Genomic DNA, 54,942 nt, shown 5'->3' on the forward strand with positions numbered 1-54,942 from the left:
CGACCGCGGCGGCACGCTGCGCTACGCATGGCTCCGCGCGCCGCCACTCCACCGAATACAAAATTCACATCCAAGCCACCAGTCGGCACGCTTGACTCAAAAGCCCTCATATGAGGGTGGGCAAAGGCGCATTTTGCGCCGTGCCCACCAGTTCTTGCTCGATAAAATCGGTGGGCACGCTTCGCTTTGCCCACCCTACAAACTCAATGGCAATCAAATCTTGCCGTTGACGTCCCGCTGCACGCGGTTGGCCATCTCGATCAGGCGCCGCCAGGCCTTCTCCAGGAACGACATCATGCGATCCATGTCGCGGTCGCTCGGCAGCGGGATTTCGATCTTGCGCTCGCCCTCGGCAATCTTCGGCCCGCCCGGCTTCAGCGAGTCCGATTTCGGCAGCGGCTCCTCGATCTTGCCCGGCACGGTGGGTTCGCGCGAGGCGAGTTCCGATTTCAGCTTTTCATTCTCGGCCTGTAGCCGGCCAATGTCGGCCTGCAGACGGCCGATTTCCGAATCCATCGCCGTGCGCTCGTCGGGCACCGCGTAGCAGGCCCAGCCTGTGCCCGAATTGGTGCAGGTGGAGACCGCGCCGGTTCTGGTGTCGAGCCGCAATACGCCATCGCCGGCCGGCGACAGCGAATAGCGTCCGTTCTCGGTCTCCGGCATCGGCCCTGCGAACGCCTGGCTGCCGGCTGCGAGACAGAGCGCGAGCGCGACGGGGCTTAAAAATTTCGAGGACGATTTCGCTGTGCGCATGGCTTGCTCCCGCCTCAGGAGTTACCGGTTTCTTCGACCGGCGGGGCGCTTTCAAGGCGCCTTACACCTTTGAACTATAGGCCGCCCGGCCGGACTTCAACGCATCGTCCAGCAATTCGATGCGGTCCTGGCCCCAGAACACCTCGCCATCCAGCACATAGACCGGCGAGCCGAACACGTCGGCCGCCAGCGCCTCCTGCCGGTTCTGCTCATACGCCGCCGTGATGTCCTCCGCGCCGGAGCGCTCCACCAATTGCTTGCCGGGCAGCCCCGATTCATCGGCGAGTTTTGCAATCGTTGCGGGATCGGCGAGATTGAGCTGATTTTCCCAGACGCCGGCGAAGGCCCGCCGCAAATAGCCGTCCGGGTCGTGGCCAGCCTCGAGCGCCGCGATCACGACGCCGTCGGCGAGCCGCGCGTTGAAGGGCCAGTGGGCCGGTTGCAGATTGAATTTCAGCCCGCGCTTGTCGCGCCAGCGCTGCAGCTCGACCATCCGGTAGCGCTGCCGCACCGGGTGGCGCTTCATCAAGGGCAGGCCGCCGGTCTCCGAGAACAGATCGACCAGCACCACCGGCTTGTGATTAACCCTTAAATCGTAAGTACTTACGAGGTCGCGAAAGGCTTGATGCCCGATATAGGCCCACGGCGATTGGATCGAGAAATAGTAGTCGACCTGACGCGGCATGCGCCCTCCGGGAACGCGGACTTTCGTTTCGCGCGAAGCATCCCAACAGACCGCCCAGACGGGCGCAAGATCGATCCTTGCGGGAATAGCTGCTGCACTGCGATGACAGTCCACAGTGTCGCAGATGAACCTCGAATAATTCCAATCAAATCAAAGCACTAACTGGTTAGGGCCTAACCTTGACTTGATTAGACGCGGTAAGTATGGTCCGCGCGGCTTTCAAGGGTGACGGGCGTAATTTCCATCAACCGTTGGCATCGTTTAATGTCTTGGGCATGGCCGAAGACAAAAACGACAACGCAAGTGGGAATCGCGATCAGCCGTCTTCCGACGAAGCTGCGCTTTCCGCAAGGCTCGGAAGTCTGGATCACCGGTTGTCCGAAATTCGTGACAGCCGCAAACCCAGGACTGATCAACCCGGTACCGAAAGCGGAGATACGGCTGCCAGAGCATCTGCGATGGCGCTGGGTTTCCGGCTTTCCTCGGAATTGGTCGCGGGCGTTGTCGTCGGAGCGGCGATTGGCTGGGGGTTCGACCGTTTATTGTCGACATCGCCGTTCGGTTTCATCGTGTTTCTTCTGCTCGGCTTCGTGGCCGGCGTGGTCAACGTGGTGAGAACTGCAGGCGCAGGTCCAGGCAGGCGCTGAGCGTCGTCGGGAAGTCACGACATTTGAAATTCGATTGCCGGCTAGGCCGGTGGATAAAGAGCCGCGCGGATGAAAATCGACCCGATCCACCAGTTCAATATCGAACCCCTCTTCACGATCGGCCACATCGGCAACCAAACGATCGCCTTCACCAACTCGACGCTCTACATGTTCCTCTCGGTAGCGGTGATCTCGCTATTGATGATCGGCGGCATGGCGAGAGGGCAACTGGTTCCCGGGCGGCTGCAGTCGATCGCGGAAATCTCCTACGAGTTCGTCGCGAGCACGATCCGCTCGACCGCCGGCACGGAAGGCATGAAGTTCTTCCCGCTGATCTTCTCGCTGTTCATGTTCATCTGCATCTCGAACCTGATCGGCATTGTCCCCTACACGTTCACGGTTTCGAGCCACATCATCGTCACCGCGGCGCTGGCGCTCTTGGTTTTCTTCACGGTGCTGATCTACGGCCTCTACAAGAACGGCCTCAAGTTCTTCAAACTTTTCGTCCCCCACGGCGTGCCGATCTACATCCTGCCGCTGGTCATGTTCATCGAAATCCTGTCGTTCTTCCTGCGGCCGGTCTCGCACAGCGTGCGTCTGTTCGCCAACATGCTGGCCGGCCATATCGCGTTGAAGGTGTTCGCGGGCTTCGTCGCCATGCTCGGCGTTTCGCTTGGAGCGATCGGCTGGATCGGCGGCGTGCTGCCGCTGGCACTCACGGTGGCGCTGACCGCGCTCGAACTGTTGGTCGCATTCCTGCAGGCCTACGTGTTCGCGATCCTCACCTGCATCTACCTCAACGACGCCATTCATCCGGGACACTAAGCGGTCCGGGGAATTTCCACCCACACTTTGTCTTACCCTCTCAAGGAGCTCTAGAAATGGAACCGGCAGCAGCTAAACTTATCGGCGCGGGCATCGCATGCATCGGCATGGGCGGCGCAGGCGTCGGCGTGGGCATCATCTTCGGCAACTACCTTGCCGCGGCGGTGCGCAATCCTTCGGCTGCCCAGGGCCAGTTCGGCAACCTGATCTTCGGCTTCGCCGTGACCGAAGCGCTCGGCATTTTCTCGCTGCTGATCGCGCTGCTGCTGCTGTTCGTTCCGCTCTGAGCTGAACCTTCTCGCGCCGCCTCCGGGCGGCGCGCCTGACTGCAACAGGAGAACCCCGTGGCTGAAAAAAGTCATGGTACCCCGGCCAAGGGCACCGGCGCCCACACCGAAGCCGACGGCGGACACGGCGGAGGATTTCCTCCGTTCGAGTCGAGCACGTTTGCTTCGCAGCTGGTCTCGCTCGCCATCGCGTTCGTCGCGCTCTACGTCATCGTCTCTCGCATCGCGCTGCCGCGCGTCGAAAGCGTGATCGACGCGCGTCAAAACGCGATCGAGGGCGATCTGGCGGCGGCGCAGAAGTTCAAGGACGAGTCGGACGCGGCGCTGAAAGCGTACGAGACCGAACTCGCCTCCGCCCGCACCCGCGCGCAGGCCATCGGCAACGAGACCCGCGAGAAGCTGAATGCGGCTGCGGAAGCCGAGCGCAAGACGCTGGAAGACCAGCTCAACGCCAAGCTTGCCGCCGCCGAGAAGCAGATCGCGGCGACGCGGCAAACCGCGATGAGCAATGTCCGCGGCATCGCCGCGGATGCGGCCGGCGCGATCGTCCAGCGTCTCACCGGCGTGCTGCCCGACAGCAAGGCGGTGAGCAGCGCCGTCGACGCTTCGTTGAAGGGATAGACCGATGTTCACCCAACCGGAAACCTGGGTCGCAATCGCCTTCATCATCCTGCTGGTGCTGTTAGCTTATCTCGGCATCCACAAGACGGTGCTGACGGCGCTCGATCATCGCAGCGAACGCATCAAGGCCGAACTTGACGACGCCCGCCGTCTGAAAGAGGAGGCCGCCAAGCTGCTCGGCGAGTACCAGACTCGCCGCGCCAGCGCCGAGCGCGAGGCCGAGGAGATCGTCGCCAACGCCAAAGCCGAGGCCGAGCGCATCGCGACCGAAGCCAAGGCCAAGATGGAAGACTTCGTCGCCCGCCGCACCAAGACCGCCGAAGGCAAGATCGCACTTGCCGAGGCCCAGGCTTTGGCTGACGTCCGTGCCGCCGCCGCCAACGCCGCGGTCGAAGCCGCCTCGACCATCCTGTCGAAGTCGGTCAAGGGCTCGGTCGCCGACGACCTGCTCGCCAAGGGCATTGCGGAAGTTCGCGCCAAGCTGAACTGAGCGCTTTTCACCACCAATCAAAAGCCGGCGCGAGACGATCGCGCCGGCTTTTTTATTGCTTCTTCTTTTTCGGCGCCGGGCGCTCGGGCTTCAGGGCCTGCGGGTCGAAGCCGATATAGAAGATGTAGCTGTCGCCGGCGGCGCCGGGGGGCACCGGGTAAGTGAGATCTTCGGCGACCAGCGTGAACGGCTCGCTGCCGCTTTCGGTCATGTTGACCGTGGTCTGGTATGCCTTGGTGGCGATGGTCTTCTCGGACACGCCGCCGTGCACCACCGCGACGCGAATCGGAACCTGGACCGCGGCCGGGGCGCCGGCAGGACCGGCGATGACGCGGCCCTGAATGCCGATCCGCGCCGTAATCACGCCGCCATTGAGGCTGCACTCGCGCGCCATCTTGCTGATCGTCGCCTGGAAGCGCAGGTCGTTGCCGACCGGCTGCTTGCCGGGCGCCGCGACCGCGTAAGTAGATGCCCCCGCCCTGACCGTGACCGGCGGACAGGTCAGATCGCCCGTATCCTGCGGAGCCGCCGCCGGCGCATTCGCAGCCGGCTCCTCGTCCGACTTGCCGCCGAACAGGCTCTTGAAACGATCGGACAGCGATTGCGCCGATGCCGGCGCAGCCGTCAGGCACGCCAGCCCGCCCGCAACCGCAGCCACCACCGCGATCCTGGCCAAACGATTGTCACCCATGCGACGTCCCTGACATCCCATCGTCATTGTTCCCGGCGGCGTTATAGCAGCCCAATGGCGGCGAACCCAAGGCACCAAAACGGCTTAGAAATCAGTGGTTCAGCCGCGGAAATCCTCGTGCAGCAGGCCGAACAGCAGATGGTCCTGCCAGACCCCGTTGATGCAGAGATAGCGCCGCGCCAGCCCCTCGCGGGTGAAGCCGCATTTCTCCAGCACCCGGATCGACGGCGAATTGGAGGGAATGCAGGCGGCCTCGATGCGGTGCAAATTGAGCTCGCCGAACAGCGTCGGCAGCAGCACCCGCAGCGCAGCCGTCATGTAGCCGCGATGGGCATAGGGCTCGCCGACCCAATAGCCGATGGTGCCGGCCTGCACGATGCCGCGGCGGACATTGGCGAGCGTGATGCCGCCGATCATGGCGCCATCCGCCTCGCGGAAGATGATGAACGGATAGGACCGGTCGGCGGCGATATCCTCGGCGTAGCGGCGCAACCGGCGGCGAAAGCCGGCGCGGGTCAGATCGTCCGACGGCCAGATCGGTTCCCATGGCGTCAGGTAGGCGCGGCTCGATTCGCGCAATTGCGCCCATTGCGGGAAATCCGACATCTGCGGCGCACGCAGCAGGAGGCCGCGGCCGCGCGGCACAAGCGCGGCAGGTCCGCTGGTTGGCAACCGAAACAGGGCCATGCCCACTCTCCCGCCCGAACTACTCGCCCTCGCCCCGCCCTGGCGGGGACCTAATGCAGAAGCGTCTTCGCCTTCGACCGCGTCAATCCTTCCGCAAAAGATACCGCCGTGTCCAGACCCCTGCCGCTGCCCAGTGCGACGACCGCCGGCCGGCTACGCGACAATAGCGCGTGGGCTGCGCTTTGGGTCGATTCGACGCTGACGGCGTCGATTCGCGCCACCAGCTCTTCCACCGTCAGGGGACGGCCATAGGCCAATATATGCCGCGCCAATTGTTCAGCCCGGGACGAGCAGCTTTCCAGCGCCATCAACAGGCCCGCCTTCATCTGCGCCTTGGCGCGGGCGATTTCGGCTTCGGTGAGGGTTTCCACCGCGTCATTGATGACGTCGACGATCACCTCCATCATTTCTGGCGCGTCGCCGGGATCGGTGCCGGTGTAAAGGCCGAAAAAGCCGGTGTCGGTATAGGGCGCGTGGAAGGTGTAGATCGAGTAGCACAGGCCGCGCTTCTCGCGCACTTCCTGGAACAGCCGCGACGACATTCCGCCGCCGAGCATATTGGTGAAGACCTGCAGCGAGAACAGCGACAGGTCGGTCTGCGGCACGCCTTCCAGCGCCAGCGTCAGGTGCGCCTGTTCGAGGTCGCGGTGCACCACGCGCGAGCCGCCCTGGCCGAACATCGCCGGTTGCGGCTTCGGCCCGGGCGTGGCGTCGAAGCTGGCAAATTTCTGCGCCGCCTCCTCCACCACGCGCTTGTGGTCAACAGCACCGGCTGCGGCCACCACCATGTCGGGCCCGCGATAATGCGTGGAAAGATAGCCGCGCAGCATGTCGCGATCGAATTTCTTCAGCGTCTTGGCGGTGCCGAGCAGCGAGCGGCCCATCGGCTGGTCCGGAAAGCAGAGTTCGTTGAGGTGCTCGAACACGACGTCATCGGGCGTATCCTGCGCCGCGCCGATTTCCTGCACGATGACGCTCTTCTCGCGCTCGAGCTCATCGGGCACGAAGGACGGGTTGGTGAGGATGTCAGAGAGCACATCGAGCGCCAGCGGCACGTCGGCCTTCATCACCCGCGCATAATAGGCCGTGGTCTCGGTCGAGGTGCCGGCGTTGAGATCGCCGCCGACCGCCTCGATCTCCTCGACGATCTCGCGCGAGGAGCGCCGCGTCGTGCCCTTGAAGGCCATGTGTTCGAGCAGATGCGAGATGCCGTGCTCGTTCGGCTTTTCGTCGCGGCCGCCGACACCGGCCCAGACGCCGAGCGCCGCGGTTTCCAGATGCGGCATGGTGTCGGTGACGACGGTCAGGCCGGACGGCAGCTTGGTCACGTCGACACTCATCCGGCTACTCCCTGCTTCGCGGCACGGCTCACCGAGCGCACGAATCGCTCCACTTCGGCTGAATCGTTCTTCATCACCGTGATGTGTTCGGATTTGGTCATCAGGCCGTCGAGCCAGGCCGGCAGTTGCGGCCGCACGCCGCAGGCGGCTTCCACTGCATCGGGAAACTTCGCCGGATGCGCGGTCGACAGCACGATGTTGGGGATCTTCGAATCCGAGGTGTCGCGATCGGCCACCGCCAGCGCCACCGCGGTATGGGGATCGACGAGTTCGCCGGCCTCGCGCCAGGCGGTGCGGATCGCGGCCGAGGTTTCGGTCTCGTCGGCGCGGCCTGCGTCAAACTCCTCGCGGATCGCGGCCAGCATGGCATCCGGCAGCACGAAGCGGCCGGACTGCTTCAGCGAGCCCATCAGCCGGCGGACGCTGTCAGCATCGCGGCGGCTCGCCTCGAACAGCAGCCGCTCGAAATTCGAGGAGACCTGGATGTCCATCGAGGGCGAAGCAGAGGCGTGAACCTCGCGCACTTCATAGATGCCGGTTTTGAGCGTGCGCGGCAGGATGTCGTTGATGTTGGAGGCGATGCGGAGCCAGCGCACCGGGAGGCCCATTTTCTTGGCGACGTAGCCTGCAAAAATGTCGCCGAAATTGCCGGTCGGCACGGTGAAATCAATCGTGCGCGCGGGGGCGCCGAGCGCCACGGCAGAAGTGAAGTAGTACACCACCTGGGCGACGATCCGAGCCCAGTTGATCGAGTTGACGCCCGACAGCGAGACCGCGTCGCGAAAGCCGTGATGGTTGAACATCGACTTCAGGATAGCCTGGCAATCGTCGAACGTGCCTTCGATCGCCAGCGCATGCACGTTGGCGGCGCCGGTCGTCGTCATCATCCGCCGCTGCACGTCGGAGATGCGCCCGTTCGGGAACAGCACGACCAGATCGACATTGTCGAGACCCGCGAACGCATCGACCGCGGCGCCGCCGGTGTCGCCCGAGGTCGCAACCACGATGGTGGTGCGCTGGTTGCGCTTGGCCAGCACGTGATCCATCAGCCGCGAGATCAACTGCATCGCGACGTCCTTGAACGCCAGCGTCGGGCCGTGGAACAGCTCCAGCACGAACTGATTGGGGCTGACCTGATTCAGCGGCACCACTGCGGGATGGCGGAATGTGGCGTAGGCCTCATTCGCCATGCGACCGAGATCGGCGTCGGAGATTTCGCCTGCGGCAAACGGCTTGATCACGTCGACGGCGACTTCCCAATAGGGCCGGCCGAAGAAGGAGGCGATGGCCTCACGCGATAGTTGCGGCCAGACCTCGGGCACATAGAGGCCGCCGTCGCGGGCGAGCCCGGTCAGCATCACATCGCAGAAACCCAGAACGGGGGCTTCCCCCCGCGTCGAAATATAGCGCGTCAAACCACCCTCCAAAGGCGCCAGCCCTATGCCAAGCCTTTGATATTGATCATGAATTAGATTTCGCCAAGCGCGAGGCGAGGAGTCACCATAAAGCGTTTTTGTGCCGAGGGGAAATGGCTCTTGGGCGAAAAAGGAAGGGCGCAGCTACCGCAAAATGGGCAATTGTCCATATGCGTTATTGCGAGCCAACGGGGCGCGTATTCGCGCGACCCGTTGGCTCGCAATGACGGAGGATGCAGGTTCGCGACCTCGCAACCCCTGCGCCCGACGGTTGCATCCCTCATTTGTAGGAGCGGGCAGAGCGCCCTCACCCGTACCGAAGCGCTTCGACCGGATCGAGCCGCGCGGCGCGCCAGGAGGGATAGAGCGTGGCGAGGAACGACAGCGTCAATGCCATGACCACAACGGCGGCGGTCTCGCCAAAATCGATCTCTGCCGGCAGCTTCGACAAGAAGTAGAGTTTTGGCGGAAACAGCTCGGTATTGGTGATCCAGGACAGAAATTGCCGGATCGTTTCGATATTCAGACAAACCAGCATGCCGACGAGCAATCCGGTCATCGTGCCGAGCACGCCGATCGCAGCACCTGCGATCAGGAACACCCGCATGATCGCGCCGCGCGAGGCGCCGACGGTGCGCAGAATGGCGATGTCGCTGCCCTTGTCCTTCACCAGCATGATCAGGCCCGACACGATGTTCAGCGCGGCGACCAGCACGATCAAGGTCAGGATCAGGAACATGACATTGCGTTCGACCTGGAGCGCTGCGAAGAAGGCCGAGGTCCGCCGCCTCCAATCGACCAGGAACACCGGCCGCCCTGCCGCGTCAGCCACCGGCCTGCGAAAACTGTCGACCTTGTCCGGGCTGCCTTCGATGAAAACTTCGATGGCGCTCACGTCATTGCCACGGTTGAAATAGCCCTGTGCCTCGGCGAGCGGCAGAAACACCATGACGGAATCATATTCCGACATGTCGATGCTGAACACCGCCGCAACCTTGTACGGCTTGATACGGGCGTTCGTGCCCTTCGACTTCACGGCTCCATCCGGCGCGACCAGCGTGATGTTGTCGCCGGCACGCAGCGACAATTGATCGGCAAGCCGGCGGCCGATGGCGACCCCCTGCCCCTGATTGAACCCATCCAGCGAGCCCTGCTGGATGTTGCCGGCGATCGCGGCGAGTTTGTTCAGATCATCGGAGCGAATGCCGCGAATGAGGACGCCGGAAGCATTGTGCGCCGACGATGCCAGCGCCGGGCCGTCCACGACGGGAGCGGCGAGCTTGATGTCTGGAACCCGCCTGATGCGCTCCGTAACATCCTCCCAGTCCGTCAGCGGCGACTCCAGCGGCTGCACCAGAAGATGGCCGTTCAGGCCGACGATCTTGTCCACCAGTTCCTTGCGGAAGCCGTTCATGACGGCCATCACGATAATCAGCGTCGCCACGCCGAGCATGATGCCGAGGAAGGAAAAACCGGCGATGACGGAAATGAAGCCTTCCTTGCGCCGCGCCCGCAAGTAGCGTCCGGACACGAGCCATTCGAATGCCGAAAACGGCAGGGGACGCGGGACCTTTTCCATGGTCCATTCATAGCGCGTTTTCGGGACGATTCGTGCGCCAGCTTCAAAGAATGAGCTTCATCCACCGCCATATTCCCGCCATTCCGGGAGCGGCAGCAAAGCGAGCGGCGCTGCGTCAAGCTCTTCTTCGGGACATCAAGTCCGATACTGTTCGTCGCTGACTTTTTCCATCCAGTCGACGGCCTTGCCGTCGAGCCGCTCCTGAATGGCAATGTGCGTCATCGCCGTTGCCGGCGTCGCGCCGTGCCAGTGTTTTTCGCCCGGCGGAAACCAGATGACGTCGCCCGGGTGAATTTCCTCGACTCGTCCGCCCCAGACCTGCACCCAGCCGCGGCCGGAGGTGACGATCAGCGTTTGGCCCAGTGGGTGGGTGTGCCATGCCGTGCGCGCGCCCGGCTCGAATGTGACGTGGGCGCCGGCGACGCGTGCAGGATCTGCGGCCTGGAATAACGGGTCGACGCGCACGCTGCCGGTGAAGTATTCCGCAGGCCCCTTGCCGGACGGCTGTGAGCCGCTTCGCTTGATTTCCATCGTTGCGCTCCTTGCTTTTGCCCGGACAGGGGGCGTGGCGCCAGCCACCAACACGGCGAGGCCGGTGGCTGCGATGAGGCCTCGTCGCGTGATCATGGCGCTCCCAGGATTGGTGTCGGCGGTTCGATATCCTTGGCAGTTCAACCCACGTCCGGCATCTGCTCCAGCAGCTTGTCGAGCGTGATCGGATAATCGCGCACCCGAACGCCGGTCGCGTTGTAGACCGCGTTGGCAACCGCGGCCGCTACACCGCAGATGCCGAGCTCGGCGACGCCCTTGGCCTTCATCGGCGACGACATCGGATCGGTCTCGTCGAGGAAGAACATGTCCTGATGCGGAATGTCGGCATGAACCGGCACTTCATAGCCGGCGAGGTCATGGTTGACGAAGAAGCCGGCCCGCTTGTCGACCACGAGCTCCTCCATCAGCGCCGCGCCAACGCCCATCGTCATCGCCCCGATCACCTGGCTGCGGGCCGTCTTCGGATTGAGAATACGGCCGGCGGCGCATACCGCCAGCATCCGGCGCACCCGGATCTCGGCGGTGGCGGCATCGACGCCGACTTCGACAAAATGCGCGCCGAAGGTCGATTGCTGGTACTTCTTGTCGAGATCGCCGTATTCGATGCCGTCTTCGGCCGTGAGGGCGGCATCGGCCGCGGCTTGCGCCAACGGCACACGGCGATTGCCTGCGCGCACCTCGCCATCGGCGAATTCGGCTTCCGCGGAGTTAAAACCGAGTTTCTGCGCGATCGCTTCGCGCAGCTTGACGCATGCGGCATAAACGCCCGCGGTCGAATTGTTGCCGCCGAATTGCCCGCCGGATCCGGCCGACACCGGGAAGGCCGAGTCGCCGAGACGCACCACCACCTTCTCTAGCGGCACGCCCATCATCTCGGCCGCAGTCTGCGCGATGATGGTATAGCTGCCGGTGCCGATGTCGGTCATGTCGGTCTCGACCGTAACAACGCCGCTGCCGTCGAGCCGCACGCGCGCAGCCGACTTCACCAGCAAATTGTTGCGGAACGCGGCGGCCGTGCCGATGCCGATCGCCCAGCGTCCGTCACGGATCCTGCCGGGCTGCGGATTGCGCTTGCTCCAGCCGAAACGTTCGGCACCGGTGCGGAAGCACTGGGTGAGCTGACGCTGTGAGAACGGCCGACCCGGCTTTTCCGGATCGATCTGGGTATCGTTGAGAATCCGAAACTCGATCGGATCGATGCCGAGTTTTTCGGCCATTTCGTCGATCGCGATCTCCAGCGCCATCATGCCGGAAGCCTCCCCCGGCGCGCGCATGGCATTGCCTTCGGCAAGATTCAGCGCCGCGAGACGGGTCGCGGTCATCCGGTTGGCCCCGGCGTAGAGCAGCCGCGTCTGACTGACGGCGCCCTCAGCCCTGCCGCCGGGCAGATTGCCCGACCACTCTTCATGACCGATGGCCGTAATCTTGCCGTCCCTGTTGGCGCCGATGCGAATGCGCTGGATCGTCGCCGGGCGATGCGTCGTATTATTGAACATCAGTGGGCGCTGCAGCGCCACCTTCACCGGCCGCCCGGCGGCGCGCGCCCCCAGCGCCGCGAGCAACGCATCCGACCGCACGAATAGCTTGCCGCCGAATCCGCCGCCGACGAAGGGCGAGACCAGGCGCACATTCTCCTTGGCGATACCGAGGGTCTTTGCGACGTCGCCCACTCCCCAGGCGATCATCTGGTTCGAGGTCCAGAGCGTGAGCTTGTCACCGTTCCAGGCGGCGATCGAGGCGTGCGGCTCCATCATCGCATGCGCCTGATCGGGCGTGGTGTAGGTGGCGTCGAGCTGAACCGGCGCCGCCGAGAACGCACCGGAAAAATCGCCGCGCGCAGTATCGGCCGGACCGCCGAACAAGGGTCGCGGCTGACCGGTATCCTTCACCGCCGCGAGGTCGAAGGCGCCTTCCACCCGGACATAATCGACGCGGACGAGTGCCGCCGCAGCGCGCGCCTGCTCAAAGGTATCGGCAACCACAAGTGCGATCGCCTGATGATAGTGCTCGATCTCGGGACCGCCGAGAAGCCTCGCCGTGTTGCGGTCGCCCTTGTCGAGCTTTCCGGCGTTGTCGGCCGTGACGATGGCGCGCACGCCGGGCGCGGCCCTGGCCGCAGCGAGGTCAATCCGGGCAATCCGCCCCTTGGCGATCGCCGAACCGACGACGTAGCCGTAGGCGGGGTTCGAAACGACATCGTGACGCTCATAGGCGTAAGGCGCCGTACCGGTGGTCTTGAGCGGACCATCGACGCGATCGGCGGGCTTGCCGATTACCTTGAGCTGATCGATCGGGTTGGTCGTGGCTGGGGTTTCGAATTTCATGGATCAGCCTTTCGCCTCAGTCAGCACGGCGCCGAGCGTGCGCTCGGCCAGCGACAGCTTGAATGCGTTCTGGCGCGTTGGCCTGGCGTCGGCGAGCAGCTGCGCGGCGACGGCCTTGGCGCCGCGCGGCATCTGGGCCTCGGCCGCCTCGACCCGCCAGGGCTTGTGGGCGACACCGCCAAGCGCGACGCGCCCGGTGCCGTCGCGCTGCACGATCGCGGCAACCGAGACCAGCGCAAAGGCATAGGAGGCGCGGTCGCGTACCTTGCGATAGATCTGCTTGCCGCCGACGGGTTTTGGCAATGTCACCGCCGTGATCAGTTCGCCGGGCATCAAGCTCGTCTCGATATGCGGCGTGTCACCCGGCAGGCGGTGCAATTCGGCAATTGGAATGCTTCGCGTCGCACCATCCGGCCGCACGGTTTCCACCACAGCGTCGAGCGTTCGCATCGCTACCGCCATATCGCTCGGATGCGTCGCGATGCAGGCATCGCTGGCACCAATGACGGCATGCTGGCGGCTGAATCCGCCGATCGCGGCGCAGCCGCTGCCGGGCTTCCGCTTATTGCAGGGCTGGTTGGTGTCATAGAAATAAGGACAGCGTGTCCGCTGCAGCAGGTTTCCCGCCGTGGTCGCCATGTTGCGCAGTTGTCCCGAGGCGCCCGCGAGCAGCGCGCGCGACAGCACGGCATAGTCGCGCCGCACGCGCGCGTCGGCCGCGAGATCCGTATTGCGCACCAGCGCGCCGATCCGCAATCCGCCCTCCGGCGACGCTTCGATCCTGTCGAGCGCAAGGCCGTTGACGTCGACGAGATGCGCCGGCGTCTCGATCTCGAGCTTCATGAGATCGAGCAGGTTGGTGCCGCCGGCAATGAATTTGGCGTCCGGCCTGCGCAGGACGGAGGCTGCTGCCTCGGCCGGCGTGCGCGCGCGCTCGTAGCTGAATGACTTCATGCGGGCCTCCCGGCGACTTCAGAGATCGCCTCGGCAATGTTGGAATAAGCGCCGCAACGGCAGATGTTGCCGCTCATGCGCTCGCGCAGTTCGCTGTTGGTGAGTTGCGGCGCCGCGTTGAGGTCGGCGCTGACATGGCTGGGGATGCCGACCTTGATTTCATCGAGCACCGCGACCGCCGAACAGATCTGCCCCGGCGTGCAATAGCCGCACTGAAAACCGTCATGCTTGACGAACGCAGCCTGCATCGGATGCATGTTCTCGGGCGTGCCCAGGCCTTCGATGGTCGTGATGCTGTCGCCCTGATGCATGACGGCCAGCGTCAGGCATGAATTGATCCGCCGCCCGCCAACGATCACCGTGCAGGCGCCGCACTGGCCGTGATCGCACCCCTTCTTGCTGCCGGTGAGATGCAGATGCTCGCGCAGCGCATCGAGCAGCGTGGTCCTGGTATCGAGCGCGATTTCCCGCAGGCTGCCGTTCACGTTGAAGGAGACCTTCGACATGGAGACGGCGTCGACGGCGTCAGCCTGCGCAGGAACCGCAGGGGTTTGCGCATAGGCAAGGGGTGCCGTGCCGAAAGCCACCGATGCGGCGGTTCCCAGCAACAATTTCCTCCGTGATACCTCGAAGTCGCTCGGACCTTGCATGTCGTGTTCCCATTTCTGCTGTCGTTCTGAAGAGCTTCGGCGCGACCGTGCCGCCGTCCACCTCAAGCATCCTGTAACTGCGCCACGTTTCGGCTGTTCCTTGCCGGCGTTCACGTTTGAAAGAGCGTGAAAAGGACTGCGCCTTGCGGTGCTTCGCAAGCTAACGGCTGCGCGGGGTCGGGATTAGATGGTATAATCAGCTTGCACTTATGAAATGGATTCATGAATGGCGCGTCAGAACATCAACGATCTCCTCGCCTTCCTGGTGGTGGCGCGCGAGCGAAGTTTTACGCGGGCGGCGGCGCAGCTCGATGTTTCGCAATCCGCGCTCAGCCATACGATCCGAGGGCTGGAGGAGCGGCTCGGCCTGCGGCTCCTGACCCGCACCACCCGCAGCGTCGCCCCGACGGAGGCGGGCGAGCGGCTGATGCGAACGCTGGCGCCAAAGCTGGAGGAGATCGACGCCGAACTTTCCGCCCTGACCGAGTTGCGCGACAAGCCGGCCGGCACCATCCGCATCACCACGGCCGAACACTCGGCCAACACGATTCTGTGGCCTGCACTGTCAAAACTGCTGCCGCGATATCCCGACATCAAGGTCGAGGTGAACATCGATTATGGTCTGACCGACATCGTCGCGGAACGTTACGACGCCGGCATTCGCCTCGGCGAGCAGGTGGCCAAGGACATGGTCGCGGTGCGGATCGGGCCTGATTTCCGCATGGCGGTGGTCGGCGCACCCAGCTATTTCGCTGTTCATCCCAGGCCCGGCAAGCCGCAGGACCTGACGAGCCATCGCTGCATCAATATCCGCCTGCCGACCTATGGCGGAATCTATGCCTGGGAGTTCGAGAAGCGCGGACGCACCTTGAAGGTCCGCGTCGAGGGTCAACTGGTGTTCAATAACATGGCGTTGCGGATGAACGCCGTTCTCGACGGGCTTGGGCTTGCCTATCTGCCGGAGGACCAGGTGCAGCCGCATCTCGCCGACGGCCGCCTGATACGGGTGCTGGCGGACTGGTGTCCGCCATTCCCGGGCTATCACCTCTATTACCCGAGCCGCCGCCAGCCGACCCCGGCCTTCGCCGTGCTGGTCGCGGCGCTGCGCTACAGGGGCTGATGCGGCTCAAAACAAAGAGGGCCGCAGGCGAACCTGCGGCCCTCTCTCCTGGAAGGGTCTGTCTTAGTTGCTTGTGCAGACCTTCATGGTCTTCATGCCGGTTTCGGCCTCGGTCCTGGTCTTGAACGTACCGTTGTCGACGATGGTGACGGTCGTCGTGGTCGGCTTGGTATCGACCACCGTGCATTTCTTGGTGGTGGCGTCGCGCACCACGTAGAACTCGGCGGCAACCGCGCTTCCGGCGACCGCCGACGCGGCAAGGACAAGCGTTCCGATCATCAGAAATTTCTTCAAGGCGTCCTCCTCGGGATTCCTCCAATGATGCAACCGGCAACGCGCAAAGAAACCGCTTGTTCCAGTTTTTCCCGGATCTCTGGACCTCGGACGAAGCGGCGGGTTAGCCCTCCGGGATCCCTTCCAGTCCCTTGAGATATTTGAGCCCCGCGACCGCCAGCAGCTCGGTGTCGGTTTCGCCCGCCTCGCAGCGCTGCCGGATAAAGCGCTGGAGACCCGTCCGGCGGGCGTCGTTGTCATCGATACCGCTATGGATCAGCCGGTAGACGCTCCACGCCCGCGCAAAGGCGACCGCTACGATATCCGGGCTGTGCATCCAGCTCTCCTTCAGTCGTCAGGGGGTCATGTTGCCAGTTTTTCCCAATAGTGACCAAGCCGATTTTTGGCTATCCCTTCCGGCTATCCCGCGGAGCGGGACATCATGCCGCCGGCTTTTCGCCGATCGCAGGCCACGTGATCACGGCATGGAACAAAGTCGATCTCGGGAACTTGTGTCAGGTATCGCGATCAAGCGATTGGGAGGACTCCTGCATGAGACGTATCGTTCTGATTGGCGCGGCATTGATTGCTTCGCTGGCAATGACCCTGTCCGCGTCCGCCAGAATGGGCATCGCACCCTTGACCTCGGAGGACGGCGCCGTAGTCCAGGTCAAGCACGGGCGCGGCCACCACGGCCACAAGCACCGAGGCCGCGGTCATCACTACGGATGGTACAGAGGTCGCGGTCATCACAAGTGGCGCCATCATCGTCGCCATCATCACTGGTAGGTCTTCGCTGAGTTCGCCTATCGTCATCCCATTGCCCGGACGAAAAGCGAATTACAGCGGCACGAACGGGTCGCGCCCACGTGGCGCGACCGGTTCAGCAATCATCGAACGGCGCAGACGGCGCTCAGCCCAATCCCATTTCGACGGCGATCCGGATCAGGTCCGAGTGGTTCTTGGCACCGAGCTTCTGCTTGAGCAGCGAGGTGGTGTTGGCCACCGTCTTGTAGGAAATCTCCAGCGCATCGGCCACTTCGACGATCTTGTCGCCACGGCCCAATAGCCGCAGGATTTCCAGTTCGCGCGCCGTCATTTGCGACGCCGGATTGGCCTTGATCGAAGCGCCCGAAAAGGTCACCGCTTCCGCCAGTTGCGGCGAGATGAAATTGTCCCCCGCGGCCACCTTGCGGACCGCCTTCACCAGCATCCTCGGATCGTCGCCCTTCGCGACATAGCCCTGCGCGCCCATCTCGATGGCGCGAACCACGAACGCCGGATCGTCATTCATGCTGAACATGATGATCTTGGCGGCCGGATCGTCCTTGCGGATGCGCCGCATCAGCTCAAAGCCGGAAACGTCGGGAAGCTTGATATCGATCACCGTAACGTCGGGCTTCCTGGTGACATAGGCGCGGTGGCCGGATTTGGCGTCGGTGGCCTCCTCGATCTTCACGGAATTGTCCGACGCAAACAGCGACCGGCAGCCCGACAGCACCACCGGGTGGTCGTCGACGATCAGGACCTTCGTTGCCGATCTGGTAGAATTTTGCATCATCTATCCCCCTTGAGGAATAAATAGGCGGTTGACGGTATTTGAAAAGAGAAATCTTGGGTTGCGGGAACTTAGAATAGCGAAAATGTGGGAAAGACTTTCTCTACGAACACGGTTGCTGCTGCCGCTCGGCTTGACGTTCGTGGCCGCGCTGCTGGCCGGGGCGGTTTCGCTCCAGATCTTCGCCGCGGCGCAACTTATGGAGGAAACCGAGCCAGCGGCTCGCTCGGCTAGAGCGGTTGCGGCTGCACTCAACAGTGCACTTCGCACCTCGGCCAATCCCCAGGAAACACTCGATGCCTTCGTGCAGTCGCTGGGCGCCGCCGAAACCATCCGCTTTCGCGGCCTCGGAACCGGCCCCGATGCTCCTCCTTCGGAGGGGCCCCCCTTGGGAAGAGTGCCAGGCTGGTTCATCCGCCTCCTCGTCATACCCGAATTCAGAGCCGCCTTCCCGATAACGATCGAGGGCAAGCAGGTCGGCAACATCGTGTTTGCACCCGACATGTCCGCCGACATCTACGAAAAATGGATCGGATTTCTGGCAATCGCCTGCTCCGGAATTGGCCTGATGCTGCTGACGGGGGTCATTGCCCACTTCACCGCGCGCTCCGCCCAGAGGCCGCTGCAAAATCTCGGCGACGGCCTGACCCGCATGCGAACGGGCGATTACGATCAGCTCATTACCCCGTCCGGGCCGCCCGAGATCCGCAGAAGCGCGCAGGAAGCCAATGAACTCGCCCGCACCCTGCATCGCCTCAGCCAGGATAATCGCAGCCTGCTGCGCCGGATCGTATCGCTGCAGGATGACGAGCGACAGGACATGGCGCGCGAGCTTCACGACGAACTCGGGCCGCTGTTGTTCGGGATCCGCGCCAATACGGTGGTGCTGCTGGAATCGATTCCCTCCGGCGAAGCCGAATTGAGGAGCGCCGCCGAGGGAATCCTGCAATCCGTCGAAACATTGCAGCACGCGAACCGCCGTATCCTCGACCGGCTGCGGCCGCTCTACATTCAGGAGCTTGGGCTGGAGAGGAGCATCCAGACGCTGTTGCGGAATGCGAAGGCGCAGGCGCCCGAGCTCAAGGTGACCTCCGAGATCGACGTGACACTGAACGAAGTCGACGGCCTGCTGTCGCAGACGGTCTATCGCGTAATTCAGGAAGCGGTGACGAACGTGCTTCGCCACGCCAAAGCGAATGCGATGCACGTCGCAGCGAGAATCCATGATCGCGAAGTGATCGTGGAAATCTCCGATGACGGCGTGGGCTTTCCGGCAGATCGGATGTTCGGCCGTGGATTGACCGGAATGCTGGAGCGTGCCCGGGCGCTCAGCGGGACGCTCGAACTCTTGCGCGAGGCGGGACGCACCTGCGTTCGTTGCCGGCTTCCGGCGGGCGACGCCGCTTCCAATGCGCGCGGCGCAAAGCAAGTCTGACCGGAGTTTGTGGTCAGGCTTGCCTCAGTTCGGTGCGCTGCAAACAGAGGAACGAAGCCTAACCGGCATAGTCCTGCATGCAAGCAGCGGGCTGCTGCGATTCCACCACCGGCATGCAATGGGACGCTTGAATTTTTCCGTCGCGCGTAAAGGTGAAGGCGATGCGCACCGGCTTGCCTTCGTAGCTCAGATAATCGAGGACGACGCCGTCGGCGGTCGGCATGATTTCCTCCAGCCCGAATGCGGTAGGTGCGAGCGCACCGAGGCGCGGACGCCAATAGGATTCGAGCTCGGCGCGGCCTTCGCTCACCTTGGCCTCGCCGCACTGGCATTTGAGCATCGCGTCGTCGGCATAGAGGTCGAGCAATGTCGACAGGTCGCGATTCCGGCACGCGTCCAGCCAGTCGACCACCAAACCTATTTCATCGAAATCCTCAGCCAAATTCGCAATCCCATCTTCGTCGCGATAGCTGCCGGGTGCCGACGCGGGTGAAGGGGTATGACGATCGTCATGAATAGATACTGAACGACCCATTGTCCGATACTCTCACTGTGGAACCGCAACGATTGTGCGGAACAAACGTTCCGAGAGGCTAGACCGGTACAATACGGGGAGTTGCTATCGGGCGCGGCGCTGCCCGCGCCACCACACGCCGAAGGCAATGACGACCGCGAACGCCAGCGTGAACCAGGTAATGGCGTATTGCATGTGATCGTCCTTGAGATGCACGGAGAGCGCGCCAGGCTTCGGGATGCCGTTCTCCGGCAGGGGCGCTTCCAGATCGATGTAAAACGGCGCGACGGCCTTGCCGCTCTCGCCCCAGCCCAGCGCGCGCGCCATCGCCAGATGATCGCGGGTGAACCAAAGTCGTTTCGCAACGCTTTCCGCCGGCGTCAGCGCGCCCGCATTTTCGGGAAAGCGGATGTAGCCCGTGAGCTGCGCAGGATCACCGGTGATCAACCGGCGCACGGCGCGATCCTGCTGATTGCGATCCTGCATCGTGTTTTGGACGAAGCCGGCATTAACCACGATGGTGTTGCCGTCGGCCAGTTGCACCGGCAGGAAAGCCCAGGTGCCGGGGCCCGAGACGTCGTCGCGAACCGCGGAGCCGGCGCTGTAGACCATCGCATCCGGCAAGGGCGCGTAAGTCGCAGTGAAGCTGACGCGGCGGAATTCGTCCTTGGCCGGGGTCAGCGAAGGCCATTGCGCCGCTGCCGGCAGGGCTTCGGGCGCGGCCGCCAGGCGCTCGTTAAGCCGTGCGATCAGCGCGTGCTTCTCGACGCGGCGCTGCAATTGCCAGATGCCAAGTCCGCTGAAGGCCATCACCATCACAAGCGTGAAAATGGCAAAGCCGGCGACCGCCGGCCGCCGTGACGAGAGCGCTCTCATTTCGGCTCGCGGTCGATCAGGCGGCCGGGCGCGGCCTTGTGATGGAACTGCAGCGCGATCAGAAGCGACTTCATCGAGCGCAATGGCAGCAGCGTGGTTGCCGCGATCAGCGGCAGCCAGAGCGCCGCATGCAGCCAGAACGGCGGCTGATACTTGACCTCCACGATCAGGGCGGCGGTGACGACGATGGCGCCTGCCAGCATGATGATGAAGATCGCGGGCCCGTCGCCGGCATCGATGAAGGCATAGTCGAGCCCGCATGCTTCGCAATTCGGGCGCAAGTCGAGGAAGCCCGCAAAGAGCTTGCCCCTGCCGCAGCGCGGGCAGCGGCAGGCGATGCCGCGGAGTGCGCTCTGGGTGATCGTGGGTTGCGTCTGATCCATCTATCTCCTCCCCTCTCCCTTGCAGGAGAAGGAAAAGCGAAAGGGGCGGCCTTCCGACCGCCCCTTGTAGCACGTCGAATCTGTCTCAGTGCCCGGCGACCGGCCCCGCGCCGCGGAACCAGACGTAGATGCAGATGAACAGGAACAGCCACACCACGTCGACGAAGTGCCAGTACCAGGCGGCGAATTCGAAGCCGAGATGCTGCTTCGGCGTGAAGTGGCCGGCATAGGCGCGGAACAGGCAGACCAGCAGGAACACGGTGCCGACCAGCACGTGGAAGCCGTGGAAGCCGGTCGCCATGAAGAAGGTCGCGCCGTAGATGTTGCCGGAGAAGCCGAACGTGGCGTGGGCGTATTCATAGGCCTGCACGCATGTGAAGGTGGCGCCGAGCAGCACGGTGAGGATCAGGCCGTACTTCAGGCCCTGACGGTCGTTCTCGAGCAGCGCGTGGTGCGCCCAGGTGACCGTGGTGCCCGAGGTCAGCAGCAGCAGCGTGTTGAGCAGCGGCAGGTGCCAGGGGTCGAAGGTCTCGATGCCCTTCGGCGGCCAGGTGCCCGGCACGCTGCAGGCGCCGGCAGCCGTGCCCGGACCGCAGCCGAACACCGCATCGCGGGTGGCGTGGATCGCGTCCGCCGGGAACAGCGCGGAATTGAAGAAGGCCCAGAACCAGGCGACGAAGAACATCACCTCGGAGGCGATGAACAGGATCATGCCGTAGCGGTGGCTGATCTGCACCACGCGGGTGTGGTCGCCCTTGTACTGGGCTTCGCGGATCACGTCGCCCCACCAGCTCGCCATGGTGTAGAGCACGCCGATGGTGCCGACACCGAAGATGACCGGGGCCGCCGCGGTCATGTGATGCATCCAGGTGATCGCACCCACCGCCATGATGAAGGCCGAGATCGAGCCGACGACCGGCCACGGGCTCGGATCGACGAGGTGGTAGTCGTGGTGCTTCGCGTGCGCCGTAGCCATTGCGGTCTCTCCGTTAGATGTGCCGTTCCCTTCAGCACATATTCGTCTCAAATTTCAAAGCCGAAACCCGTTAGATACGGAATCCAGCGGTCAGAGGTTTCTCACAAGTTTCCCTTGCGCTTGTCGCCTTCGCCGGCCGCCACGGGCTTCGGCGCCGGATCGCGCACGGGATAGAAGGTGTAGGACAGCGTGATGGTTTTCAGCCCGTCGTTCTCGCTGTCCTTGGCCAGCGCTGGATCGACGTAGAACACCACGGGCATTTCGCGCTTCTCGCCCGGACCCATGGCCTGTTCGGTGAAGCAGAAGCAGTTGATCTTCTGGAAATAGGCGCCGACCGTGAGCGGTGCGACGTTGTAGGCCGCGACGCCGGCGGTAGCGCGCGCCGCCTGATTGGTCACGGTGTAGAATACGGTGATGACCTCGCCGATCCGGACCTCGATCTCGTTCTGCTCGGGCTCGAACTTCCAGGGCAGGCCGGGACCAACATTGGCGTCGAACCGCACGGAGATCTTGCGGGCAAGCGGCGCGTCCGACGGCGCCGAGGTCGCAACCTGGGTGGTACCGTTGAAGCCGGTGGCGCGGCAGAACCAGTCGTAGAAGGGCACGGCGGCATAGGAGGCGCCGACCATGAACACCACGACAAAACTGCAGATCGACGCCACCAGCGCGTCGCGGGTCAGCGTCCGACGCGCGGCGATCTTTTCGCCTTCCGCCCTGCCCTCGCTGATCTGCGGCTCGTTCTGCATCTCAATCACATCGGCCGGACGAGAACGGCCGGCCCCTTGACCATGGTGACCGCAAAGAACAGCACGACGAGGACGCCGAGCGCGAGCGCAATGGCGATCGAGCGATGACGGCGGCTTCTTTTCTGCGCCTCGGTGAGGACGATTCCATCTGGCTGCTGCTTGTTGTCCATGCGCTCGCCATACGCCCCCTACCCGACCAAAGGCATAACGGCGCGGATCGACGGTGCGACCGCGCGGACGACGACCTCGAGCAGGAGGGTCGCAAATAGCGCGAACAGATAAAGAATCGAGAAGGCAAAGAGCCGGCGCGTGGCGCGGCCCGCCTGCTTGCCCACGCGGTGGCGGTAGACGTCGATGGCAAGCCACATCATGCCGGCGCCAAGCACGAGTGAGACGACACCGTAGATCGCGTCGAAATAGCCGAGCGGCCAGGGCGCAAACGCGGTCGCGACCAGCACGACGGTGTAAAGCAGGATCTGCAGGCGCGTCGCGTCGGGACCGGCGACGACGGGCAGCATCGGCACGCCGGCGCGGGCGTAATCGTCGGAACGGAACAGCGCCAGCGCCCAGAAATGCGGCGGCGTCCAGAAGAAGATGATGAGGAACAGGAGCACCGGCTCCATCGACAGCGAGCCGGTGGCGGCGGCCCATGCCACCACAGGCGGCAGCGCGCCGGCGGCGCCGCCGATCACGATGTTCTGCGCAGTCCAGCGCTTTAGCCACATGGTGTAGATCACGACATAGAAGAAGATCGTGAACGCTAACAGCCCGCCGGCCAGCCAGTTGACGAGGACGCCGAGCGTCATCACAGCGAAGAACGAAAGCGTCAGGCCGAACGCCATCGCTTCGCCGGCGGTGATGCGGCCGCGCGGGATCGGCCGGTTCGCGGTGCGCGACATCTTGGCGTCGATGTCGCCCTCAAGCGCCATGTTCAGCGCGCCCGAGGCGCCGGCACCGACCGCGATGCAGAGGATCGAGGTGAACGCCAGGATTGGATGGACGTAGCCCGGCGCGATCACGAGGCCGACCAGCGCGGTGAAGATCACGAGGGACATCACCCGCGGCTTCAAGAGCGCAATGTAGTCGCCGACTTCCGCCTCGGAAATCCGAGGCCGAACATCGATGGCGTTATGGTCGACTACCGACAAGATCTATCTCGCTTCATCAAGGCCGCGGCGCGCAACGGATGCGCGCCGCGAATAACCGTTTACTGTACGCGCGGCAGCACTTCGAACTGGTGGAAGGGCGGCGGCGACGTCAGCGTCCATTCCAGCGTGGTGGCGCCCGCGCCCCACGGATTGGCCTCCGCCGCCTGCTTCTTCACGAAGGCGTCGATCACGCCCCAGATGAAGATCAGCACGCCGAAGCCCGAAATGTAGGAGCCGACCGAGGACACCAGGTTCCAGCCGGCGAACGCGTCTGGATAGTCGACATAGCGGCGCGGCATGCCCGACAGGCCGAGGAAGTGCTGCGGGAAAAATACCAGGTTGACGCCGATGAAGGTGATCCAGAAGTGCAGCTTGCCGATGAATTCCGAATACATGTAACCCGACATCTTCGGGAACCAGTAGTACCAGCCGGCGAAGATCGCGAACACGGCGCCGAGCGACAGCACGTAGTGGAAGTGCGCGACGACGTAGTAGGTTTCCTGCAGCACGCGGTCGACGCCGGCATTGGCCAGCACGACGCCGGTGACGCCACCGACCGTGAACAGGAAGATGAAGCCGATCGACCACAGCATCGGGGTGCGGAATTCGATCGAGCCGCCCCACATCGTGGCGATCCAGGAGAAGATCTTCACGCCGGTCGGCACTGCGATCACCATGGTAGCGGCGACGAAATAGGCCTGCGTCGCCGACGACATGCCGACGGTGTACATGTGGTGCGCCCACACCACGAAGCCGATGCCGCCGATCGCGACCATGGCGTAGGCCATGCCGAGATAGCCGAACACAGGCTTGCGCGAGAAGGTCGAGACGATCTGGCTGACCATGCCGAAGCCGGGCAGGATCAGGATGTACACTTCGGGATGGCCGAAGAACCAGAACAGGTGCTGGAACAGCAGCGGGTCGCCGCCGCCGTCGGCAGCGAAGAAGGTGGTGCCGAAATTGCGGTCGGTCAGCATCATGGTGATGGCGCCGGCCAGCACCGGCAGCGACAGCAGGAGGAGGAACACCGTCACCAGGATCGACCACACGAACAGCGGCATCTTGTGCAGGGTCATGCCCGGCGCGCGCATGTTGAAGATCGTGGTGATGAAGTTGATGGCGCCGAGGATCGAGGAGGCTCCGGCCAGATGCAGCGACAGGATCGCGAAGTCGACCGCCGGTCCCGGATGGCCCGATGTCGACAGTGGCACATACATGGTCCAGCCCGCGCCGACGCCGTTGGCGCCCGGTTCACCTTCGACGAAGGTGGACATCAAGAGCAGCGCGAAGGATGCCGGCAGCAGCCAGAACGAGATGTTGTTCATGCGCGGGAACGCCATGTCGGGCGCGCCGATCATCAGCGGCACGAACCAGTTGCCGAAGCCGCCGATCATCGCCGGCATCACCATGAAGAAGATCATGATCAGGCCGTGCGAGGTCACGAACACATTGTAGGTGTGGGATTCGTGGAAGAGCTGGACGCCGGGATACATCAGCTCGACGCGGATCGCGATCGACATCGCAGCTCCGATGATACCCGCGAAGATCGCGAAGATAAGGTACATCGTGCCGATGTCCTTATGGTTCGTCGAATAGACCCAGCGCCGCCATCCGGTCGGATTGGCATGCGCATGGTCATCATGGGCGTGATCGTGGTGTGTCGCTGCGGTCGTTGCCATTTTGAAATCCTGCCTTGCAGTCCCTTTGCGGACCTTTTCAGGTCCCGTCGCCCTTGTCCCTTGCTTACCCCTTGGCCCGCGCCTTACTGCGCGGCCTGGCCACCAGCCGAAGCGTAAGTGTTCGCCGGGTTGGTCGCATATTTCTTCTTTGCCGCCTCAACCCAGGAAGCGAATTCCTGGTCGGTCACCACCTTGACTGCGATCGGCATGAAGGCGTGATCCTTGCCGCACAGTTCGGAGCACTGGCCGTAATACATGCCGACCTTGGTCGCCTTGAACCAGGTCTCGTTGAGCCGGCCGGGGATCGAGTCGATCTTGATGCCGAACGAAGGCACGGCGAACGCGTGGATCACGTCGGCGCCGGTGGTCTGGACCCGGATCACCTTGTTGACCGGCACCACCATCTCGTTGTCGACGCCGAGCAGGCGCGGCTGCTTGTCCTGCGCCATCAGCGAATCGAATTCGAACTTGCCATTGTCCGGATAGGCGTAGCTCCAGTACCACTGCTTGCCGGTGACCTTCACGGTCAAGTCCGCCTTGGGAATGTCGAGTTGCTGGAACAGCAGGCGGAACGACGGCACCGCGATACCGACCAGGATCAGCACCGGGATCAGGGTCCAGGCCACCTCGATGAGCGTGTTGTGGGTGGTCTTGGAGGGAACCGGATTAGCGTTGGCGTTGAACTTCACGACCACGATAACCAGCAGCGCCAGCACGAACAGGGTGATCAGCGTGATCAGCACCAGCAGCAAATTGTGGAAGCTGATGATGTTTTCCATCACAGGGGTCGCGGCTTCCTGCAGCGTGATTTCCCACGGCTTGGGCTGTGCCGCAAACGCCGCCCCACCGGCGACGAGCGCCATGCCCGCCACCGTCAACCCCAGCAACCGCCGGCCCATCTGGCCACTCGACATCTTCATGCCGCTCGCGCTCCTTTAGAAAAAATCCCCAAAGCATTCCCACCGGATGGCCGGGAATGCCGCACGATCCGCCCTCACAAACGGCCTACCGGAGGTACTATACCTCGGGCCAGATCGTTAGAACGCGTCGAAATCCAGCCTCTCAAACCATAATTCTAAGGCTCTCGCAATGCAGTAGTAGGGTGCAAAGCCATGCGTCACCTGCTATTCGCCGGACGCCGGATTTTCCAGCTAAATCAGCAAAAACCCGCCGTTTCGCAAGCTCGTGCCGCTTGACAGCCGGTTTGCCGGATGTAGGCACAGTCACGGCGATCCCGGACGACCTGATTCGCTTGGGCCAGCCCAATCCTTGACGGCGTGGATTGGCTCTCGGCTGCCTTCAAGGCGCCGTCATTGCGTATCAGTCCGGATGAACCCAGTTACAACGCGTGCTGCCAGCCCGGCCGGAAACGTCACCGGCCGCTGCCGGAAACAAAGAGGATCGACCCGGATGGGGCGTTCGAAACATCAGGCAGGATTTGGCCTGGAACCGGCCCGCTGGCTCGGCGGCCTGCTCGCCGTGGCCTTCCTGTTCGGCCTGACCCAGGCGGCGAGCGCGCAAGGCGCCGTGCGGTCGGTTCATGGCGACTGGCAGATCCGCTGCGACACCCCGCCGGGTGCCCAGGGCGAGCAATGCGCGCTGATCCAGAGCGTGGTCGCCGAGGACCGCTCCAACGCCGGCCTCACCGTGATCGTGCTGAAGACCGCCGACCAGAAGAGCAAGTTGATGCGGGTAGTGGCGCCGCTCGGCGTCCTGCTGCCCTCCGGCCTCGGGCTGAAGCTCGACAACCAGGACGTCGGCCGCGCCGGCTTTGTTCGCTGCCTGCCCAATGGCTGCGTCGCCGAGGTCGTGATGGACGAGAAGCTGCTCGGCCAGCTCCGGGGCGCCAAAACCGCGACCTTCATTATTTTCGAGACGCCCGAAGAGGGCATCGGCTTCCCGCTCAGCCTGAACGGGCTGGGCGAAGGATACGACAAGCTGCCGTGACGCCGAGCCGACAGCTCAACCGGCGCTGGCGTAATAATCGAGCAGCCGGCGCGCCTCGGTAGAGAGCCAGTCCGCTTCCCCGCTGATATAGCCTTCGACTTGCCCGGTGACGCCGATCAGGAAAGTGATCGGCATGGCGTACAGCGCGAACGGCGTGTCGGCCTGCCCGCCCGCGCCGGCTCTTGCCACGAGGCCATCGGGATCGAGACCGATCGCGAGGCGGCGAAGCTTCAACGCTTTCACAAACGGCGCAACGACCGATCGGTCGCGATCCGTCGCCACGGCGATCACCTCAAAATCCCTGCGGTCGCTCGCCGCCAGCCGGTCCAGCATCGGCAGTTCGGTCCGGCAGGCGGGGCACCAGGTCGCCCAGAAATTGACGAGCACGACTTTGCCCCGCAGGGACGTCAAATCGATCGCGCCGCCGGACAGACGCGGAATCGGTACCGATGGCACCGGCCTTGCGCCGCGAAGCTGGATGAACTGATGCCGGACGGTTGCGAACGGCGGCGGCCCATCGGCCCGGACACGAGCCGACATCGCGGCCAAGGCGCCAGCGCCGAGCAGCCCTGCAACGACGGTGCGGCGTGTTAGTCTGCGATGTGGCGTCATGGCCGATATCCGTTTGTCATGACCGGATGTAGGACCAGCCGGCTTCCTGCAGTTCGATGATGCGCCCGGGCCCGCTCGGCACAAGATCGACATTGTCAATCAGTGTGATCGGACGGCCCTCTTGGCGTTCCATGCCGAGCTTGGTTGCCTCGCAGACAACGAATCGGATGTTCGAATTGACCGTCCTCAATACGCGCAGCATGTCTTTCACCGGCGAGGTATCGGCGCGCAACATGTGAACGCCGGCATTATAGGCGACGACCTCGATCGTGAACGGTTCGTTCCGTTCCTGGTAGTATTTCGGGAGGTTGAGCGAGGTCGAGATCAAGGCGCGCATCGTGGTGGGATCGTCGGTATTGATCGGCAGCACCAGCCGATGCATCGGCGGCGAAGCTGGCTTCGTCTGCGGTTTTGAGGTCGCCGCTTCGGATCCTGTCAGTAACAGGGTCACCGTCAGCGGCAGCACGAAGGCCAGCACAAGCCCTGCAACAGCCGTCAATTCGCGGCGAGAAATGCGCATCGCAGCAGCCTCACGAAGTCTCGGCAAGCAATGCGATCTGGCCACGCTCCGCATAGGCAACCACAGCGTTCAGCGCCAGAAGAACAATGGCCGGCACCGGCGAGCCGCCGATGACGAATAAATGGGTGATCACCGCGCCGATCATGATGCAGATCAGCAGCAGCGCGCCGAGGGCGGCCTTCCGGGGCAAGAGCAGCAGGATCGCGCCCATGATTTCGAGACCGCCGGTGACATAGCGAAACCATTGGCCGAGCCCGATATGCTGAAACTCCTCGACCAGCATGGGGACGCCATAGAGCTTCGCCCCGCCGGCCGCCACAAAGGTGAGCGCAAGCAATCCCCTGACCACCCACAGGGTGGCAGACGTCCAGTACGGTCTGGTTGGCGCAACAATCGTAGACATCGAGAAAACTCCCGAAATGGTGAAAGCGGCGGCGGACAGCAGTGCCATCCGCCGGCGGAGCCCCTGAGGGGCTGTCAAACCCAAAATTCGGGACTAAGATGAAATTGACAAGTAGGATGATTTTTCTGGGGTAGTATGGAAAAACAGACTAATGAGAATGAAGGGCAGGAATGCCCATCCGAACGGGCCAGAGCGCAGTTGCATCGGGCGCTTCGCCTGCTCTCAGGCAAGTGGAAGGGCGAAATCCTCTGGCAGCTTGTCGACGGCAAGCAGCGGTTCGGCCAATTGCGGCGCGCCATCCCGGATGTGACTCAGCATATGCTGACGACCCAGCTCCGCGACCTCGAAAGCGAGGGCCTGGTGAAGCGCACGGTATTTCCCGAAGTGCCGCCGCGGGTGGAATACGAGATGACCCCGGCGGCTCGGGCGTTGCGGCCCGTGTTCGACGAGCTGTTCCGCTGGGCCAATGCACACGTCAGGCCGGAGCCCGGCGCGGATACTGCCGGCAAAGGGGATGACAAGCTGCCGTGAGGGGTTGCTAAAACAGCAGCCCCATCAGTACCAGGTTTTCGTAACCGCCATCAACGAGAATGCGGTTGCGCTGCAGCCCTTCGATCGCAAAGCCGAATTTCTTGTAGAGCTCGATCGCGCCCGTATTGCTCTCCCGAACCGTCAGTTCGACCCGTCGCAGCCCAAACTCCCGCGCCGCGCCGAGCGTCTGCCGGATCAAACGCCCGCCTATTCCCTGTCGCCGGAATTCCGGCAGCAACGCGATCCCGAGAACGCCGACATGGGCATAGATCGGCCTTGGGTTGGGCACGACATCGCACCAGCCGATGACCCGGCCGGAGGAAACCGCGACCAGTTGCGGATAACCATGCGCGATATTGTCGAGAACGAAGGCCCGCGTCGCTTCGAACGGCGGGGCTTCCAGAAACGCCAGATAGCGCCGCTCCCGCGCGACGAAGTCGAGGGCCCCGTGAAAGCTTTCGATATGGTCTTGCGTTATCGGAACAATTTCGACTGCAGCCATCGTCTCGGCAACGTGTTGATTCCGCCCCTCGCGGAATGGCGGGGAAACAACTATCTTGGATGCGCCCCTCCGACAACGGACTGATTTGATGACCAATCCCGCTACAACCTCCCTCCTCGACCGCGCCAATCTCGACCGCGATGCCGTCCGGCGCGAGATCACGCGGGGCCTTTCGGGCGCCGACGACGGCGAGCTGTTTCTGGAATATGGCCAGACCGAAGCGCTCGGTTTTGACAATGGGCGCTTGAAGCAGGCGACCTATGACACCAGCCAGGGTTTTGGCCTGCGCGCGGTGAAGGACGACGCGGTCGGTTACGCGCATTCCTCTGATGTCTCGCTGCCGGCGCTGATCCGTGCGGCGGATGCGGTCGCGGCCGTGCGCGGCGGCTACAGCGGCAATTTTGCCGCTGCGCCCGCCCATACCAACGTCCGGCTCTATGGCGACGAGAATCCGCTGGATGCGCCGGGGTTCGAGGCCAAGGTGAAGCTGCTGGCCGAAATCGACGCCTATGTGCGCGACAAGGATCCGCGGGTGCGGCAGGCTTCCATCAGCCTGGGGGCCACCTGGCAGGTGGTGGAGATCTTGCGGCCCGACGGCGAAAGCTATCGCGACATCCGCCCGCTGGTGCGGGTCAATATTTCGGTGGTCGCCGGACAAGGCGACCGGCAGGAAAGCGGCAGCAAGGGCTATGGCGGCCGCGAGGGCTATGCCCGCTTCATTGAGACCAAGGCCTGGCGCGAGGCCGCCGATGGCGCGATCCGCGAGGCGCTGGTCAATCTGGAATCGGTCCCTGCTCCTGCCGGCGAGATGGACGTGGTGCTGGGCGCCGGCTGGCCCGGCGTGATGCTGCATGAAGCGGTCGGTCACGGCCTCGAAGGCGACTTCAACCGCAAGCAGACCTCGGCGTTCGCAGGGCTGATGGGCAAGCAGGTCGCGGCCAAGGGCGTCACCGTGGTCGACGACGGCACCATGGCGTCGCGGCGCGGTTCTCTCTCCATCGACGACGAGGGTACGCCGACCAACCGCACCGTGCTGATCGAGGACGGCATCCTGGTCGGCTACATGCAGGACCGCCAGAACGCGCGGCTGATGAACATGAAGCCGACCGGCAACGGCCGCCGCCAGAGCTACGCCCATGTGCCGATGCCGCGCATGACCAACACCTACATGCTGGCGGGCCAGCGCGACCCCGCGGAAATTTTGGCCTCTGTGAAGAACGGCGTCTATGCCGCCAATTTCGGCGGCGGCCAGGTCGACATCACCTCCGGCAAATACGTGTTCCAGTGCACCGAGGCCTACAAGATCGAGAACGGCAAGCTCGGCGCGCCACTCAAGGGCGCGATGCTGATCGGCAACGGGCCGACCGACCTGCATCGCATCACGATGGTCGGCAACGACCTGGCGCTCGATACCGGTATCGGCACCTGCGGCAAGAACGGCCAGGGCGTGCCTGTCGGCGTCGGCCAGCCGACGCTGCGGATGGAACGGATCACGGTCGGAGGAACAGGCTAGTGAGCGACGAGAAATTGGTAGGTGGTGACAAGGATGCATCTCCCGGCCAATGGGCGAGCTGGCGCGCGCAAGCCGTGCAGTTGGCGGCAATTGTTGCCGTCGTGTTCGTCGCCAAGGGCGCGCTTGCCGAACCGTTTTACGTGCCGTCGGGCTCAATGGAGCCGACGCTTCTGATCGGCGATGCGCTAGTAGCGTCGAAATACCCCTACGGCTACGGCGCGGCGTCGCTGCCGATCCAGATCACGCTGCCCGAGACCGGCCGCCTGTTCGGCGATACGCCCAAGCGCGGCGACGTCGTCGTGTTCCGCTGGCCCGGCGACCGCTCGCAGGCCTGGGTCAAGCGCGTGGTGGGATTGCCGGGCGACCGCATCCAGTTGCGTCAGGGCCAGCTCTTCATCAACGACCATGCAGCTGAGCTGAAGCCAGACGGTGTCGGTCAGGCGGAAGACGACCGCGGCAATACCGAACGGGCCTACCGCTTCATCGAGACGCTGCCGAACGGCGTCAGCCACGCGATCTTCAAGATGCGCGACAATGGAAGGCTCGACAACACGCAAGAGGTGACGGTGCCGCCGGGGCAATTATTCGTGCTCGGTGACAACAGGGACAATTCCGCCGACAGCCGCGTCGCGGTGCGCGATGGCGGCGTCGGACTATTGCCGATCGACAATCTGATCGGCCGCGCCGACGCCGTGGTCGGCTCCTGGGATCTCGGCATGCGCAGCCAGCCGGTGTGGACCTGGCTGTCGGGTTTCCGGCTGGCGCGGTTTTTCACCTCGGTGCATTGAGGACGTAACTTGCTCTCCGTCATGGCCGGGCTTGTCCCGGCCATCCACGCCTTTCTTGCTGATGCAGCGTCAAGACGTGGATGCCCGGGACATCTAGCGCGAAGACGCGCTTCGCGCTTTTGCCCGGGCATGACGAGAAGAGAGAGCCGAAGCCCATGACCTTCGACGACGTCAGAAAAATCGCGCTTCGCTGGCCTGAGGTCGAGGACGGCACCTCCTACGGCACGCCGGCCCTGAAGGTGCGCAAGAAGATGCTGGTGCGACTGAAGGAAGACGGCGACAGCCTGGTGATGCCGGGCGTGCCAAGGGACGAGCGCGAGATGCTGGTGGAAAGCCAGCCGAAGACGTTTTACTTCACCGATCACTACCGCGATTATCCGATGGTGCTGATCCGCCTGTCGAAGGCTCGCAGCGCCACCGTCGAGCCGTTCCTTCGCCGGCACTGGCGCACGCTGGCGTCGAAAAAGGCGGTGAAGGAATTCGATACGACTTTGTAGGGTGGGCAAAGGCGCGCAGCGCCGTGCCCACCATCTTTCCATGATCGTAAGGGAATGGTGGGCACGCTGCGCTTTGCCCACCCTACGGCGGCGTGCCTATGGATAAAGACCAATTCCTCACCGCCGCCTTGCAAAATCCCGCCAACGAAGCCATCGCCGAAGAGCTATTTCGGCTCGCGCTGCCCGACGCGTGGCTGGTCTCCGGCTGTCTGGTGCAGACCGCGTGGAACGTGCTGACCAGGCGCGCAGTCGACTACGGCATCAATGATTACGACGTGTTCTATTTCGATCCCGATACGTCGTGGGAAGCGGAAGACGCGATTATTCGCAAGCTGGCGGAGCGCTTCACTGAACACGGGATCGCGGTCGAGGCGCGCAACCAGGCGCGCGTTCATCTATGGTACCCAGAGAAGCATCGCCTGCCCTATCCGGAGCTACGCTGTTCGACGCAAGGCATCGACCGGTTTCTGACCAGGAACACGCAGATCGGAATTCAGCGTGTGCGGGATGGCTATGAGGTCTATGCGCCGAATGGTTTTGACGATGTCGCCGCTCTGATCGTGCGGCCGAATCCGGGCCCGAATTTTTCCGCGGCGAATTATGAGGTGAAGGCTGCGCGCTGGAAGGCGCTGTGGCCGGAGATCACGGTGTTGCCGGCGGAATGAAGCCGTAGCCCGGATGGAGCGCAGCGAAATCCGGGAGTGTTGCGGCTGGGTGCGCCCCCCGGATTGCGCTTCGCTCCATCCGGGCTACGATTCTATACGCTACCGCACCACGCCCGAGGTAAACCCCGCCTTCCGTCGCGGTGGCTTGATGTCCTTCTTCAGGAAGCAATGCGCTTCCTTGCCGGCATAGCCCGGCCGCGCGTAGGTCCAGGCGCGGCATTTGTTGTCGGCGGCGCAGGCGGCCTTGCAGGCGTCGTCGCCGCCGTCGCTGCTCTTGAGGTCGAAGCTCTTGTAGTCGCCGCCGAAGCGGTCGATCGAGGTTTCGCTTGTCTCGTTGCGCCGCTCGACCACCCCGGCGCCGCGTACGCCGGAAACGCAGCACTCGCTCTGCACCCGCGCCGGAACGTTGCTCTTGAGCCAGCACACCGCGCGGTTGGCGAGGTCAGTCGGATAGTTGAAGCTCCAGGCGCGGCAGCGCTTGTCGCGCTCGCAGACCAGCGCGCATTCCGCCGGATCGCCCGATATCACGGGTGCGCTGAGATAGTCGCCGCCGGGACGGTCGAAATTGGCCTGCGCCAGCGCCGGGCGCGCGGACAGGGCCGCTGCCAAAAAGGCGAGCGTCACCACACACGCCCTGAGCCGGCGAACAGTCCCCATCTGCGGTAGCTTTCGAAATTCGCGTTTTCAGGACGGGATGACTTATCTCAAATCGTCATCACGCCCTGTCTGTTTGATCCGGGCGCCATTTGAGCGCCATCAACCTGTACGGTGGATGAACGGCTCAAAAGCGAAGCAACCCGTTCAATCAGAACGCGTATTCCTGATAGACAGGCTCGACGGAACCGCCCCAAGGGCCGTTGAATTTGTCCAGCATCTCTTCCGCCGGCGTGCGGCCCGAATCGAGAAGCCGCTCCAGGGGTTCGAGGTAACGGCTCTCGTCGCGGCCGAGTTGATCGATGCGGCCACGCCGCCTGAGGCCTGAATGCGACAGCTTCAGGCATTCCTTGGCGATCTCGAACAGATAACGATCCTTGATCCTGGCCTTGAAGCCGAAGCGCGGCACGTCGTCGCGCAGCGCCTGACGCTCCTGCGCCGTCCAGTGGCTGACCAGATCCCAGGCCGCATCCAGGCTCTCATTGTCGTACAAGAGGCCGACCCAGAACGCCGGCAGCGCCGGCAGCCGGCCCCACGGCACGCCGTCGGCGCCGCGCATTTCCAGATAGCGCTTGAGGCGGACTTCCGGGAAAATCGTCGACAGATGGTTGGCCCAGTCCGACAAGGTCGGGCGCTCTCCGGGCAGCGAGTTGTTGCGGCCCTCGAAGAAGGCGCGGAACGACGAGCCGGAAACGTCGATATATTCGTCGCCGCGCTTGACGAAGTACATGGGCACGTCGAGCGCGTAGTCGACCCAGCGCTCGAACCCCATGCCGTCCTCGAATACCCACGGCAGCATGCCGGAGCGGGCATTGTCGGTGTCGCGCCAGATCTCGGAGCGGAACGACAGGAAGCCGTTGGGCTTGCCTTCCGTGAACGGCGAATTGGCGAACAAGGCGGTTGCCACCGGCTGCAGCGCGATCGAGACGCGCAGCTTCTTGACCATGTCGGCTTCCGAGGAGAAGTCGAGATTGGTCTGCACCGTACAGGTCCGGTACATCATGTCGATGCCGTAACTTCCGACCTTCGGCATGTAGTTGGTCATGATCTTGTAGCGGCCCTTGGGCATCATCGGGATCTGCGACCGCGACCAGGACGGCGTCATGCCGAGCCCGAGGAAGCCGATCCCCAGGGGGGTCGCGATCTCGCGGACCTGCGCCAGATGCGCCATCAGCTCGGACTGGGTCTGATGCACGGTCTCGACCGGCGCGCCGGACAGTTCGAACTGTCCGCCGGGCTCCAGCGAAATCGCGCCGCCGCCGGTAACATCATAGAGACCGATGATGTTGCCGCGCTCCATGATCGGCTCCCAACCAAGCAGGAGCTGCATGCCTTCGAGCAGCGCGCCGATGCCGCGCGCGCCTTCGTAGGGCACAGGCTGACGGCCATCGAGCGTGAACGGGGTCTTCTCGTGCTCGGTGCCGATGCGGAACTCGGACGGCGGCTTGATGCCGGCTTCGAACCACGTGACGAGCTCGTCACGCGATTGCAGCGGCGTCATATCGATCTGGTCACGCGCCATGAAAAAATCCGGATAACTGGCGATTCGACCGAACGCGCCGGGTGGCCAAGGGGATGCGGACGGCCTCGTCCGCACCAACGAAACGTATCAAAGATGTCATCGCGCCGGCACGCCGTCGCGGGCAGCGGCCGTCTTGACGTCGGAACAGGAGCAGCCCAGCCGGTCAAGCAGGCCGCATAGCTTCAGGGCGTCCGCATCGGACAATTTGGAGCCGACGTGCTTTTCGATCGCCGCCGAATAGGCGCTCCACATCTTCTTCTGCAACTCGCGCCCGGCTTCGGTGATCTCCACGAACTGACCACGCTTATCGATCTTGCATTCGCGCCGCGCCGCCAGGCCCTCATCGACCAGCCGGTCGATCAGCCGCGAGGTGGAATATTGCGGGATCAGCATCTGCTTTTCCAGTTCCACGGGGCGCATCTCGCCGGACGGCGCGCGCGACAGTTCCAACAGCGCGTCATACCAGGCCAGCGGCGGAAAGCCGGCCTTCTTTAAGTCCTGCTCCACGGCATCGAGCACCCGGCTCTGCACCCGCATCAGGCGGATCCAGGCAGCGGTCGCCTCGGTCGATGGTTTGCGTTTCATGGTCCGGTCCGTATCTATCACCAATCAGTGTACCGCACTAAATGCAGGTGCATCAATCTTGACTATTTCATGCAAATGCATTTAGTCGGCCCGGCAATAATGTCGAGGGAAGGAAGAACCCATGAAACTGTATTATTCCCCGGGCGCCTGCTCGCTATCCCCCCATATCGCGCTTCTTGAGGCCGGTTTGCCCTATGACCTGGTCAAGGTCGACCTGCGCGCCAAGAAGCTGGAGAACGGTGACGACTTTTTGACGGTCAACCCCAAGGGCCAGGTCCCGGCACTGGCGCTCGATTCGGGTGAACTGGTCACCGAGGGCCCGATCATTGTCCAGATGATCGCAGACAAGGCGGGCAAGAATCTGGCGCCGCCCCGCGATTCCGACGAGCGCTACAAGCTGCTCGAATGGCTGAACTTCATCACCACCGAGCTGCACAAAAATCTCGGACCGATGTTCTCTCCGCTGCTCGCCGACGACGCCAAGCCTTTCTTCAAGGACCGCGCCATGAGCAAGTTCAAGTACCTGGAAACCGCGCTAACGGGGCGCGACTACCTGATGGGCAAGCAGTTCACCGTCGCCGACGGCTACCTCTTCACCATGCTGATGTGGGCGACCGACCGGCTCAAGTTCGATCTGTCTGATATGCCGAACCTGCTGGCCTACAAGGCCCGCGTCGCCGCCCGTCCGAAGGTGCAGGAAGCGATGACCAAGGAAGGGCTGCTGAAGGCGGCGTGAGTTCTTGCGAATAACGAATATGAAAGGGGCCGGATCGATGATCCGGCCCCTTTCTCGTTGCGTAGCCCGGATGGAGCGCAGCGCAATCCGGGAAAGTGCAGCAAGTGGCGAGATCCCCGATTTCGCTTCGCTCCATCCGGGCTACAACCTACAAAGCTTACGCCGCCTGCTTCTTCGGCGGGAAGCGGCCATAGAAGGTTTCGCCGCTTGCCGCCATGTCTTCCAGCAGCTTCGGCGGGGTGAAGCGCGAGCCGTATTTGGCCTCGAGCTTGTGGCAGAGCTCGACGAACTTCCGCGTGCCCATGAAGTCGATATAGGACAGCGTGCCGCCGGTGAACGGCGCAAAACCGAAGCCGAGGATCGAGCCGACATCGGCCTCGCGGGGATCGGTGATGACGTGGTCCTCCACCGTGCGGGCGGCTTCCACCGCCTGCACCACCAAAAAGCGTTGCTTCAGCTCCTCGATGTCGATGGTGTCAGGATCGAGCTGCTTCGGCTGCAACGCGGAGAGACCCGGCCACAGGCTCTTCTGGCCCTTGCCCTTCTCGGGATAATCGTAAAAGCCCTTGCTGTTCTTGCGACCGAGACGGCCCTGCTTCTCGACCAGTTCCACCATCAGCTTCTTCTGATCCGGGTTGATCGAGTTGGGACCGAGATCGGCTTCCGTCGCCTTGATGACCTTCAGGCCGAGGTCGAGGGCAACTTCATCCGACAGCGACAGCGGACCGACCGGCATGCCGGCCATCTTGGCGCAGTTCTCGATCATCGCCGGCGGCACGCCTTCGAGGAACATCTCGTTGCCTTCGGCGATGTAACGGCCGACGCAGCGGTTGGCGTAGAAGCCGCGCGAATCGTTCACCACGATCGGCGTCTTGCCGATGATGCGCACATAGTCGAGCGCGGCGGCCAGCGCGACGTCGCCGGTATTCTTGCCGAGGATGATTTCGACCAGCATCATCTTCTCAACCGGCGAGAAGAAATGGATGCCGATGAACCTGCCCTGATCCTTGAAGTTTTCGGCGAGCGAGGTGATCGGCAGCGTCGAGGTGTTGGAAGCGAAGATCGCGTCCGCCTTGAGGTACTGCTGCGCCTTGGCGAAAGTATCCGCCTTGACCTTGCGGTCCTCGAACACGGCCTCAATCACGAGGTCGCAATCCCCGAGGGCAGCGTAGTCCGCGGTCGGCGCGATGCGCGACATGATGGCGTCGGCCTCGGCTTGCTTGGCGCGGCCCTTGGCGATCAGACCGTCGATGACGCTCTTGGCGTGTGCCTTGCCCTTATCGGCGCTCTCCTGGTCGCGGTCGATCAGAACGACGTCGAGACCCGCGCGGGCCGATACGTAGCCGACGCTGGCGCCCATGAAACCGGCGCCGATCACGGCGATCTTTTTGATCTTGCTCGCCGGCACATTCTGCGGACGCCGTGCGCCCTTGTTCAGTTCCTGCATCGACAGGAACAGGCTGCGGATCATCGCAGCGGCTTCCTTCGAGCGCAGCACCTGCGTGAAGTAGCGCGACTCCACGCGCAGCGCGGCGTCGATCGGCAACTGCAGGCCTTCATAGACGCAGCTCATGATGGCGCGCGCGGCCGGATAATTGTCGTAGGTCTCGCGGCGGTAGATGGCATTGCCGGCCGGGAACATCATCATGCCGGCCTTGGAGAACACCGGACCGCCCGGCAGCTTGAAACCCTTCTCGTCCCAGGGCGCGACGGCCTTGCCACCGCCCTTGATCCAGTCCTTGGCCGCCTTGATCAGATCGGAAGCCGGCACAATGGCGTGGATCAAATTGAGCGCCTTGGCCTTCTCGACGGTGACGGGATCGCCCTTGAGCAGGATGGTCATCGCATCCTGCGGCGGCACCAGGCGCGGCACGCGCTGCGTGCCGCCGGCGCCGGGGAACAGGCCGACCTTCACTTCGGGCAAGCCGAGGCGAGTTTTGGGATTTTCAGCCGCCACGCGGTAGTGGCAGGACAGCGTCACTTCAAAGCCGCCGCCGAGCGCGAGCCCGTTGATCGCAGCGGCCCACGGCTTGCCGCAGGTTTCGATGCCGCGCAGCACCAGCGAGAAGCGGCGGCTCTGATCGAACAACATCTGGTTGGCCGCGACCTCGCCCTTTTCCTTGAAGACTTTGGCGTATTCCTTGTTCATGCCCTCGAGCATGGACAAGTCGGCGCCGGCGCAGAAGGCCTCCTTGCTGGAGGTGATGACGACGCCCTTCACCGCGGCATCCGCCGTGGTCTGCTTCAGGATCTCCTCGAGCTCGGTGGTCGAGGTCTCGTCCAGCACGTTCATCGAACGTCCGGGGATGTCCCAGGTGACGAGCGCAATGCCGTCGGCGTCGGTTTCAACTTTGAAATTCTTGAAGGCCATGTGGTGCTCCCTCGATGCCGGCAGCCGATGTCAGGCGCGGCGGTTAAATTGTGATCCCGTAGGGTGGGCAAAGCGCAGCGTGCCCACCATTCCTTGCAGAGCGCGTGATGGTGGGCACGGCGCAGATGCGCCTTTGCCCACCCTACGGCAGCTCAGACTCTTTCGATGATCGTCGCGGTCCCCATGCCGCCGCCGATGCACAGCGTCACCAGCGCGGTCGACTTGTTGGTGCGCTCCAGCTCGTCGAGCACGGTGCCGAGGATCATGGCGCCGGTGGCGCCGAGCGGATGGCCGAGCGCGATCGCGCCGCCATTGACGTTGATCTTCGCATTGTCGATCTCGAACGCCTGGATGTAGCGCAGCACGACGGAAGCAAAGGCCTCGTTGAGCTCGAACAGGTCGATGTCCGACTTCTTCATGCCTGAGCGCTCGAACAGCTTTTCGGTGACGTCGACAGGTCCGGTCAGCATCATCGCGGGCTCCGAGCCGATATTGGCGAAGGCGCGGATTTTCGCACGCGGCTTCAAGCCGTGCTTGGCGCCCGCCTCCTTGCTGCCGAGCAGCACGGCGCCCGCGCCATCGACGATGCCGGACGAGTTGCCGGCGTGGTGGACGTAATTGATCTTCTCGACTTCGGGATGCGACTGGATCGCCACCGCATCGAACCCGCCCATCTGCCCGACCACGGTAAACGACGGCTGTAACTGCGCCAGCGACTGCATCGTCGTGGTGGGGCGCATGTGCTCGTCCTTGGCAAGGATGGTGAGGCCGTTGACGTCCTTCACCGGCACCACCGACTTGTTGAAGCGACCCTCGTCCCAGGCCTTTGCGGCCCGCTGCTGGCTCTGCACCGCATAGGCATCGACGTCGTCGCGCGAGAAACCATACTTTGTGGCGATCAGGTCAGCCGAGACGCCCTGCGGCATGAAATAGGCCGGTACCGCCATAGAGGGGTCCATCGGCCAGGCGCCACCCGAGGCGCCGATACCGACGCGGCTCATCGATTCGGCGCCGCCGCCGATCACGAGTTCATGCTGGCCGGCCATGATCTGGGCGGCGGCGAAATTCACGGCATCGAGGCCGGAGGCGCAGAAGCGGCTGATCTGCACGCCGGGAACGGTCTCGCCGAGCCCCGCCTTCAGCGCCGCGAAGCGCGCGATGTCGGATCCAGCCTCGCCGACCGGATCGACCACGCCGAGCACGACGTCATCGACGACGTCCTCAGCCAGATTGTTGCGCTCCTTCAGCGCCTGCAGCGGCACGGTGGCGAGCGCCAGCGCCGTGACCTCATGGAGCGCGCCATCGGCCTTGCCGCGGCCGCGCGGGGTGCGAACGTGATCGTAGATATATGCCTCAGGCATGACGCCCTCCTGGTATGAGGATCATAATATTATAGGCGAAGGGACGGAGAAACGGTGGAAAATCTCAGAACGCTTCCGCCGCCAATTCCATGGTGGTGGCGCAGCCGCTCTGGATGCGCGCAAGATGAACGTGGGTTTCCGGCAACATTCGCTCCATGAAGAAGCGGCCGGTCACCAGCTTGGTGTTCAGATAGGGCGTGGCGCCGCTGGCGGCAATCTTGTCCTGTGCCACCTTCGCCATTCGCGCCCACATGTAGCCGAAGGCGACGAGGCCGAACAATTGCATGTAGTCGGTGGCGGCAGCGCCCGCATTGTCGGGCTTGGCCATCGCGTTCTGCATCAGCCAGCCGGTGGCCTGCTGCAAATGGCCGAGCGCGGTCGAGAGCGGCGTGACGAACGGCTTCATCGCCTCGTCGGCGCCGTGCTCCTTGGCGAAGCCTGCGACTTCGGCAAAGAACGCCATCGCGGCGCGGCCGCCATTGCGGGGCAACTTGCGGCCGACGAGGTCGAGCGCCTGGATGCCGTTAGCGCCCTCGTAGAGCATGGCGATGCGAGCATCGCGCACGAACTGCTCCATGCCGTGCTCGGCGATATAGCCATGGCCGCCATACATCTGCTGCGCCAGCACCGTGTTGGAGAAACCGACGTCGGTCATCATGCCCTTCATGACCGGCGTCATCAGGCCCATATGGTCGTCGGCTGCATCGCGGTCCTTCGGATCGGAGGAGCGGTGAGCGACGTCGCTCTTCAGCGCCGTCCACACCACCATGGCGCGCGCCGCCTCGTTGAAGGCGCGGATGGTGAGCAGCACACGGCGCACGTCGGGATGCACGATGATCGGATCGGCCGCCTTGTCCGGCTCCTTCGCGCCCGTCAGCGCGCGGCCCTGCAGGCGCTCGCGCGCATACTGGACGGCGTTCTGATAGGCGACTTCGGACTGCGCCAGCCCCTGCACGGCGACGCCGAGGCGGGCCTCGTTCATCATCACGAACATGCCCTGCATGCCCTTGTTCTCTTCGCCGATCAGCCAGCCGGTGGCGTTGTCATAGTTCATCACGCAGGTGGAATTGCCGTGAATACCCATCTTGTGCTCGATCGAGCCGCAGGACACGCCGTTGCGAGCGCCCAGCGAGCCGTCGGCATTGACCAGCACCTTCGGCACCACGAACAGCGACACACCCTTGATGCCGGCCGGCGCACCTTCGATGCGTGCCAGCACGAGGTGGATAATATTCTCGGCCATGTCGTGCTCGCCGGACGAGATGAATATCTTGGTGCCTGATATCTTGTAGCTGCCGTCGGCTTGCTTCACCGCCTTGGTGCGCAACAGACCGAGATCCGTGCCGCATTGCGGCTCGGTGAGGTTCATGGTGCCGGTCCATTCGCCCGCCACCATCTTCGGCACGAACATCTTCTTCTGCTCGGGCTTGCCATGCACCAGAAGCGCCGCGGTCGCACCCATGGTGAGACCGCCATACATCGAGAAGGCCATGTTGGCCGCGCTCTGGAATTCGGTGACGACCTGGCTCAGCGTCACCGGCAGCCCCTGCCCGCCATATTCCGCCGGCGCCGACAGCCCAAGCCAGCCGCCTTCGGCGACCTGCTTGAAGGCTTCCTTGAAACCCTTCGGCGTCGTCACGGAGCCGTCGTCGTGCCGCTTGCAGCCTTCGAGATCGCCGATACGGTTGAGCGGCTGCAAAACCTCTTCGGAGAGTTTTGCGGCCTCGCCCAAAATGGCTTCGCGCACATCGGCGGAGGCATCGGTGAAACCGGGCAGATTGTCGTAGCGATCGATCTGGAATACGTCGTTGAGCAGGAAGGTAACGTCTTCCACGGGGGCTTTGTAGATCGGCATGATGTTCTCCCGGCAGCGGCGAAAGGTGGTGAAGGCGTTTGAAATGAGATTCGTCGTGGGCGTTCCGGAACGCGACCTTATCCGGTTCCGGCAGTCCTAGGGAGTGAGCAGGTGAGCGAAATATCCGGGCAGCCATTGCGACATAAACGGCACCTGATATCGTCGCGGTCTTTGCTCCCTCACCCCTCGTCACGGCTTGGCGAGTTGCTCCCCCATCAAGCGGTGCAGCAGATTGATCCCCTTCAGCGGACGCACCATCACCTTGAAGTGCGTGATCTTATCGTCATCGCTGAAGGTGATGATGTCGACGCCGTTGATCTTGATGCCCTCGATCTCGTTTTCGAATTCGAGGACCGCGCCGTTCGCACTGCGCCATTCGCCTGTGTATTTGAAGCCGGGGCCGCCCAGCACCTTTTCGGCGCTCGCCAGATATTTGAAAGTGATGTCGCGCCCGCGCTGCGGCGTGTGGACGACGGGGCTTTCGAACACCGCGTCCGGATGCAAGAGATCCCACAACGCCGCCGTGTCATGGGACTTCATGTAGCCGTACCACTTGTCGAGGCCGCTCATGGTCATGATGTCTCCTGGTGCGGGCGATGACGGGCTAGCGCGCCGGGGAAGACCTCTCCGGAGCTTATGCGCGTTGACGCATATGCAACTTTATGCATAATGTCAAATCACGATTGAAAGCCGGAGACCTGCGTCTTGGCGCTGGGTGACGCGATCCTTGCCTGCCTGACCGAACGTCCGATGACGGGCTATGAGCTCGCCAAGACGTTCGACAACTCCATTGGATTCTTCTGGAAGGCCGACCACCAGCAAATTTATCGCGAGCTCACCAAGCTTCGTGATCGCGGCCATATTCAGGGCCGCGAGGTGGTGCAGTCCGGCAAGCCCAACAAGCTGGTCTATACGCTGACGCCGGAGGGGCGGGCCGCGCTCCGGCACTGGGCCGCGCGGCCGAGCGTTCCGGCTTCGATCAAGGATGACCTTTTGGTACGGCTCTATGCGCTCGACAGCGTCGATGTCGAACCGTTGCGCACCGACCTGATGGCGCGTCTGGAGCACCACCGCGACCGCTTTGCCCGCTACGAGCGCCTGCTCAACAAACGATTCCCGGATGGCACCGCGCCGACGGCCGACCTGGGCAAATTGCTCGGCCTTCGCGTCGGCCTCGCCTACGAGCGCGCCGTGGCAGAATGGTGCGAAGAGGCGATCGAGGCGCTGTCGCCCCTCTCCTCCGGGGCGGAGCGGACCAACGTTCTGCCCATCGAGGAAAACCAGCGCGAAAACAAAGGTTAGGGCCGGTTAATTTGGTCGCCCGGTAACTTTTGGGGCGATCGGCCCCATTCCTTAACCCGTTATTTACCGTGACGGGAAAAAGTCAGTTCCGAGACAGACAACCTGCGCGAAAATACGATTGGGACGCGCGGGGAGGCTGATGGCGCAGGTGGGGCGCCGTAGCGGAACCGGACCAGAGCATGAATTCGCGCGTATCGTGGAGCGTTGACGGCATCGATCCTTCCGTCCGCGAAAGGGCCGAGGCGGCTGCGCGCCGCGCCGGCATGACACTGAACGACTGGCTTAATTCGACCGTCGGCGATCTGGCTCCGCCCAGTTTCGGCGCGCCTTCCGATCAGCGGTCGGCAGGCCGGCAGCTCCCCGATGTAGCCGACATTCACCAGCGGCTGGATTCCATCACCAAGCAGATCGAGCAGATTTCGCGGCCCTCGCCGCGCGGCGAAGCCACCCGTGGCGAGCCGACGGTCGCCCGCCAGCTCAACGACGCCATTTCGCGCCTCGATGCGCGGCTGTCGCAGATTTCGAACCCCGCGCCCGCCCGCCAGGTCCAGATGCAGGAAAAGCAGCGCCAGACCGATCTGGTCGAGCGTGCCGCGGCCCAGGTCTATCGCCCTGCGCCCCCGCTCAGCCCGGCGTCGATGGATTTTGCGATCGCCGAAATCGCCGCGCGCCAGAACGAGCTCGACGGCCCGCCACAGCGCCAGACGCCGCCACGTAACGGCCCAACGACGGCCGCTTCCGCGCAGACCCATGTTGCGCAGCCGGCGATGCAGGCTGCGCCTGCGGGGCCGGACTTTTCTTCGCTCGAACGGCACCTGCTCAAGATCACGAGCCAGATCGAAGCGCTGCAGCGTCCCGATCATATCGAGCAGTCGATTGCGGCGTTTCGCAGCGAACTCGCCGAAATCCGCCAGGCCATCACCGAGGCGGTGCCGCGCCGGGAGATCGAATCGCTCGAGAACGAAATCCGCTCGCTGTCGCGCCGCATCGACGACAACCGGCAGAACGGCACTGACGGCCAGACCCTTGCCGGCATCGAACGCGCGCTCAGCGAAATCCGCGAAGTGCTGCGCTCGCTGACGCCGGCCGAGCAACTCACCGGCTACGACGAGGCGATCCGCAATCTCGGCGCCAAGCTTGATTTGATCCTGCGCTCGAACGACGATCCCTCGACGGTGCAGCAGCTCGAAAGCGCGATCGCGGCACTGCGCGGCATCGTCTCCAACATTGCTTCCAACGATGCGCTGGCGCGCCTCGCCGACGACGTGCACACGCTGTCGGCCAAGGTCGACCAGCTTTCCCGTTTTGACGGCAACAGCGACGCGTTCGGTGCTCTCGAGCAGCGCCTGGCTGCGCTGACCTCGACGCTGGAAGGCAGGCAGCCGCCGGCCGCGAGCGAGCATTCCGAATTCCTCGAAAATGCCGTACGGTCGCTGTCGGAACGCCTCGACCGCATTCCCGTCGGCAACGACAATGCGTCGGCCTTCGCCCATCTCGAACAACGCGTCTCGTATCTGTTGGAGCGCCTGGAAGCCTCCGACGATCGTTCCGCCGCGCCCGCCATCGATCTCGGACGGGTCGAGGAAGGGCTGCACGACATTCTGCGCTCGCTCGAACGCCAGCACGCCAGCCTGGTCGCACTCGCCGACTCCAACCGCAATTCAAGCAATGCATCGCAGCCGGCGGATTCAGGCATCGTCGATCTGGTCAAGCGCGAACTGTCCGACATCCGCTTCAGCCAGTCGGAAACCGACCGCCGTACGCAGGACTCGCTGGAGACCGTCCACAACACGCTCGGCCATGTGGTCGACCGCCTGTCGATGATCGAAGGCGATCTGCGCGGCGCTCGCGCGACCCCGGCTGCGTCCGCCCCTCCACCTGCAGCGGCCGAAATGCGCGAGGAAGCGCTGCCCCGTCCGACCACGCCGCTGATGACCTATGCGCAGCAAACGAAGCCGGAATTGCCGAATCCGGCTGCGCTGCAAGGACATCCTCAAGAGCATTTTGACGCCGCTCCGCGCGATTTCCACGCCGTGCAGCCCGTCGCGCCGGCCGCTGCGCCGGTGCCGCCGCGCGCAATCAGCGAAATCCTCGAGCCGCATGCCGCCGCCCCGCGCACGGCGATTGCGCCGGAATTGCCGCCGGATCATCCGCTGGAGCCGGGCACGCGGCCGCCGCCGCGCGCGGCTTCACCGTCAGAACGGATCGCCGCCTCCGAAAACGCGATCAGCGAGCTTCAATCCGGGCCGAAGGAGCCGGTCAGTTCGTCGAGCTTCATTGCCGCCGCGCGCCGCGCCGCGCAGGCCGCCGCTGCGGCGCCCCCGCCGGAGAAGCCCGGACGTTCGGCTGCGAAGGCCGCAGCGAAGGACAAGGGTGGCGAGAAGGCCAAGGCCGACGACAAGAACGCCTCGAACATCTCTTCCAGGATCCGCTCGCTGCTGGTCGGCGCGAGCGTGGTCGTGATCGTGCTCGGCACCTTCAAAATGGCGATGACGCTGCTCGATACCGGCAGCGTGCTGCAACCGCCGATGGTGGAGCAGTCCAGCGAGCCGCCGCCGCCGGCCCAGGCTCCCGCCCCGGCCGAGAATAGCGCCAGGCCCGCAATGCCCGCGGCACCGGCGCCCTTGATGATTTCGCCGACGCCGGTCGAGAAGCAGTCGAACAATTCTTCCGCCCCGAATACGCTGGATAGCGCCCGGATCGCGGTGCCGCCGCAGGCCCCGGCCGCGCCGGTTGCAGCCAGCGACATCACCGGCACGATTGCGACGCTGCCGGCAACCGGTGGCAAGCTTGCGATGGTCGTGGTGCCGCCGACCGAGCGGCTGCCCGAGACGATCGGCGGTCCGGCGCTACGCAGTGCCGCGATGAAGGGCGACCCAGCCGCGGCCTACGAGATCGGCGTACGGTTTGCCGAGGGCAAAGGCGTCGCCCCGAACCTCGACGAGGCCGCCAAATGGTACGATCGCGCGGCCCAGGCCGGCGTGGTGCCCGCCCTGTTCCGGCTAGGCACTTTCTACGAGAAGGGCCTGAGCGTGAAGAAGGACGTCGATATCGCGCGGCGTTATTATCTGCAGGCGGCCGAGCGCGGCAGCGCCAAGGCGATGCATAATCTGGCCGTGCTCGACGCCGATGGCGGCGGCAAGGGCGCCAACTACAAGAGCGCGTCGATCTGGTTCCGCAAGGCCGCCGACCGCGGCGTTGCCGACAGCCAGTTCAACCTCGGCATTCTCTATGCCCGCGGCATCGGCGTCGAACAGAACCTCGCCGAATCCTTCAAATGGTTCAGCCTCGCGGCCGCCCAGGGCGATGCGGACGCCGGCCGCAAGCGCGACGATGTCGCCAAGCGGCTCGACGCCCAATCGCTGGCAGCGGCCAAGCTGGCGATCCAGACCTTCACCGTGGAGCCGCAGCCCGAAGACGCCGTCAACGTGGCCTCCCCCGCCGGCGGCTGGGACGCGGCACCGGCCAACACGGGCAAGCCCGCCGCCAGGCCGGCTCCGGCCAAGCGCACCGCCGCCGTTAATTAAATTTAATTCCAGCTCGCGATACCGCTGGTGTCGCTCTGCCACATCCTCGACCATAAATTCGTACAATGGACCACGCCGGCCCGACCCCAAACGGGTCGGCTGGCAGAGAGGATCGATTGTCAACCGAGGATAGCCAGGACGGCGAAAACCGTTTCCGCAGGTCGCCGACAGGCCCTGCGGTCGTGCCGCCGCGCATTCCGCCTCGTCAGGTCCCGCCGCCACCGGTTCAGGCGCCGCGCCGCGGATGGCATCTCTGGTCGATCGCCATTTTTATCCTGCTGGTCTCCGGCGTCTGTATTCGCGCCTACCGGGACCTGTCGCAGCCGGATGCCTGGCACTACTGGAAGGACCAGTACGTCTCGCCAAGCCTGACGTCCCAGGTGATCGACACGCTCTATCTCGACGGGTCGAGCCGGGGACGCCGTGCTCTGTTCGTCAGCGGCACGATCGGCCCCGCTGCCGCGAGCTGGTTTCGCACCAGGCTGGAGCAGGCCAATCTCGCACCTGGCGACATCGTGCTGTTGGCTTCCCCCGGCGGCGATCTGAGCCAGGCCGTGATCATGGGCGAGATCATCCGGTCGCGCTCGCTGGCGACTGCGGTCGGCAGCGCCGACGCCTCCGGCCGCATCAAGCCCGGCTATTGCGCCAGCGCCTGCGTGCTCGCCTATGCCGGAGGCAAGACCCGCTTCGGCGTACTGGGCTCGGCATTGGGCGTTCATCGGTTTGTCACAACCAGGCCCGTGGACGATCCGGTCGCGGAGGCCCAGCGGATATCGGGAGCCGTGCTGGGTTACATGACCAAAATGGGGGTCTCGTCCTCCATCGTGGAAGCGATGTCCGAGACCAGGGACATTCGCTGGCTCAGCCCCAAGCAGGCCCTGGCGATGAATCTCGTCACCGAGCAGCTCGGAAAGCCCTGAGCCGGCCAATTCCCTGACACGCCGAGCCGGTCACGGCCTCGGAATAATCCCGCGCGTTCCCGCACGGGCACATCAGGCAAAAATTTGCCTTCCCGGGCATTTTTCGTCCCTCACGCAACCGAATTCAGTTATGCAAAGACGCGGGAACCGGCCCTGCGCACGCAAAGGTGCATGCGCGAACCGGCTCCCCACTGCCGGCAAACACAAGACAACCATGCCCTGAGCGGCCTCCCGGCCGTCTTTTGCGGCAAAGCCACAATAAGCAGGCGCGCGTGCAGCTCTACCTCCCGATCGCCGACATTCCGGTCAATGTCTTCCTCATCCTGGCGATGGGCGCCGCGGTCGGGTTCGTCTCCGGCATGTTCGGGATCGGCGGCGGCTTCCTGATGACGCCGCTTCTGATCTTCGTCGGCATCGCGCCCGCGGTCGCGGTCGCCTCCGTCGCCAGCCACATCGCGGCTTCCTCGTTCTCCGGCGCGATATCCTACTGGCGGCGGCGCGCCATCGATCCGGTGCTGGCGGCGGTGCTATTGACCGGCGGCAGTATGGGCACGGCGCTGGGGGTCTTTACCTTCACGCTGCTGCGCTCGCTCGGTCAGCTCGATCTCATGATCGCGATGTCCTACGTGATCCTGCTGACAACCGTCGGCGGCCTGATGTTCTGGGAAGGGCTGCGGGCGCTCCTGCGGGCCCGCCGCGGCGGCCCGGTCACCACGCGCCGCCCGGGCAGCCATGTCTGGATCCACGGCTTGCCGCTGAAGATGCGCTTCAAGCGCTCGAAGATCTATCTCTCCATCATTCCCGTCGTCGTGATCGGCCTGATCATCGGCTTCATCGGCGCGGTAATGGGCATCGGCGGCGGCTTCATCCTGGTGCCGCTGTTGATCTACGTGCTGCGGGTGCCGACCTCGACCGTGATCGGCACCTCGATGGTACTCACCCTCGTCACCATGGTGTTCGCCACCATGCTGCACGCGGTCACCAACCATCTGGTCGATGCCGTGCTTGCGCTGATCCTGATGATCGGCGGTGTCACCGGCGCACAGTTCGGCGCCCGCGCGGGGCAGAAAATCCGCGGCGAGCACTTGCGGCTCCTGCTCGGTCTGCTGGTGCTCGCCGTCGGCGTCCGCTTTGCCGTCGAACTGGTGATCCGGCCCGAGGATCTCTTCACCATCCGCGAGACGGGGGTGACGGGATGACCAGGCGCCTCATCCTCATGCTCGGATGGCTTGCGCTGGGCGCCGTGCTCGCCGCCTCGCCCGCGCAGGCCGAGCGGCTGATCGTGTCGGTGTCGAACCATCGCGTTACCGTGACGCCGAACTATTCCGGCGAGGAACTGGTGCTGTTCGGTTCGGTGGAGAAGGACGCCAACACGCCGGCCAATCGCAGTTACGATCTCGTGGTCACGGTCGCAGGCCCGCGCGCCGACATGGTGACGCGCCGCAAGGAACGCCGCTTCGGGATCTGGATCAACACCGACTCCCGGCAATTTCTGAGAGTGCCGACCTACCTGGCGCTGTTTTCCAACCGGCCGTTCGACGCCATCGCGTCGCCCGAAGTGCAGCGGCGGCAGCAACTCGGGCTCAACAACGTGCTCCTGACCCAGCGCGTCGGGGGCGATTACGCCGACGTCGTGCCTGATGACGCGTTCCGCAGCGCCTTCGTGCGGCTGCGCAAGCAGCACGGCCTCTATCGCGAGGAGACCTCGGCGGTGACGTTCCTGACGCCGACGCTGTTCCGCACGGGCATTCCCCTGCCCGCCGAAGTACCGATCGGGCTCTATAATGTCGAGATCAAGCTGTTCGCCGACGGCGCACTGGTGGCCAAGACCGACACCGCATTTGAAATCGTCAAGGTCGGCTTCGAGCAGTTCGTCGCCACCACCGCGCGGCAGAACGGATTTGTTTACGGGCTCGTCACCGCCTTCATGGCGCTGATGACGGGATGGATGGCGTCGATCGTGTTCAGGAAGGATTGATTCCAACCCGCATGGAGAGTGCGTAGGTTGGGTGGAGCGAAGCGATACCCAACATCGGACATGCGACCCGGCGTGAACATGATGGGTATCGCTGCGCTCCACCCATCCTACGAATTTCCGCCAACAAAAAACCCCACGCCCATCGCGAAGACACTTAACAGCATCGCCACTGTCGACAGCCACCCGAGCCAATACAACGGGCCGCCCTTGACCACGAACGTGCCCATCACGTCCCGGCGGCGCGCCATGAACATCAAGAGCACCATCACCGGCACGGCGAGCACGCCGTTGACGACGGCGCTCCAGTACAGCGCCGAGATCGGGTTGATCGGCGTGAAATTCAGCGCGATGCCGATCCCGGCCGACAACGCCAGCACGGCATAGAAAGCGGCCGCTTCCTTCGGCTTGCGCGCGAGTCCGACCGGCCAGCGCCGCCCCTCGCCGACGGCATAGGCGGTCGCGCCAGCGAGCACCGGAATAGCCAACAACCCGGTGCCGATAATGCCCAGTGCAAAAATCGCTTCCGCAAAGGCGCCGGCGATCGGGCGCAGCGCTTCGGCCGCCTCCGCCGAACTCTTGATGTCGGTCTTGCCGGTCGCGTGCAGCGTCGCCGCGGCGGTCACGATGATCGACAGCGCGATCAGATTGGAGAACGCCATGCCGACGATGGTGTCGGCGCGGATGCGGCTGAATTCCCGCCGCGCCCCGTAATGCTTTTCGATCAGGGGTCGTTTCGTCGCATCGACGCGCTGGTCCTCGGCTTCCTGCGACGCCTGCCAGAAGAAAAGATAGGGCGAGATCGTGGTGCCGAGGATCGCGACGATGGTGGTGAGATAATCGAAGCTCCAGTCGAGGCGCGGGACAAGGATGCCGGCGAGTGCCTCGCCCCACGAGACTTTCGCAAAGGCGAGCGCCGCGACATAGGCGAACAGGCTGAGCGTAAGCCATTTCAGCACGGCGACGTAGCGCTTGTAATCGAGAAAGATCTGCGCCGCGACCGATGTCACACCGAACAGCAGCACATAGATGATGCTATGGCCACCAATCAGCAGCTTGGCGGCGTCCGCCATGGCGCCGAGATCGGCGCCGATGTTGATGGTATTGGCGATGAACAGCAACGGTACCACCACATTCAGCAACCACGAGGAATAGTGTCGGCACACATTGCCCGCGATCCCATGTCCGGTGACGCGGCCGACGCGCGCGGAAATTTCCTGGATCGCCGCCATCAGCGGAAAGGTCAGCAGCATGGTCCAGCCGATGCCGTAACCGAGCTGGGCACCGGCCTGGCTGTAGGTGCCGATCCCCGACGGATCGTCGTCGGACGCGCCGGTGATCAGGCCTGGGCCGAGCGCCTTCAGCGCGTCGCGGAAACGAAACGGACGGGCTTGCTCGGCCTTCGCGGCCGGCTCGGCATGGCCGGAGTTCGCACGCTTGAGATGCTTCGAATTCGAACCGGTACGATGTGCCATGCCGCGCGTTTCCACCGCGGCGACAACAAAGTTGGCGGGGACAAGTTCCTGACAAGGAACTACCCTCGCATGCTTGGCGGACAAGCGGCGAAGTCAGGCGGCGCGTAACGGCTCAATGATAGTCGCAACACCCGGCTCCAATATCCGCAATCGCGATCCAAAACCCAGCGTGTCGAAGGTGGCGCGCAAATCTTCCGCGTTCTGGCGGAAATGCTTCCATCCATCGGTATGCACGGGCACGATCATCGCATCCGCAAAGGCCCGCGCGGTCTCGATGGTGTCGTTGGTGTCCATCGTGAGATGGAACGGACCGCGGGTTTGCGCCGCGCCGGCGAACGGCAGCACCACACCGCATTTGAAGCGCCTTGCCACTTCCGCAACGCCGTCGAACCAGGTGGTGTCGCCGCTGATGTAGACCGCGCGGCTGCCCGGCACGCTCGATTCCACCACGAAGCCGATGACATCGCCCGACAGCGGCTCGATGCCGGCCGGCCCGTGACGGGCGGGCGTCGCGGTGATGGTCAAGGACTGGCCACCCTTCTTCAACTCGGTCGACGCCCAGGGCGCAAAGCCTTCGGTATTGCCGCCGAGCCGCTTGGCTCCCGCCTCTGTTGTCAGCACGCGCTTCGCGTCCTTGAGGAAGTCGCGGCCGGAATGGTCGAGATTGTCCGAATGCTGGTCGTGGCTCAGCAGCACCGCGTCGATTGCGCCGACATCGCGTGCGCTCATCGCGGGGCCGACGAGTTTCTCCAGTCTCACATGCGGCAATTGATACTCTTCGCCGGGCGCATCGAAGGTCGGATCAGTGAGGAGACGGAAGCCGTCAATCTCGATCAGCGCAGTGGGACCGCCGATCAGGGTGATGGATAGGCTCATGCCGCACTCCTCTTGTTGGCCGATACGGTGGCCGCAGGCCGCGTCACCAGATAGATGCCGAGCGCGACGGGAACGATGCCGAGCAGATCGCGAAACTCGACATGCTCGCCGAGCACGAGGAACGCGAACAGCATGCCGAGCGGCGGCATCAGGAAATGATAGGCGCTCGCAGCGGTCGCGCCACACACTTTCAGGAGATGAAACCAGAGCAGATAGGCGAGGATCGAGCCGCCGAGCACCAGGAACGCGAACGCACCGAGCAAGCGTGTGCTGGGCACGATGTCGCTGAGGCTGGAAAGCGTAAAGGCGAACGGCATCACGGCAAGGCCGCCGGCGATGTTCTGGATGCCGTTGCCGATCCAGAGCGAGCCCTTCGGCGCCAACACCTTGAACAGGATGGTGCCGGCCACGATCGAGGCCAATGACGCCAGCGTGAACAGGATGCCGTGCCAGTCATCGGTACCGACGGACATGCGGTGCCAGACGATGAAGGCAACGCCAGCCATGCCGAGCATGAGGCCCGTCACCTTGCGCCAGGTCAGGGCTTCGCCGAGGAACAGCGCCGCCAGCATCGCGATGAAGACCGGATTGGCCGACACGATCAGGCTGCCGAGACCGGCGGACACCGTCTGCAGCCCGGTATAGCCGAGGCCGAGATAGAGCGCATTGTTGGCAACGCCGAGCACCGCGAATACGGCAGCATCGCGCCACGACAGATTCCATTCCTCGCGGCGCAACGCAGAAATACCGAGGATCAAAATGCCGGCCAGCGAGAACCGCACGGCGAGCAGGATCAGCGGCGGACAATCGGTGACGCCGATCTTGCCGGCGACGAAGGCAAAACTCCAGAGCAGGCAGAACAGGCCGATATAGAGCGGCAGCGGGTTGAAGGTTATGCGGGGAACCGCAACCGAGGGCGCGAGCGACATGGGAAGTCTCCTTGTCCCCATGATCTAGGCCCTGCCTTGATATTTGGAAATTAAATGATAAACTGACATCTAGTGGATTTATAAATGGAGCATTCATATGCTCGATCTGGAGCTCCTGCGCAGCTTCGTTTCCGTCGTCGATGCCGGCGGCTTCACCCGCGCCAGCGAGCGCGTCCATCGCACGCAATCGACCGTGAGCCAGCAGATCAAGCGGCTGGAAGACGATGTTGGCCAGCCGCTGCTCAACCGTAACGGCAAGGACGTGACGCCGACGGAGGCCGGCGAGCGGCTGTTGTCCTATGCGCGACGGCTGTTGTCGCTCGCGGAAGAAGCCCGCGACGTGGTGGCGCGTCCCGAAAGCGAGGGCGCGGTACGGCTCGGCATTCCCGAGGACTTTGCTGCCTATCGGCTCGCGAAACTATTGGCGACCTTTGCGCGCTCGCGGCCCGGTCTGCGGCTCGATGTGCGCGCCGACCAGAGCACATATCTCAAGCGCGACATCGAGCGTGGCGATCTCGATCTGGCGCTGCTCAAGCGCGACGCCGGCGGGAACGGCGCGATCGCGGTGTGGCCCGAGAAGGTGCACTGGGTTACGAGCAAAACGCATCCCGTCGACATCAACTCCGGCTCGGTGCCGTTGATCGGTTTTCCCTCCGGTTGCCTCTATCGATCCCGCGCCATTCATGCGCTGGAAAGCACAGGCCGCTCCTGGCACATGGCCTATACGAGTTCAGGTCTCGCCGGCATCCAGGCCGCGGTCGCCGCGGGACTGGGCCTCAGCATCCTCTCCGACATCGCAATCCAGCCCGGCCACCGCGTGCTCACGGCGAAGGACGGCTTTGCCCCGATCGACAAGACGGAAATCGCATTGATGGCCTCGCCCGATGCGAGCCCCGCGACGCTGCGGCTGGCAGACCGGCTGGCGGAGTTCTGCGACAGTGTGGAAGTAAAGGCGGCGTAGTCGAGCCAGCGGCTACGCCGGTTCGACCAAAGCTTCTTTGGCTAGCACCCAACCGGAAAGGCCATATGACGAACTTAAAACGAAGCCTTGAACGCCCTTTGCCGCGAGCACTTGCGGGGCAGACGAGAGATCAGCCGCCCACGGTCCTGGGGCACCTGCCCAATGATAGGACTCCGCGATCCGAGAACCATATTCGGCGAGCAGTTTCTCCACGGAAATCGTTTCTAGCGAGGAGATAATATTGCCGAATGCATCGTTTTCGAACTGGTATCCCTCGACGCCGTTGAAAACGATAATGCGTGTCAGCTGCTCTTTGTTTACTGCTGGAATCCTCGGATCGCGCTTTGCGCGGATTTTGATTTGGCGCGTCTCGCAATTCACTTCGTACGAAACAAGGAAATCGTCGTGGAGTGACGGCAGCATAGCCGCTCCTTCAATAGCACCGTGACGCGACGATCGAGTGCAGCCGGTTGTCGCCGAGCACATGTGCCATGAAGCCTGGCGTTGCGAAAATCTTCGCGAACGCCGGATCACGGATGCTCAGGCCGCCGGTATAGGCACCGAACGCCGGCATCACCGCGCGCTCGCCGTCGCTCGCAAAACATCGCCGCTCCATCGAGCGGCCGCGGGTGGCGACGCGGGCCTTCGGATGCAGATGGCCAGCGATTTCGCCAGCGGCACCCGTCGGCTCATGGCGGAATGCAATC

At 63.8% G+C, this 54,942-nt stretch carries 59 protein-coding genes (1 of these 59 only partly in view); 20 read left to right on the plus strand and 39 right to left on the minus strand.

Annotated elements, in window-relative coordinates; genetic code table 11:
- Window positions 1-213 precede the first annotated feature (213 nt).
- On the minus strand, window positions 214-753 hold the full coding sequence (locus AC0QUY_RS30675; protein WP_475389985.1) for a hypothetical protein: 540 nt from the start codon (window positions 751-753) through the stop codon (window positions 214-216).
- A 61-nt stretch (window positions 754-814) separates the two neighbouring features.
- A complete protein-coding gene (locus tag AC0QUY_RS30680) occupies window positions 815-1,438 on the minus strand; it encodes a DsbA family protein (protein ID WP_475389987.1) in 624 nt (207 codons plus the stop codon).
- A gap of 275 nt (window positions 1,439-1,713) precedes the next feature.
- Here AC0QUY_RS30680 and AC0QUY_RS30685 point away from each other — a divergent pair, with 275 nt between their 5' ends.
- The 5 genes from AC0QUY_RS30685 to AC0QUY_RS30705 all read left to right on the plus strand — a co-directional run bounded on the left by AC0QUY_RS30685 (window position 1,714) and on the right by AC0QUY_RS30705 (window position 4,308).
- Window positions 1,714-2,085 carry an AtpZ/AtpI family protein gene (locus AC0QUY_RS30685; protein WP_161856258.1) on the plus strand — a complete coding sequence of 124 codons (372 nt, stop codon included), beginning with the start codon at window positions 1,714-1,716 and terminating at the stop codon, window positions 2,083-2,085.
- Between the two features lie 69 nt (window positions 2,086-2,154).
- Window positions 2,155-2,910: a F0F1 ATP synthase subunit A gene (locus tag AC0QUY_RS30690; RefSeq protein WP_161850457.1), complete on the plus strand. Its 756-nt coding sequence runs from the start codon at window positions 2,155-2,157 to the stop codon at window positions 2,908-2,910.
- Window positions 2,911-2,966: 56 nt separating this feature from the next.
- The gene (locus tag AC0QUY_RS30695) at window positions 2,967-3,197 is read left to right on the plus strand and encodes a F0F1 ATP synthase subunit C (protein WP_016847054.1); all 231 of its coding nucleotides are present in this window, start codon (window positions 2,967-2,969) and stop codon (window positions 3,195-3,197) included.
- Between the two features lie 57 nt (window positions 3,198-3,254).
- Entirely contained in the window at window positions 3,255-3,818 is a 564-nt protein-coding gene (locus AC0QUY_RS30700; protein WP_161850458.1) for a F0F1 ATP synthase subunit B family protein, read from the plus strand.
- Between the two features lie 4 nt (window positions 3,819-3,822).
- Window positions 3,823-4,308, plus strand: coding sequence for a F0F1 ATP synthase subunit B family protein (locus AC0QUY_RS30705; RefSeq protein WP_475389989.1), 486 nt, complete (start codon window positions 3,823-3,825; stop codon window positions 4,306-4,308).
- A 52-nt stretch (window positions 4,309-4,360) separates the two neighbouring features.
- Here the strand turns inward: AC0QUY_RS30705 and AC0QUY_RS30710 are convergent, their stop codons facing one another.
- The 9 genes from AC0QUY_RS30710 to paoA form a co-directional block, all read right to left on the minus strand.
- Complete coding sequence (locus AC0QUY_RS30710; RefSeq protein ID WP_475389990.1) at window positions 4,361-4,999, minus strand: hypothetical protein; 639 nt, start codon at window positions 4,997-4,999, stop codon at window positions 4,361-4,363.
- A gap of 99 nt (window positions 5,000-5,098) precedes the next feature.
- A complete protein-coding gene (locus AC0QUY_RS30715) occupies window positions 5,099-5,686 on the minus strand; it encodes a GNAT family N-acetyltransferase (protein ID WP_475389991.1) in 588 nt (195 codons plus the stop codon).
- A 50-nt stretch (window positions 5,687-5,736) separates the two neighbouring features.
- Entirely contained in the window at window positions 5,737-7,026 is a 1,290-nt protein-coding gene (locus tag AC0QUY_RS30720) for a M16 family metallopeptidase (protein WP_475389992.1), read from the minus strand.
- Complete coding sequence (gene thrC / locus AC0QUY_RS30725) at window positions 7,023-8,441, minus strand: threonine synthase (RefSeq protein ID WP_475389994.1); 1,419 nt, start codon at window positions 8,439-8,441, stop codon at window positions 7,023-7,025. The genes AC0QUY_RS30720 and thrC overlap by 4 nt, the downstream gene beginning before the upstream one ends.
- A 307-nt stretch (window positions 8,442-8,748) precedes the next feature.
- Window positions 8,749-10,020, minus strand: a complete 1,272-nt coding sequence (locus tag AC0QUY_RS30730) for a lipoprotein-releasing ABC transporter permease subunit (protein ID WP_475389996.1) — start codon at window positions 10,018-10,020, stop codon at window positions 8,749-8,751.
- Between the two features lie 135 nt (window positions 10,021-10,155).
- On the minus strand, window positions 10,156-10,551 hold the full coding sequence (locus tag AC0QUY_RS30735; RefSeq protein ID WP_475389997.1) for a (R)-mandelonitrile lyase: 396 nt from the start codon (window positions 10,549-10,551) through the stop codon (window positions 10,156-10,158).
- Window positions 10,552-10,691: 140 nt separating this feature from the next.
- The gene (paoC, locus tag AC0QUY_RS30740) at window positions 10,692-12,896 is read right to left on the minus strand and encodes an aldehyde oxidoreductase molybdenum-binding subunit PaoC (RefSeq protein WP_475389998.1); all 2,205 of its coding nucleotides are present in this window, start codon (window positions 12,894-12,896) and stop codon (window positions 10,692-10,694) included.
- Between the two features lie 3 nt (window positions 12,897-12,899).
- On the minus strand, window positions 12,900-13,850 hold the full coding sequence (locus AC0QUY_RS30745; RefSeq protein ID WP_475389999.1) for an FAD binding domain-containing protein: 951 nt from the start codon (window positions 13,848-13,850) through the stop codon (window positions 12,900-12,902).
- On the minus strand, window positions 13,847-14,500 hold the full coding sequence (gene paoA / locus AC0QUY_RS30750) for an aldehyde dehydrogenase iron-sulfur subunit PaoA (protein ID WP_475390000.1): 654 nt from the start codon (window positions 14,498-14,500) through the stop codon (window positions 13,847-13,849). The genes AC0QUY_RS30745 and paoA overlap by 4 nt, the downstream gene beginning before the upstream one ends.
- A gap of 226 nt (window positions 14,501-14,726) precedes the next feature.
- Between paoA and AC0QUY_RS30755 the strand changes: the two genes are divergently transcribed.
- The gene (locus AC0QUY_RS30755; protein ID WP_475390002.1) at window positions 14,727-15,620 is read left to right on the plus strand and encodes a LysR family transcriptional regulator; all 894 of its coding nucleotides are present in this window, start codon (window positions 14,727-14,729) and stop codon (window positions 15,618-15,620) included.
- 63 nt (window positions 15,621-15,683) lie between these two features.
- Here AC0QUY_RS30755 and AC0QUY_RS30760 read toward each other — a convergent pair whose 3' ends face one another.
- The 3 genes from AC0QUY_RS30760 to AC0QUY_RS30770 all read right to left on the minus strand — a co-directional run bounded on the left by AC0QUY_RS30760 (window position 15,684) and on the right by AC0QUY_RS30770 (window position 17,451).
- Window positions 15,684-15,914 (minus strand): hypothetical protein, encoded by a 231-nt coding sequence (locus AC0QUY_RS30760; protein ID WP_475390003.1) that lies wholly within the window; start codon window positions 15,912-15,914, stop codon window positions 15,684-15,686.
- A 103-nt stretch (window positions 15,915-16,017) separates the two neighbouring features.
- Window positions 16,018-16,230 carry a hypothetical protein gene (locus tag AC0QUY_RS30765; protein WP_475390005.1) on the minus strand — a complete coding sequence of 71 codons (213 nt, stop codon included), beginning with the start codon at window positions 16,228-16,230 and terminating at the stop codon, window positions 16,018-16,020.
- A gap of 576 nt (window positions 16,231-16,806) precedes the next feature.
- The gene (locus AC0QUY_RS30770; RefSeq protein WP_161850472.1) at window positions 16,807-17,451 is read right to left on the minus strand and encodes a response regulator transcription factor; all 645 of its coding nucleotides are present in this window, start codon (window positions 17,449-17,451) and stop codon (window positions 16,807-16,809) included.
- Between the two features lie 85 nt (window positions 17,452-17,536).
- Here AC0QUY_RS30770 and AC0QUY_RS30775 point away from each other — a divergent pair, with 85 nt between their 5' ends.
- On the plus strand, window positions 17,537-18,886 hold the full coding sequence (locus AC0QUY_RS30775) for a histidine kinase (RefSeq protein WP_475390006.1): 1,350 nt from the start codon (window positions 17,537-17,539) through the stop codon (window positions 18,884-18,886).
- 58 nt (window positions 18,887-18,944) lie between these two features.
- On the opposite strand, the gene AC0QUY_RS30780 is transcribed toward AC0QUY_RS30775, so the two are convergent.
- The 9 genes from AC0QUY_RS30780 to coxB form a co-directional block, all read right to left on the minus strand.
- Window positions 18,945-19,298 carry a nuclear transport factor 2 family protein gene (locus AC0QUY_RS30780; RefSeq protein ID WP_475390071.1) on the minus strand — a complete coding sequence of 118 codons (354 nt, stop codon included), beginning with the start codon at window positions 19,296-19,298 and terminating at the stop codon, window positions 18,945-18,947.
- Window positions 19,299-19,505: 207 nt separating this feature from the next.
- Complete coding sequence (locus tag AC0QUY_RS30785; protein WP_475390007.1) at window positions 19,506-20,276, minus strand: SURF1 family protein; 771 nt, start codon at window positions 20,274-20,276, stop codon at window positions 19,506-19,508.
- A complete protein-coding gene (locus AC0QUY_RS30790; protein WP_475390008.1) occupies window positions 20,273-20,659 on the minus strand; it encodes a DUF983 domain-containing protein in 387 nt (128 codons plus the stop codon). Before AC0QUY_RS30790 ends, AC0QUY_RS30785 begins: the two co-directional genes overlap by 4 nt.
- Window positions 20,660-20,744: 85 nt before the next feature.
- A complete protein-coding gene (locus AC0QUY_RS30795) occupies window positions 20,745-21,635 on the minus strand; it encodes a cytochrome c oxidase subunit 3 (protein WP_161850477.1) in 891 nt (296 codons plus the stop codon).
- A gap of 101 nt (window positions 21,636-21,736) precedes the next feature.
- Window positions 21,737-22,381, minus strand: a complete 645-nt coding sequence (locus AC0QUY_RS30800) for a cytochrome c oxidase assembly protein (RefSeq protein ID WP_475390009.1) — start codon at window positions 22,379-22,381, stop codon at window positions 21,737-21,739.
- A gap of 5 nt (window positions 22,382-22,386) precedes the next feature.
- Entirely contained in the window at window positions 22,387-22,551 is a 165-nt protein-coding gene (locus AC0QUY_RS30805) for a CoxF protein (RefSeq protein WP_161850479.1), read from the minus strand.
- An 18-nt stretch (window positions 22,552-22,569) separates the two neighbouring features.
- Window positions 22,570-23,529 (minus strand): heme o synthase, encoded by a 960-nt coding sequence (locus AC0QUY_RS30810; protein WP_475390011.1) that lies wholly within the window; start codon window positions 23,527-23,529, stop codon window positions 22,570-22,572.
- A 59-nt stretch (window positions 23,530-23,588) separates the two neighbouring features.
- Complete coding sequence (ctaD, locus tag AC0QUY_RS30815) at window positions 23,589-25,208, minus strand: cytochrome c oxidase subunit I (RefSeq protein WP_161850481.1); 1,620 nt, start codon at window positions 25,206-25,208, stop codon at window positions 23,589-23,591.
- Window positions 25,209-25,291: 83 nt separating this feature from the next.
- A complete protein-coding gene (coxB, locus tag AC0QUY_RS30820; RefSeq protein WP_161850482.1) occupies window positions 25,292-26,128 on the minus strand; it encodes a cytochrome c oxidase subunit II in 837 nt (278 codons plus the stop codon).
- A 490-nt stretch (window positions 26,129-26,618) separates the two neighbouring features.
- Between coxB and AC0QUY_RS30825 the strand changes: the two genes are divergently transcribed.
- A complete protein-coding gene (locus AC0QUY_RS30825; RefSeq protein ID WP_246738463.1) occupies window positions 26,619-27,155 on the plus strand; it encodes an invasion associated locus B family protein in 537 nt (178 codons plus the stop codon).
- Window positions 27,156-27,170: 15 nt separating this feature from the next.
- Here the strand turns inward: AC0QUY_RS30825 and AC0QUY_RS30830 are convergent, their stop codons facing one another.
- The 3 genes from AC0QUY_RS30830 to AC0QUY_RS30840 are packed head-to-tail and all read right to left on the minus strand — an operon-like array spanning window position 27,171 to window position 28,690.
- A complete protein-coding gene (locus AC0QUY_RS30830; protein WP_475390012.1) occupies window positions 27,171-27,767 on the minus strand; it encodes a TlpA family protein disulfide reductase in 597 nt (198 codons plus the stop codon).
- A 16-nt stretch (window positions 27,768-27,783) separates the two neighbouring features.
- Window positions 27,784-28,287: a DsrE family protein gene (locus AC0QUY_RS30835; protein ID WP_475390013.1), complete on the minus strand. Its 504-nt coding sequence runs from the start codon at window positions 28,285-28,287 to the stop codon at window positions 27,784-27,786.
- A gap of 10 nt (window positions 28,288-28,297) precedes the next feature.
- On the minus strand, window positions 28,298-28,690 hold the full coding sequence (locus AC0QUY_RS30840) for a DoxX family protein (protein WP_475390015.1): 393 nt from the start codon (window positions 28,688-28,690) through the stop codon (window positions 28,298-28,300).
- A gap of 135 nt (window positions 28,691-28,825) precedes the next feature.
- Between AC0QUY_RS30840 and AC0QUY_RS30845 the strand changes: the two genes are divergently transcribed.
- Window positions 28,826-29,221: a winged helix-turn-helix transcriptional regulator gene (locus tag AC0QUY_RS30845; protein WP_161850486.1), complete on the plus strand. Its 396-nt coding sequence runs from the start codon at window positions 28,826-28,828 to the stop codon at window positions 29,219-29,221.
- A 7-nt stretch (window positions 29,222-29,228) separates the two neighbouring features.
- On the opposite strand, the gene AC0QUY_RS30850 is transcribed toward AC0QUY_RS30845, so the two are convergent.
- On the minus strand, window positions 29,229-29,723 hold the full coding sequence (locus AC0QUY_RS30850; RefSeq protein ID WP_475390016.1) for an N-acetyltransferase family protein: 495 nt from the start codon (window positions 29,721-29,723) through the stop codon (window positions 29,229-29,231).
- An 88-nt stretch (window positions 29,724-29,811) separates the two neighbouring features.
- On the opposite strand from AC0QUY_RS30850, the gene tldD reads away from it, so the two are divergent.
- The 4 genes from tldD (at window position 29,812) to AC0QUY_RS30870 (ending at window position 33,186) form a co-directional block, all read left to right on the plus strand.
- Entirely contained in the window at window positions 29,812-31,236 is a 1,425-nt protein-coding gene (tldD, locus tag AC0QUY_RS30855; protein WP_161850488.1) for a metalloprotease TldD, read from the plus strand.
- On the plus strand, window positions 31,236-32,024 hold the full coding sequence (gene lepB / locus AC0QUY_RS30860; RefSeq protein WP_371419372.1) for a signal peptidase I: 789 nt from the start codon (window positions 31,236-31,238) through the stop codon (window positions 32,022-32,024). Before tldD ends, lepB begins: the two co-directional genes overlap by 1 nt.
- A gap of 155 nt (window positions 32,025-32,179) precedes the next feature.
- Complete coding sequence (locus AC0QUY_RS30865) at window positions 32,180-32,521, plus strand: MmcQ/YjbR family DNA-binding protein (protein WP_161850489.1); 342 nt, start codon at window positions 32,180-32,182, stop codon at window positions 32,519-32,521.
- Between the two features lie 98 nt (window positions 32,522-32,619).
- Complete coding sequence (locus AC0QUY_RS30870; protein WP_475390017.1) at window positions 32,620-33,186, plus strand: nucleotidyltransferase family protein; 567 nt, start codon at window positions 32,620-32,622, stop codon at window positions 33,184-33,186.
- 99 nt (window positions 33,187-33,285) lie between these two features.
- On the opposite strand, the gene AC0QUY_RS30875 is transcribed toward AC0QUY_RS30870, so the two are convergent.
- The 3 genes from AC0QUY_RS30875 to AC0QUY_RS30885 all read right to left on the minus strand — a co-directional run bounded on the left by AC0QUY_RS30875 (window position 33,286) and on the right by AC0QUY_RS30885 (window position 35,947).
- Entirely contained in the window at window positions 33,286-33,843 is a 558-nt protein-coding gene (locus tag AC0QUY_RS30875) for a PAN domain-containing protein (RefSeq protein WP_161850491.1), read from the minus strand.
- 148 nt (window positions 33,844-33,991) lie between these two features.
- The gene (locus tag AC0QUY_RS30880; protein ID WP_475390018.1) at window positions 33,992-35,362 is read right to left on the minus strand and encodes a glutamate--cysteine ligase; all 1,371 of its coding nucleotides are present in this window, start codon (window positions 35,360-35,362) and stop codon (window positions 33,992-33,994) included.
- A 96-nt stretch (window positions 35,363-35,458) separates the two neighbouring features.
- A complete protein-coding gene (locus AC0QUY_RS30885) occupies window positions 35,459-35,947 on the minus strand; it encodes a MarR family winged helix-turn-helix transcriptional regulator (RefSeq protein WP_161850493.1) in 489 nt (162 codons plus the stop codon).
- A gap of 121 nt (window positions 35,948-36,068) precedes the next feature.
- On the opposite strand from AC0QUY_RS30885, the gene gstA reads away from it, so the two are divergent.
- Window positions 36,069-36,683, plus strand: coding sequence for a glutathione transferase GstA (gene gstA / locus AC0QUY_RS30890; RefSeq protein ID WP_475390019.1), 615 nt, complete (start codon window positions 36,069-36,071; stop codon window positions 36,681-36,683).
- A 157-nt stretch (window positions 36,684-36,840) separates the two neighbouring features.
- Here the strand turns inward: gstA and AC0QUY_RS30895 are convergent, their stop codons facing one another.
- The 4 genes from AC0QUY_RS30895 to AC0QUY_RS30910 all read right to left on the minus strand — a co-directional run bounded on the left by AC0QUY_RS30895 (window position 36,841) and on the right by AC0QUY_RS30910 (window position 42,846).
- Window positions 36,841-39,054, minus strand: coding sequence for an FAD-dependent oxidoreductase (locus tag AC0QUY_RS30895; RefSeq protein WP_161850495.1), 2,214 nt, complete (start codon window positions 39,052-39,054; stop codon window positions 36,841-36,843).
- Window positions 39,055-39,206: 152 nt separating this feature from the next.
- Window positions 39,207-40,415: an acetyl-CoA C-acetyltransferase gene (locus tag AC0QUY_RS30900; protein WP_161850496.1), complete on the minus strand. Its 1,209-nt coding sequence runs from the start codon at window positions 40,413-40,415 to the stop codon at window positions 39,207-39,209.
- Window positions 40,416-40,479: 64 nt separating this feature from the next.
- Entirely contained in the window at window positions 40,480-42,270 is a 1,791-nt protein-coding gene (locus AC0QUY_RS30905; RefSeq protein ID WP_161850497.1) for an acyl-CoA dehydrogenase C-terminal domain-containing protein, read from the minus strand.
- A gap of 189 nt (window positions 42,271-42,459) precedes the next feature.
- Window positions 42,460-42,846, minus strand: a complete 387-nt coding sequence (locus AC0QUY_RS30910; protein ID WP_161850498.1) for a nuclear transport factor 2 family protein — start codon at window positions 42,844-42,846, stop codon at window positions 42,460-42,462.
- Window positions 42,847-42,975: 129 nt separating this feature from the next.
- Here AC0QUY_RS30910 and AC0QUY_RS30915 point away from each other — a divergent pair, with 129 nt between their 5' ends.
- The 5 genes from AC0QUY_RS30915 (at window position 42,976) to AC0QUY_RS30935 (ending at window position 49,997) form a co-directional block, all read left to right on the plus strand.
- On the plus strand, window positions 42,976-43,572 hold the full coding sequence (locus tag AC0QUY_RS30915) for a PadR family transcriptional regulator (RefSeq protein ID WP_475390021.1): 597 nt from the start codon (window positions 42,976-42,978) through the stop codon (window positions 43,570-43,572).
- A gap of 179 nt (window positions 43,573-43,751) precedes the next feature.
- Window positions 43,752-47,099, plus strand: a complete 3,348-nt coding sequence (locus tag AC0QUY_RS30920; RefSeq protein ID WP_475390022.1) for a tetratricopeptide repeat protein — start codon at window positions 43,752-43,754, stop codon at window positions 47,097-47,099.
- A 116-nt stretch (window positions 47,100-47,215) separates the two neighbouring features.
- Window positions 47,216-48,019 (plus strand): COG3904 family protein, encoded by an 804-nt coding sequence (locus AC0QUY_RS30925; protein ID WP_475390023.1) that lies wholly within the window; start codon window positions 47,216-47,218, stop codon window positions 48,017-48,019.
- 272 nt (window positions 48,020-48,291) lie between these two features.
- Window positions 48,292-49,218 (plus strand): sulfite exporter TauE/SafE family protein, encoded by a 927-nt coding sequence (locus AC0QUY_RS30930; protein WP_161850502.1) that lies wholly within the window; start codon window positions 48,292-48,294, stop codon window positions 49,216-49,218.
- Window positions 49,215-49,997: a TIGR02186 family protein gene (locus AC0QUY_RS30935; protein ID WP_475390024.1), complete on the plus strand. Its 783-nt coding sequence runs from the start codon at window positions 49,215-49,217 to the stop codon at window positions 49,995-49,997. Before AC0QUY_RS30930 ends, AC0QUY_RS30935 begins: the two co-directional genes overlap by 4 nt.
- 107 nt (window positions 49,998-50,104) lie before the next feature.
- Here AC0QUY_RS30935 and AC0QUY_RS30940 read toward each other — a convergent pair whose 3' ends face one another.
- The 3 genes from AC0QUY_RS30940 to AC0QUY_RS30950 form a co-directional block, all read right to left on the minus strand.
- Entirely contained in the window at window positions 50,105-51,469 is a 1,365-nt protein-coding gene (locus AC0QUY_RS30940; RefSeq protein ID WP_475390025.1) for an NRAMP family divalent metal transporter, read from the minus strand.
- A 93-nt stretch (window positions 51,470-51,562) separates the two neighbouring features.
- Window positions 51,563-52,345, minus strand: a complete 783-nt coding sequence (locus AC0QUY_RS30945) for an MBL fold metallo-hydrolase (protein WP_475390026.1) — start codon at window positions 52,343-52,345, stop codon at window positions 51,563-51,565.
- Window positions 52,342-53,274, minus strand: a complete 933-nt coding sequence (locus AC0QUY_RS30950) for a DMT family transporter (RefSeq protein ID WP_475390028.1) — start codon at window positions 53,272-53,274, stop codon at window positions 52,342-52,344. The genes AC0QUY_RS30945 and AC0QUY_RS30950 overlap by 4 nt, the downstream gene beginning before the upstream one ends.
- Window positions 53,275-53,371: 97 nt before the next feature.
- Between AC0QUY_RS30950 and AC0QUY_RS30955 the strand changes: the two genes are divergently transcribed.
- The gene (locus AC0QUY_RS30955) at window positions 53,372-54,235 is read left to right on the plus strand and encodes a LysR family transcriptional regulator (protein ID WP_475390030.1); all 864 of its coding nucleotides are present in this window, start codon (window positions 53,372-53,374) and stop codon (window positions 54,233-54,235) included.
- Window positions 54,236-54,247: 12 nt separating this feature from the next.
- Here AC0QUY_RS30955 and AC0QUY_RS30960 read toward each other — a convergent pair whose 3' ends face one another.
- Both AC0QUY_RS30960 and pdeM read right to left on the minus strand, forming a co-directional pair.
- Window positions 54,248-54,658, minus strand: coding sequence for a hypothetical protein (locus tag AC0QUY_RS30960; protein WP_161850506.1), 411 nt, complete (start codon window positions 54,656-54,658; stop codon window positions 54,248-54,250).
- 10 nt (window positions 54,659-54,668) lie between these two features.
- Window positions 54,669-54,942 carry the 3' portion of a ligase-associated DNA damage response endonuclease PdeM gene (pdeM, locus tag AC0QUY_RS30965; protein WP_475390031.1) on the minus strand. Its footprint extends 398 nt past the window's final position, so the window shows 274 of its 672 coding nt (coding positions 399-672); its start codon lies beyond the right edge, outside the window; its stop codon occupies window positions 54,669-54,671.

Source organism: Bradyrhizobium sp. WYCCWR15520 (assembly GCF_056174665.1).

Excerpts from the sequence above, each read along its gene's own strand:
- AC0QUY_RS30935 (WP_475390024.1), top strand. The coding sequence starts at position 49,215 with ATGACCAGGCGCCTCATCCTCATGCTCGGATGGCTTGCGCTGGGCGCC.
- AC0QUY_RS30705 (WP_475389989.1), top strand. The coding sequence starts at position 3,823 with ATGTTCACCCAACCGGAAACCTGGGTCGCAATCGCCTTCATCATCCTG.
- AC0QUY_RS30895 (WP_161850495.1), bottom strand. The coding sequence starts at position 39,054 with ATGGCCTTCAAGAATTTCAAAGTTGAAACCGACGCCGACGGCATTGCG.
- AC0QUY_RS30755 (WP_475390002.1), top strand. The coding sequence starts at position 14,727 with ATGGCGCGTCAGAACATCAACGATCTCCTCGCCTTCCTGGTGGTGGCG.
- paoC (WP_475389998.1), bottom strand. The coding sequence starts at position 12,896 with ATGAAATTCGAAACCCCAGCCACGACCAACCCGATCGATCAGCTCAAG.
- AC0QUY_RS30910 (WP_161850498.1), bottom strand. The coding sequence starts at position 42,846 with ATGACCATGAGCGGCCTCGACAAGTGGTACGGCTACATGAAGTCCCAT.
- AC0QUY_RS30920 (WP_475390022.1), top strand. The coding sequence starts at position 43,752 with ATGAATTCGCGCGTATCGTGGAGCGTTGACGGCATCGATCCTTCCGTC.
- AC0QUY_RS30825 (WP_246738463.1), top strand. The coding sequence starts at position 26,619 with ATGGGGCGTTCGAAACATCAGGCAGGATTTGGCCTGGAACCGGCCCGC.
- AC0QUY_RS30950 (WP_475390028.1), bottom strand. The coding sequence starts at position 53,274 with ATGTCGCTCGCGCCCTCGGTTGCGGTTCCCCGCATAACCTTCAACCCG.
- AC0QUY_RS30945 (WP_475390026.1), bottom strand. The coding sequence starts at position 52,345 with ATGAGCCTATCCATCACCCTGATCGGCGGTCCCACTGCGCTGATCGAG.
- AC0QUY_RS30960 (WP_161850506.1), bottom strand. The coding sequence starts at position 54,658 with ATGCTGCCGTCACTCCACGACGATTTCCTTGTTTCGTACGAAGTGAAT.
- AC0QUY_RS30790 (WP_475390008.1), bottom strand. The coding sequence starts at position 20,659 with ATGGATCAGACGCAACCCACGATCACCCAGAGCGCACTCCGCGGCATC.
- AC0QUY_RS30905 (WP_161850497.1), bottom strand. The coding sequence starts at position 42,270 with ATGCCGATCTACAAAGCCCCCGTGGAAGACGTTACCTTCCTGCTCAAC.
- AC0QUY_RS30730 (WP_475389996.1), bottom strand. The coding sequence starts at position 10,020 with ATGGAAAAGGTCCCGCGTCCCCTGCCGTTTTCGGCATTCGAATGGCTC.
- AC0QUY_RS30940 (WP_475390025.1), bottom strand. The coding sequence starts at position 51,469 with ATGGCACATCGTACCGGTTCGAATTCGAAGCATCTCAAGCGTGCGAAC.
- AC0QUY_RS30885 (WP_161850493.1), bottom strand. The coding sequence starts at position 35,947 with ATGAAACGCAAACCATCGACCGAGGCGACCGCTGCCTGGATCCGCCTG.
- AC0QUY_RS30795 (WP_161850477.1), bottom strand. The coding sequence starts at position 21,635 with ATGGCTACGGCGCACGCGAAGCACCACGACTACCACCTCGTCGATCCG.
- AC0QUY_RS30695 (WP_016847054.1), top strand. The coding sequence starts at position 2,967 with ATGGAACCGGCAGCAGCTAAACTTATCGGCGCGGGCATCGCATGCATC.
- AC0QUY_RS30870 (WP_475390017.1), top strand. The coding sequence starts at position 32,620 with ATGGATAAAGACCAATTCCTCACCGCCGCCTTGCAAAATCCCGCCAAC.
- AC0QUY_RS30765 (WP_475390005.1), bottom strand. The coding sequence starts at position 16,230 with ATGCACAGCCCGGATATCGTAGCGGTCGCCTTTGCGCGGGCGTGGAGC.
- AC0QUY_RS30840 (WP_475390015.1), bottom strand. The coding sequence starts at position 28,690 with ATGTCTACGATTGTTGCGCCAACCAGACCGTACTGGACGTCTGCCACC.
- AC0QUY_RS30735 (WP_475389997.1), bottom strand. The coding sequence starts at position 10,551 with ATGGAAATCAAGCGAAGCGGCTCACAGCCGTCCGGCAAGGGGCCTGCG.
- AC0QUY_RS30875 (WP_161850491.1), bottom strand. The coding sequence starts at position 33,843 with ATGGGGACTGTTCGCCGGCTCAGGGCGTGTGTGGTGACGCTCGCCTTT.
- tldD (WP_161850488.1), top strand. The coding sequence starts at position 29,812 with ATGACCAATCCCGCTACAACCTCCCTCCTCGACCGCGCCAATCTCGAC.
- ctaD (WP_161850481.1), bottom strand. The coding sequence starts at position 25,208 with ATGGCAACGACCGCAGCGACACACCACGATCACGCCCATGATGACCAT.
- AC0QUY_RS30865 (WP_161850489.1), top strand. The coding sequence starts at position 32,180 with ATGACCTTCGACGACGTCAGAAAAATCGCGCTTCGCTGGCCTGAGGTC.
- AC0QUY_RS30955 (WP_475390030.1), top strand. The coding sequence starts at position 53,372 with ATGCTCGATCTGGAGCTCCTGCGCAGCTTCGTTTCCGTCGTCGATGCC.
- AC0QUY_RS30805 (WP_161850479.1), bottom strand. The coding sequence starts at position 22,551 with ATGGACAACAAGCAGCAGCCAGATGGAATCGTCCTCACCGAGGCGCAG.
- AC0QUY_RS30690 (WP_161850457.1), top strand. The coding sequence starts at position 2,155 with ATGAAAATCGACCCGATCCACCAGTTCAATATCGAACCCCTCTTCACG.
- AC0QUY_RS30845 (WP_161850486.1), top strand. The coding sequence starts at position 28,826 with ATGGAAAAACAGACTAATGAGAATGAAGGGCAGGAATGCCCATCCGAA.
- paoA (WP_475390000.1), bottom strand. The coding sequence starts at position 14,500 with ATGCAAGGTCCGAGCGACTTCGAGGTATCACGGAGGAAATTGTTGCTG.
- AC0QUY_RS30680 (WP_475389987.1), bottom strand. The coding sequence starts at position 1,438 with ATGCCGCGTCAGGTCGACTACTATTTCTCGATCCAATCGCCGTGGGCC.
- AC0QUY_RS30880 (WP_475390018.1), bottom strand. The coding sequence starts at position 35,362 with ATGGCGCGTGACCAGATCGATATGACGCCGCTGCAATCGCGTGACGAG.
- AC0QUY_RS30900 (WP_161850496.1), bottom strand. The coding sequence starts at position 40,415 with ATGCCTGAGGCATATATCTACGATCACGTTCGCACCCCGCGCGGCCGC.
- AC0QUY_RS30745 (WP_475389999.1), bottom strand. The coding sequence starts at position 13,850 with ATGAAGTCATTCAGCTACGAGCGCGCGCGCACGCCGGCCGAGGCAGCA.
- AC0QUY_RS30835 (WP_475390013.1), bottom strand. The coding sequence starts at position 28,287 with ATGCGCATTTCTCGCCGCGAATTGACGGCTGTTGCAGGGCTTGTGCTG.
- AC0QUY_RS30800 (WP_475390009.1), bottom strand. The coding sequence starts at position 22,381 with ATGCAGAACGAGCCGCAGATCAGCGAGGGCAGGGCGGAAGGCGAAAAG.
- AC0QUY_RS30850 (WP_475390016.1), bottom strand. The coding sequence starts at position 29,723 with ATGGCTGCAGTCGAAATTGTTCCGATAACGCAAGACCATATCGAAAGC.
- AC0QUY_RS30710 (WP_475389990.1), bottom strand. The coding sequence starts at position 4,999 with ATGGGTGACAATCGTTTGGCCAGGATCGCGGTGGTGGCTGCGGTTGCG.
- coxB (WP_161850482.1), bottom strand. The coding sequence starts at position 26,128 with ATGAAGATGTCGAGTGGCCAGATGGGCCGGCGGTTGCTGGGGTTGACG.
- AC0QUY_RS30770 (WP_161850472.1), bottom strand. The coding sequence starts at position 17,451 with ATGCAAAATTCTACCAGATCGGCAACGAAGGTCCTGATCGTCGACGAC.
- AC0QUY_RS30685 (WP_161856258.1), top strand. The coding sequence starts at position 1,714 with ATGGCCGAAGACAAAAACGACAACGCAAGTGGGAATCGCGATCAGCCG.
- AC0QUY_RS30715 (WP_475389991.1), bottom strand. The coding sequence starts at position 5,686 with ATGGCCCTGTTTCGGTTGCCAACCAGCGGACCTGCCGCGCTTGTGCCG.
- gstA (WP_475390019.1), top strand. The coding sequence starts at position 36,069 with ATGAAACTGTATTATTCCCCGGGCGCCTGCTCGCTATCCCCCCATATC.
- AC0QUY_RS30830 (WP_475390012.1), bottom strand. The coding sequence starts at position 27,767 with ATGACGCCACATCGCAGACTAACACGCCGCACCGTCGTTGCAGGGCTG.
- AC0QUY_RS30785 (WP_475390007.1), bottom strand. The coding sequence starts at position 20,276 with ATGAGAGCGCTCTCGTCACGGCGGCCGGCGGTCGCCGGCTTTGCCATT.
- AC0QUY_RS30775 (WP_475390006.1), top strand. The coding sequence starts at position 17,537 with ATGTGGGAAAGACTTTCTCTACGAACACGGTTGCTGCTGCCGCTCGGC.
- AC0QUY_RS30720 (WP_475389992.1), bottom strand. The coding sequence starts at position 7,026 with ATGAGTGTCGACGTGACCAAGCTGCCGTCCGGCCTGACCGTCGTCACC.
- AC0QUY_RS30675 (WP_475389985.1), bottom strand. The coding sequence starts at position 753 with ATGCGCACAGCGAAATCGTCCTCGAAATTTTTAAGCCCCGTCGCGCTC.